This is a genomic window from Streptomyces sp. NPDC003042 (genome assembly GCF_053591315.1).
The window spans coordinates 1-57,671 of sequence record NZ_JBSFTP010000018.1 but is presented as its reverse complement, the minus strand read 5'-3'; the positions used below and the strand labels follow the sequence as shown (position 1 = coordinate 57,671).

Annotated in this window: 45 protein-coding genes and 4 pseudogenes (1 of these 49 running past the window's edge); 25 read left to right on the top strand and 24 right to left on the bottom strand. The window is 71.0% G+C overall.

Translation table 11 applies throughout. The annotated features are described in order from the left end of the window. Positions 1–2,616, bottom strand: the 5' portion of a protein-coding gene (locus ACWDYJ_RS12925; RefSeq protein WP_451565556.1) for an ALF repeat-containing protein. Its footprint begins 753 nt before the window's first position; the window shows 2,616 of its 3,369 coding nt (coding positions 1–2,616); the start codon lies at positions 2,614–2,616; its stop codon lies off the left edge, out of view. A 605-nt stretch (positions 2,617–3,221) separates the two neighbouring features. On the opposite strand from ACWDYJ_RS12925, the gene ACWDYJ_RS12920 reads away from it, so the two are divergent. The 3 genes from ACWDYJ_RS12920 (at position 3,222) to ACWDYJ_RS12910 (ending at position 8,065) form a co-directional block, all read left to right on the top strand. Next, the gene (locus ACWDYJ_RS12920) at positions 3,222–3,746 is read left to right on the top strand and encodes a hypothetical protein (RefSeq protein WP_451565555.1); all 525 of its coding nucleotides are present in this window, start codon (positions 3,222–3,224) and stop codon (positions 3,744–3,746) included. 116 nt (positions 3,747–3,862) lie between these two features. Then, positions 3,863–5,506, top strand: coding sequence for a trypsin-like serine protease (locus ACWDYJ_RS12915; protein WP_451565554.1), 1,644 nt, complete (start codon positions 3,863–3,865; stop codon positions 5,504–5,506). A gap of 576 nt (positions 5,507–6,082) precedes the next feature. Continuing rightward, the gene (locus tag ACWDYJ_RS12910; RefSeq protein WP_451565553.1) at positions 6,083–8,065 is read left to right on the top strand and encodes a SpoIIE family protein phosphatase; all 1,983 of its coding nucleotides are present in this window, start codon (positions 6,083–6,085) and stop codon (positions 8,063–8,065) included. Positions 8,066–8,099: 34 nt separating this feature from the next. On the opposite strand, the gene ACWDYJ_RS12905 is transcribed toward ACWDYJ_RS12910, so the two are convergent. From ACWDYJ_RS12905 to ACWDYJ_RS12895, 3 genes and pseudogenes are all read right to left on the bottom strand, one after another. After that, positions 8,100–9,245 carry an ABC transporter substrate-binding protein gene (locus ACWDYJ_RS12905; protein ID WP_451565552.1) on the bottom strand — a complete coding sequence of 382 codons (1,146 nt, stop codon included), beginning with the start codon at positions 9,243–9,245 and terminating at the stop codon, positions 8,100–8,102. A 122-nt stretch (positions 9,246–9,367) separates the two neighbouring features. Continuing rightward, positions 9,368–12,202: a SpoIIE family protein phosphatase gene (locus tag ACWDYJ_RS12900; RefSeq protein ID WP_451565551.1), complete on the bottom strand. Its 2,835-nt coding sequence runs from the start codon at positions 12,200–12,202 to the stop codon at positions 9,368–9,370. Positions 12,203–12,312: 110 nt separating this feature from the next. Then, positions 12,313–12,492, bottom strand: a pseudogene (locus tag ACWDYJ_RS12895) (DUF1326 domain-containing protein); the annotation flags it as partial. A gap of 368 nt (positions 12,493–12,860) precedes the next feature. On the opposite strand from ACWDYJ_RS12895, the gene ACWDYJ_RS12890 reads away from it, so the two are divergent. Then, positions 12,861–13,484 carry a DUF1326 domain-containing protein gene (locus tag ACWDYJ_RS12890; RefSeq protein ID WP_451565550.1) on the top strand — a complete coding sequence of 208 codons (624 nt, stop codon included), beginning with the start codon at positions 12,861–12,863 and terminating at the stop codon, positions 13,482–13,484. A gap of 100 nt (positions 13,485–13,584) precedes the next feature. On the opposite strand, the gene ACWDYJ_RS12885 is transcribed toward ACWDYJ_RS12890, so the two are convergent. Then, a complete protein-coding gene (locus ACWDYJ_RS12885) occupies positions 13,585–14,415 on the bottom strand; it encodes a DUF2182 domain-containing protein (protein WP_451565549.1) in 831 nt (276 codons plus the stop codon). 180 nt (positions 14,416–14,595) lie between these two features. Continuing rightward, positions 14,596–14,958: a hypothetical protein gene (locus ACWDYJ_RS12880; RefSeq protein ID WP_451565548.1), complete on the bottom strand. Its 363-nt coding sequence runs from the start codon at positions 14,956–14,958 to the stop codon at positions 14,596–14,598. A gap of 280 nt (positions 14,959–15,238) precedes the next feature. Here ACWDYJ_RS12880 and ACWDYJ_RS12875 point away from each other — a divergent pair, with 280 nt between their 5' ends. Then, positions 15,239–15,427: a hypothetical protein gene (locus tag ACWDYJ_RS12875; protein ID WP_451565547.1), complete on the top strand. Its 189-nt coding sequence runs from the start codon at positions 15,239–15,241 to the stop codon at positions 15,425–15,427. Between the two features lie 197 nt (positions 15,428–15,624). On the opposite strand, the gene ACWDYJ_RS12870 is transcribed toward ACWDYJ_RS12875, so the two are convergent. The 8 genes from ACWDYJ_RS12870 to ACWDYJ_RS12835 all read right to left on the bottom strand — a co-directional run bounded on the left by ACWDYJ_RS12870 (position 15,625) and on the right by ACWDYJ_RS12835 (position 24,596). After that, positions 15,625–16,056, bottom strand: coding sequence for a hypothetical protein (locus ACWDYJ_RS12870; protein WP_451565546.1), 432 nt, complete (start codon positions 16,054–16,056; stop codon positions 15,625–15,627). After that, positions 16,053–16,763, bottom strand: coding sequence for a vWA domain-containing protein (locus ACWDYJ_RS12865; protein WP_451565545.1), 711 nt, complete (start codon positions 16,761–16,763; stop codon positions 16,053–16,055). The genes ACWDYJ_RS12870 and ACWDYJ_RS12865 overlap by 4 nt, the downstream gene beginning before the upstream one ends. A gap of 31 nt (positions 16,764–16,794) precedes the next feature. After that, positions 16,795–17,964 (bottom strand): protein kinase domain-containing protein, encoded by a 1,170-nt coding sequence (locus ACWDYJ_RS12860; RefSeq protein WP_451565544.1) that lies wholly within the window; start codon positions 17,962–17,964, stop codon positions 16,795–16,797. After that, complete coding sequence (locus ACWDYJ_RS12855; protein ID WP_451565543.1) at positions 17,961–19,043, bottom strand: serine/threonine protein phosphatase; 1,083 nt, start codon at positions 19,041–19,043, stop codon at positions 17,961–17,963. The genes ACWDYJ_RS12860 and ACWDYJ_RS12855 overlap by 4 nt, the downstream gene beginning before the upstream one ends. 38 nt (positions 19,044–19,081) lie before the next feature. After that, entirely contained in the window at positions 19,082–20,368 is a 1,287-nt protein-coding gene (locus ACWDYJ_RS12850; protein WP_451565542.1) for a hypothetical protein, read from the bottom strand. A gap of 10 nt (positions 20,369–20,378) precedes the next feature. Beyond that, positions 20,379–22,604 (bottom strand): hypothetical protein, encoded by a 2,226-nt coding sequence (locus ACWDYJ_RS12845; RefSeq protein WP_451565541.1) that lies wholly within the window; start codon positions 22,602–22,604, stop codon positions 20,379–20,381. 14 nt (positions 22,605–22,618) lie between these two features. After that, complete coding sequence (locus ACWDYJ_RS12840; RefSeq protein ID WP_451565540.1) at positions 22,619–23,014, bottom strand: hypothetical protein; 396 nt, start codon at positions 23,012–23,014, stop codon at positions 22,619–22,621. 772 nt (positions 23,015–23,786) lie between these two features. After that, positions 23,787–24,596: a bestrophin-like domain gene (locus ACWDYJ_RS12835; protein ID WP_451565539.1), complete on the bottom strand. Its 810-nt coding sequence runs from the start codon at positions 24,594–24,596 to the stop codon at positions 23,787–23,789. A gap of 1,278 nt (positions 24,597–25,874) precedes the next feature. Here ACWDYJ_RS12835 and ACWDYJ_RS12830 point away from each other — a divergent pair. Continuing rightward, entirely contained in the window at positions 25,875–26,171 is a 297-nt protein-coding gene (locus tag ACWDYJ_RS12830) for an antibiotic biosynthesis monooxygenase (RefSeq protein WP_451565538.1), read from the top strand. Positions 26,172–26,397: 226 nt separating this feature from the next. Beyond that, positions 26,398–26,802 carry a hypothetical protein gene (locus tag ACWDYJ_RS12825; RefSeq protein WP_451565537.1) on the top strand — a complete coding sequence of 135 codons (405 nt, stop codon included), beginning with the start codon at positions 26,398–26,400 and terminating at the stop codon, positions 26,800–26,802. Between the two features lie 200 nt (positions 26,803–27,002). On the opposite strand, the gene ACWDYJ_RS12820 is transcribed toward ACWDYJ_RS12825, so the two are convergent. Next, positions 27,003–27,188, bottom strand: a complete 186-nt coding sequence (locus ACWDYJ_RS12820) for a hypothetical protein (protein ID WP_451565581.1) — start codon at positions 27,186–27,188, stop codon at positions 27,003–27,005. Between the two features lie 40 nt (positions 27,189–27,228). Continuing rightward, a pseudogene (locus tag ACWDYJ_RS12815) lies at positions 27,229–27,612 on the bottom strand (alpha/beta hydrolase fold domain-containing protein); the annotation flags it as partial. Between the two features lie 211 nt (positions 27,613–27,823). On the opposite strand from ACWDYJ_RS12815, the gene ACWDYJ_RS12810 reads away from it, so the two are divergent. The 3 genes from ACWDYJ_RS12810 (at position 27,824) to ACWDYJ_RS12800 (ending at position 31,535) form a co-directional block, all read left to right on the top strand. Further along, on the top strand, positions 27,824–29,236 hold the full coding sequence (locus tag ACWDYJ_RS12810; RefSeq protein ID WP_451565536.1) for a family 2B encapsulin nanocompartment shell protein: 1,413 nt from the start codon (positions 27,824–27,826) through the stop codon (positions 29,234–29,236). A gap of 92 nt (positions 29,237–29,328) precedes the next feature. After that, positions 29,329–30,639 carry a family 2 encapsulin nanocompartment cargo protein terpene cyclase gene (locus ACWDYJ_RS12805; protein ID WP_451565535.1) on the top strand — a complete coding sequence of 437 codons (1,311 nt, stop codon included), beginning with the start codon at positions 29,329–29,331 and terminating at the stop codon, positions 30,637–30,639. A gap of 2 nt (positions 30,640–30,641) precedes the next feature. Then, positions 30,642–31,535, top strand: coding sequence for a geranyl diphosphate 2-C-methyltransferase (locus ACWDYJ_RS12800; protein ID WP_451565534.1), 894 nt, complete (start codon positions 30,642–30,644; stop codon positions 31,533–31,535). A 737-nt stretch (positions 31,536–32,272) separates the two neighbouring features. Here the strand turns inward: ACWDYJ_RS12800 and ACWDYJ_RS12795 are convergent. Next, positions 32,273–32,869 (bottom strand): cation transporter, encoded by a 597-nt coding sequence (locus ACWDYJ_RS12795; protein WP_451565533.1) that lies wholly within the window; start codon positions 32,867–32,869, stop codon positions 32,273–32,275. A 468-nt stretch (positions 32,870–33,337) separates the two neighbouring features. On the opposite strand from ACWDYJ_RS12795, the gene panD reads away from it, so the two are divergent. The 4 genes and pseudogenes from panD to ACWDYJ_RS12775 all read left to right on the top strand — a co-directional run bounded on the left by panD (position 33,338) and on the right by ACWDYJ_RS12775 (position 36,374). After that, complete coding sequence (panD, locus tag ACWDYJ_RS12790) at positions 33,338–33,757, top strand: aspartate 1-decarboxylase (RefSeq protein WP_451565532.1); 420 nt, start codon at positions 33,338–33,340, stop codon at positions 33,755–33,757. Between the two features lie 24 nt (positions 33,758–33,781). Beyond that, a pseudogene (locus ACWDYJ_RS12785) lies at positions 33,782–34,015 on the top strand (GNAT family N-acetyltransferase); the annotation flags it as partial. Then, positions 34,009–34,641: an arylsulfatase gene (locus ACWDYJ_RS12780; RefSeq protein WP_451565531.1), complete on the top strand. Its 633-nt coding sequence runs from the start codon at positions 34,009–34,011 to the stop codon at positions 34,639–34,641. The pseudogene ACWDYJ_RS12785 and the gene ACWDYJ_RS12780, both read left to right, overlap by 7 nt. Before the next feature lie 380 nt (positions 34,642–35,021). Then, positions 35,022–36,374 (top strand): transglycosylase family protein, encoded by a 1,353-nt coding sequence (locus tag ACWDYJ_RS12775; RefSeq protein ID WP_451565530.1) that lies wholly within the window; start codon positions 35,022–35,024, stop codon positions 36,372–36,374. A gap of 102 nt (positions 36,375–36,476) precedes the next feature. Here the strand turns inward: ACWDYJ_RS12775 and ACWDYJ_RS12770 are convergent. Next, positions 36,477–37,211: pseudogene (locus ACWDYJ_RS12770) on the bottom strand (DMT family transporter); the annotation flags it as partial. Between the two features lie 372 nt (positions 37,212–37,583). Between ACWDYJ_RS12770 and ACWDYJ_RS12765 the strand changes: the two are divergent. The 3 genes from ACWDYJ_RS12765 (at position 37,584) to ACWDYJ_RS12755 (ending at position 40,876) form a co-directional block, all read left to right on the top strand. After that, positions 37,584–39,047: an SDR family NAD(P)-dependent oxidoreductase gene (locus ACWDYJ_RS12765; RefSeq protein WP_451565529.1), complete on the top strand. Its 1,464-nt coding sequence runs from the start codon at positions 37,584–37,586 to the stop codon at positions 39,045–39,047. A 507-nt stretch (positions 39,048–39,554) separates the two neighbouring features. Next, a complete protein-coding gene (locus ACWDYJ_RS12760) occupies positions 39,555–39,728 on the top strand; it encodes a hypothetical protein (protein ID WP_451565580.1) in 174 nt (57 codons plus the stop codon). A 164-nt stretch (positions 39,729–39,892) separates the two neighbouring features. Further along, on the top strand, positions 39,893–40,876 hold the full coding sequence (locus tag ACWDYJ_RS12755) for an NAD-dependent epimerase/dehydratase family protein (protein WP_451565528.1): 984 nt from the start codon (positions 39,893–39,895) through the stop codon (positions 40,874–40,876). On the opposite strand, the gene ACWDYJ_RS12750 is transcribed toward ACWDYJ_RS12755, so the two are convergent. Genes ACWDYJ_RS12750 through ACWDYJ_RS12740 form a run of 3 tightly spaced genes read right to left on the bottom strand, consistent with a single transcriptional unit; the run spans position 40,862 to position 43,706 of the window. After that, the gene (locus ACWDYJ_RS12750) at positions 40,862–42,301 is read right to left on the bottom strand and encodes a lipase maturation factor family protein (RefSeq protein WP_451565527.1); all 1,440 of its coding nucleotides are present in this window, start codon (positions 42,299–42,301) and stop codon (positions 40,862–40,864) included. The two genes, ACWDYJ_RS12755 and ACWDYJ_RS12750, sit on opposite strands and share 15 nt — an antisense overlap. Before the next feature lie 11 nt (positions 42,302–42,312). Continuing rightward, positions 42,313–42,846: a DUF1990 family protein gene (locus ACWDYJ_RS12745; RefSeq protein WP_451565526.1), complete on the bottom strand. Its 534-nt coding sequence runs from the start codon at positions 42,844–42,846 to the stop codon at positions 42,313–42,315. Beyond that, positions 42,843–43,706, bottom strand: coding sequence for a YndJ family protein (locus ACWDYJ_RS12740; protein ID WP_451565525.1), 864 nt, complete (start codon positions 43,704–43,706; stop codon positions 42,843–42,845). Before ACWDYJ_RS12740 ends, ACWDYJ_RS12745 begins: the two co-directional genes overlap by 4 nt. A 161-nt stretch (positions 43,707–43,867) precedes the next feature. Between ACWDYJ_RS12740 and ACWDYJ_RS12735 the strand changes: the two genes are divergently transcribed. From ACWDYJ_RS12735 to ACWDYJ_RS12720, 4 genes are all read left to right on the top strand, one after another. After that, the gene (locus ACWDYJ_RS12735) at positions 43,868–45,148 is read left to right on the top strand and encodes a DUF6777 domain-containing protein (RefSeq protein ID WP_451565524.1); all 1,281 of its coding nucleotides are present in this window, start codon (positions 43,868–43,870) and stop codon (positions 45,146–45,148) included. A 7-nt stretch (positions 45,149–45,155) separates the two neighbouring features. Next, on the top strand, positions 45,156–47,219 hold the full coding sequence (locus ACWDYJ_RS12730) for a SpoIIE family protein phosphatase (RefSeq protein WP_451565578.1): 2,064 nt from the start codon (positions 45,156–45,158) through the stop codon (positions 47,217–47,219). A gap of 104 nt (positions 47,220–47,323) precedes the next feature. Continuing rightward, positions 47,324–48,184, top strand: a complete 861-nt coding sequence (locus ACWDYJ_RS12725; protein WP_451565523.1) for an Fpg/Nei family DNA glycosylase — start codon at positions 47,324–47,326, stop codon at positions 48,182–48,184. Positions 48,185–48,236: 52 nt separating this feature from the next. After that, on the top strand, positions 48,237–48,638 hold the full coding sequence (locus ACWDYJ_RS12720; RefSeq protein WP_451565522.1) for a hypothetical protein: 402 nt from the start codon (positions 48,237–48,239) through the stop codon (positions 48,636–48,638). 46 nt (positions 48,639–48,684) lie between these two features. On the opposite strand, the gene ACWDYJ_RS12715 is transcribed toward ACWDYJ_RS12720, so the two are convergent. Both ACWDYJ_RS12715 and ACWDYJ_RS12710 read right to left on the bottom strand, forming a co-directional pair. After that, on the bottom strand, positions 48,685–49,149 hold the full coding sequence (locus tag ACWDYJ_RS12715) for a hypothetical protein (protein WP_451565577.1): 465 nt from the start codon (positions 49,147–49,149) through the stop codon (positions 48,685–48,687). A gap of 309 nt (positions 49,150–49,458) precedes the next feature. Continuing rightward, positions 49,459–49,992 carry a sigma-70 family RNA polymerase sigma factor gene (locus ACWDYJ_RS12710; RefSeq protein ID WP_451565521.1) on the bottom strand — a complete coding sequence of 178 codons (534 nt, stop codon included), beginning with the start codon at positions 49,990–49,992 and terminating at the stop codon, positions 49,459–49,461. 294 nt (positions 49,993–50,286) lie between these two features. Here ACWDYJ_RS12710 and ACWDYJ_RS12705 point away from each other — a divergent pair, with 294 nt between their 5' ends. From ACWDYJ_RS12705 to ACWDYJ_RS12695, 3 genes are all read left to right on the top strand, one after another. Next, positions 50,287–51,468: a CapA family protein gene (locus ACWDYJ_RS12705; RefSeq protein ID WP_451565520.1), complete on the top strand. Its 1,182-nt coding sequence runs from the start codon at positions 50,287–50,289 to the stop codon at positions 51,466–51,468. Between the two features lie 105 nt (positions 51,469–51,573). Continuing rightward, positions 51,574–54,876, top strand: coding sequence for a bifunctional lysylphosphatidylglycerol synthetase/lysine--tRNA ligase LysX (lysX, locus tag ACWDYJ_RS12700; RefSeq protein ID WP_451565519.1), 3,303 nt, complete (start codon positions 51,574–51,576; stop codon positions 54,874–54,876). Between the two features lie 91 nt (positions 54,877–54,967). After that, positions 54,968–55,849 (top strand): polysaccharide deacetylase family protein, encoded by an 882-nt coding sequence (locus tag ACWDYJ_RS12695; RefSeq protein WP_451565518.1) that lies wholly within the window; start codon positions 54,968–54,970, stop codon positions 55,847–55,849. A 76-nt stretch (positions 55,850–55,925) separates the two neighbouring features. Here the strand turns inward: ACWDYJ_RS12695 and ACWDYJ_RS12690 are convergent, their stop codons facing one another. Beyond that, positions 55,926–56,582, bottom strand: coding sequence for a class F sortase (locus ACWDYJ_RS12690; RefSeq protein ID WP_451565517.1), 657 nt, complete (start codon positions 56,580–56,582; stop codon positions 55,926–55,928). 375 nt (positions 56,583–56,957) lie between these two features. On the opposite strand from ACWDYJ_RS12690, the gene ACWDYJ_RS12685 reads away from it, so the two are divergent. Continuing rightward, positions 56,958–57,455 (top strand): hypothetical protein, encoded by a 498-nt coding sequence (locus tag ACWDYJ_RS12685; protein ID WP_451565516.1) that lies wholly within the window; start codon positions 56,958–56,960, stop codon positions 57,453–57,455. Positions 57,456–57,671: the final 216 nt, after the last annotated feature.

Here is a 57,671-nt window from a genome sequence, read left to right as displayed (position 1 = left end):
GGCGGACGCTTCGGCCTGGTCCGCGTACGCGTTCGCCTGCTGAGCGGAGGCGGCGGCTCGAGTGGCCGCCTGCTGGGCCTTCCCTGCCCACATCTCCGCTTCCGCGCCGGCCTTGCGAGCCGTGGCCGCGGCCTCCTGGGCGCGGGCGGCATCCTCCTGCGCCTTGTCGGCGATCTTCGCGGCCGCGGCGATGGCACCCTGCATGGCCGCGACGTGGGTGGCGAAGTCGTGGTCCAGCTGCGCGGTCTCGTACTGGACGGAGGCGATGAACTTACGGCGCATCCACGCGGGACCCTCGAGAGCTGCCTGGACATGGGCCTTGGTGTACGGACCCGCGGTCTGGAGGAGGGTCGCGGTGGCCACCGCGTCGTCCTCCTGCTGCGCCTTCTCGTACGTGACGGCGAGGAACTTGTGCAGCGCCTCGGCCGTTCCGGCGTCCAGCGCCGCGTTGGCCGCCTCGGCCACCGCGCGGCCGGGCTTCTCGGCCAGCACACGGACGACCACGACACGGTTGTCCATGGCCGCCGCCTGGATGGCACCGGTGCGGAGGAACGTTGCCGCGGCGTCGGGATCGCTGCTCTTCAGCGCCGCGGTCGCGGCGAAGGCGACCTTCGAGGGGGAGACCCGGGCGAGGTGGACGGTGGTCTCGCGGTCGTCCTGCCGTTGTGCGATCTGCCGGTCGCTGTCGACCCAGGCGTGGACGTCCGCGTCCGTACCGGCCAGGGCGAACTGGGCGGCCTCCCGGGACCAGATGCCGTGGGAGTCCATGACGGCGAGGGCCGCCTTGCGGCCCACGGCGGCGGCCGCTGCCAGGTTCCCGGCGCGCAGCGCCGATTCGGCCTGCGCGATGAGGTCCTTCGTCGCCTGGGAGGTCTGCTCGGCCTGGCTGCGCTTCGCCTCGGTCTCCGCCTTCCAGCGGACTTCGGCCTGGGCGAATATGCGCATTTCCTCGATGGCCCGCTGCGTTTCGTGGTCCAGCCGCTGCTGTTCGGCCTCGCGCGCGTCCTTCTCCACCTTGATCGCCTGGATAACCGCGTCCGTGGCCTTGTCGGCGGCCTTGGTGGCCTCGTTGGCGAACTCGGTGGACTTGTTCGCGTAGTCCACCGCCTGGCCGGCGTACGTGACGGCCCACTCGGCGGCGTCCGCGGCCTTCTCCGCATGGGCGGCCGCACTGTAGGCGGCGTTCCGGGCGTTTCGCGCCGCCGTCGCGGCCGCGCTCGCGAGAGCCTGCGCCGTTCCGGCGGCGTTGGTGGCGATCCAGGCGTTCGTGCTGGCGATCCGGGCCTGACGTGTGGCTTCCGCGGCCTCCGACTGGGCCACACCGGCCGAACTCTCCGCGGACCTCTGGGCAGCCTCCGCCGTGGCTGCGGCCTGGCGTGCCGCGCCGGCGGCATTGGCGCCGATGTCAGCGCACTTCTGCGCGGCGTCGGCGGCCTGCTCGGCCTGATCCGCCGTGGCGCGGACCTTGGCGGCGATGTTCCGGGCGAAGACGGCGGCATCCTTGGCCTTGCCGGACAGAGTGGCGTTGTTGGAGGCGTCGATAGCCGCCCTGTACGCCCGTGACGCGGCGGTGCCCGCGGCGGCCGCCGCCTGGCTCGCGGCCATGGCGGCGTTCGCGGCGCGACGGGAAGCCTGAATGGCGGCATGGGCGGCGTTGGTGGCCATCCGCGCCGCGTCGGACGCTCCCTTCGCGGCCTCGGCCGCCTTGCGGGCCGCCTGGGCTGCCTTCACGACGTCATTCTCCGCCAGGCGGGCCTCGGCCTCCGCGGTTTCCGCGGCTTCCTTGGCCTTGGCCGCGGCTTCCACGGCCCGGGCGCAGGCCTCTTCGGCCTGCTTCGTCTTCGCTTCGGCCGTCTTGCCCTCCCGTTGGGCGACGGCGACGAGTTCCTCGATCTTGGACCGCTCCTGATCGCGGGCGCGGGCGATGTGCTGGCCGGTGTCGAGGAACCATTCGACCTCGGTTTCCGTGCCCGACAGGGCCCTGTTGGCGTACTTCTGCACCTCCGGGCCCGCCAGCATCAACAGCTTGGAGGCCTCGACGCGCATGTCCTCCAGCCGGGCCGTGAACTGGTCCGTGGTGAGGAACTTCTCCAGCGCGGCCGGGGAGCCGTCGGTGAGGGCGGCGTTGCCGGCCTTCGTCACGGCCTTCCCACTGGTGGCCATCACCGTGGCGGTGGCGACCCGCAGGTCCTCCACGTGGGGGGACTTGAAGCCGCCCGCGAGGAACGCGGAGATGGCGGAGTCGCCACCGTTGAGCGCGGCGGTCGCTTCACGACGGGTCCCCTTGCCGGCCACCGCGAGGCTGTTCAGGAGCGCGGCGCGGTTGTCCACGGCGGTTTCCGACGCAAGTCTGACGGCCAGGAAGTTCTGCACGTCGCCGTCGGACCCGGTCAGCGCGGCAGCGGCGGCGGCACGAACGGCCTTCCCTCCCAGCACCCATGCCTTGACGACCTTGGCGCGGTCGGTGTCCGGCAGGAGGAAGGGGTCGTCTTGCGGAGGCGCTGCCTCGGCCCAGGCTGCCGTGGGGTTGAGAACGAGGCTGGAAGCGGTGACGACGGCCGTGGTGGCCGCGATGGCGCCGAGAATGCGCCGCCTACTCCAATAAATGGTGTCCAAAACGGTCCTTCGCAATCGGCGCATGGCACGCCGCAAAAGAGTGCGGCGGGTCCAGGGCGGCAAGGTGTGAGTCGCGTTTCAATCGCCGGACCATGGAACGCATTGCGAGGTCCGAGAGGCGCGCAGCATGACCCTACGCGGCGACACGCCGCTTTGGCTAGACGGTAGATGATGGAGAATCAACTTCTATTTATGGTGCCCGATCTGACGGCCTGCACGAAGGCGCGGACTGGCTGCCCAAATCGGACATAAGTTCCCTGAGTGGCACATACTCCCTGGTCGGCACCTCGGCTTCGTGTGAGTCAAGTCACTTACTCCAGAGGCCCGTCGGAGTCGTTCGCTGCACATGAGCCCACCCGTACGGCATCTGGTGAACGGAGGTCTTCGCGCTGCTGTCAATGCGGGAAAGTTGACTGACGGGCTCTCATCTTCGTTTTCCTGGACTTGATTTCTGCTCGAGGTGTGCGGTTAAGATCCCGGAGGAAGTTGGGGGCTTCCAAGGAGAGAACACCCGTCTTTGGTGCACCTCTTGTTGGTTGGACATGAGCCTTCGCATCCGTATGGCACTTTCCGGGCAGCGCCCGGAACTGAAGACTGGGGTAGGGATGAAGGCACGCAAGAAGCTCGTCCGCACAGTGGCCGCCGCCACGGCCGCCGGCGCGCTGGCATGGCTGGCGATCACGGGCGCCAACGGTGCCGCCGCGGGCGGCACCGCCACGGACGCCGCCGCGATGAAGTCCATCGCCGAGGAAGGCCCGGGCTACGCCATCGAGGACTTCGGCTACCCGAACGCCGACAAGATCCTCGCCGAGCGGAACATCACCCTCAAGCGCGGTGACGGCCACATCCTCCTCGCCGACTGCGCGAGCGCGACCGACCTCATGGAGATCTGGTCCCGCGCGAACGAGAAGATCTGCTTCCGGGTCACCGGAACCAGCGGCTACCTGACTCTGGAGATCCCCTCGGTCTTCGCCGTCAAGGGCAACAACTACTCCGCCCAGGTCGACATGAAGGTCGGCGAGGAGGAGAAGACGTGGGACGTGAACAAGAACTCCTGGACCGCCGTCGGTGAGAGCGCCGACGAGCAGGGCCGCGAGTTCATGCTCATGGAGATCCGGACCACCACGTAACGCCTGTACGGCACTGGCAGGGGTCAGCCAGCACCGCCGACAGGAACGGCGGTCGGACACGCGTCCGGCCGGTACTCGATCGCTTCCCCACGCACCTGTTCACCGAAGGAAGAACCATGCTCGCACTCCGTACGCGCCCGGCGCGGATAACCGGTCTGCTCTCCGCCACCGCGGTCGCCGCAGGCCTGATCTCGGCCGCCCCCGCCCTCGCGGTGGCCGGCCCGGAGGCTCCGGCCGACACGTACAAAGCCGTCGTGAAGCTGAACATCGGCGACGAGGCCAACTCCCGTGCCTGCACGGCGACCCTGCTCGACCAGAACTGGATCGTCACGGCCGCCAGCTGCTTCGCGGCCACCCCCGGTACGGCGGTCCCGGCCGGCAAGCCGGCGCTGAAGTCCATCGCCACGCTGTCCGACGGCCGGGCTGTCGAGGTCGTCGACCTCGCACCCCGTACCGACCGTGACCTGGTCCTGGGTCGCCTGGCCGGCGCCGCCACCGGTCTCCCGGGCGTCCGGATCGCCCCCGCGGCCCCCACGGCCGGCACCGACCTCACCTCGGCCGGGTTCGGACGTACGAAGACCGAGTGGGTCCCCGACGAGCTCCACACGGGCACCTTCACCACCAACGCCTCCGACGCCGGCACCCTCACCGTCACCGGCAAGGGCACCGACGTCCTCTGCAAGGGCGACACCGGCGGTCCGCTCCTCAACGCGGCCGGCCAGCTCGTCGGCGTCAACAGCCGCTCCTGGCAGGGTGGTTGTCTCGGCGCCCCCGCCACCGAGACCCGCACCGGGGCCATCTCCGCGCGGGCCGACAACCTGAGCGCGTGGGCCGCGGAGGTCCGCTCGCTGACCGCCGGCTGGAAGACCGAGGCCGTCGTCCAGGCGGGCACCTCCCTCTACCAGGGCATCCGCCTGGCCGACGGATCCTGGACCGGCTTCACCGACGTCCAGTCCAAGGCCGGGGACATCGGCGGCGTCCGCACGGCCACCGTCGCCGGGATCAACGGCGACACCCATGTGGTGGCGCTCGGCAGCAACGGCCGCGTCTACCACACCATCCGCAAGGCGGACGGCGCATGGCTGACGTTCGGAGACGTCGGTGCCGAGGCCGGCGTACTCCCCAACGTCACCCAGGTGTCCGCAGTCTCCACCGGCACCGAGATCCAGGTGGTCGCGGTCTCCAACGGCAAGGTGTTCCACACCCTGCGCCGCGCGAACGGTACCTGGGCCCCCTTCGGTGACGTCGCCTCCGTGAGCAGCCCCATGAGCGGTGTGACCTCCATCGCCACCGCCAACACCGGGGGCCAGCTCCAGATCACCGCCGTCACCGGCGGCAAGGCCTACCACACCCTGCGCGACACCGCCGGCTCCTGGACCGTCTGGGGCGACGTCGCCCAGGCAGCCGGCGCCACCGGCCCGATCACTTCCGTGGCCATGGCCGGCAGCGGCAGCACCGCCCACATCGTCCTCGCCACCGACAACGGCACCCGTCAGTACCACGCCATCCGCGCCGACACCGGCGTCTGGAGCACCTTCAAGGAGCTGACCGCCCACCTCGGCGGCATCACCGTCAAGTCCGTGGGGGCGGCCGGCGTCGACCATGACGTCGAGATCGCCTTCACCACCAGCGACAACCGGGTCGTGCACACCACCCGCAACAACACTGCCCGCCTCTTCACGAACACGGTCACCGTGCCCACGATCCAGGGCATCGCCGCCACCCCGCTCGGCTCCATCGCCCTCGCCGGCACGCTCTGATACCGAGCCCGCTCTCCGCACCCGCCCACCCGCCCCTTGTCCCCCTTCGGGGGCGGGTGGGCGGGCACAGCCGTGCCCGGACTGTCCGGCCGTGAACAGGCCACCACGTGAGAGGGCCCGGTGAGGCCCCCATTCACCTACGCCGGGGCCGGTCCACCTGGACGTACGGCGGCTGCGGTGCCTGGGGTTCGGACACCTCAATCGGCCAGGCGGTCCTCTTCCACGCGGCGACGGCTGGACAGATCAGCGGCAGTTCGGTCGAGGTGGTGGTTCCGGGCACCAAGCCCCGGCTCGCGGTCTGCCAAGGGCCCGCTCGCCGGTCGCCACACCTTGGCCCGCAGCGTGCACCTGTCCCAGCCGACGGCGACCCACCGCACCCTGATCGCCGGCGGGGGCGGCTTTCTCGGCTCGGTCCTCGCCAGGGCGCACTTCGCGCCGCGGAATGCCCATGGTGTCCGGATAATGGATGGATCGGCGAGTGGAAGGGGACATCTCGTGCCATCGGCTCCGCCGGGGGGCGAGAAGGCTCACGGCCCGTTCTGGTCCGAGCCGGGGGTACTGCTCCAACATGTGCCCGTGGCCGTCTTCGGCATCGATGACGGCGATCTCGTCTGTTACTGGGGGCCCGGCGCGAGGGACCTCTTCGGGTACGACTCCGCCGCGATCCTGTCGAAGCCAGGCGCCCTCCTCTTCGCCGACCCGCCCCCGGGCGCCCCCGATCCATGCGCCTCGCTGACGGAGCGCGGCCGGACCCAGGGGTACTGGAGGGGGCGGCTGACGGCACGGCATCGTGACGGCACGGTCTTCGACTGCGGCTTCCGGGTCTTCTCCATGACCGGAGCCGGAGGACCTTCGATGGTGATGATCCTGGCGAGCCGTAGCGACGAGCTCGATCGGGTCAAGACCAACCTCGCCTTCCTCGACGCCCTCTTCGAGACCTGCCCCATCGGCCTGGTCATGCTCGACCCGGACCTCCGCTACGTCCACCTCAACCAGGCGCTCGCCGATATGGACGGCCTCCCGATCGAGGCGCACCTCGGGCGGCGCATGGACGAAATCATGATCATGTCCGACGGCGGCGAGTACCGGCGCATGCTCCGCGGCGTCGCCCTGGGCGGAGCGCCGGTGGTGGGGACGCTGGTGGGTGTGCGTCCACGGGGGCATCCGGACAGTGACCAGGTGCGGTCGGTGAGTTTCTTCCCCCTGAGTCAGGCGGTCGGCTCGCGCCCCGGAGTGGGTGGGCTGATGGTGGATGTGACCGACCGGGAACAGGCCATCCTGGAAGCCACCGCCAGCCGTCGACGGCTGGCTCTGCTGGACGGGGCCTCCACCCGCATCGGGACCACCTTGGACGTGAACGTCACCGCCCAGGAGCTGGTGGACGCGTCAATGCCGGATTTCTGCGACGGCGCCGTGGTCGAAGTCGTGGAGTGGATGGACGAGGCGGAGGACTTTGACCCGGTGCGGCCGCTGTTCACCCGCCGGATCGCCTCCGGGACGATCCTGCCCCCTCCGGCCATCGAGCTGGTGAGCGGGGTGGAGACGGTGCGTTACCCGCCCGGCTCCGTCATCCACGACATGCTGAGGACCGGTCGTGCCATCTCCGCCGTGGTGAACGAAGAGTTCCTGGCCCGGACCGTCCTCGTCGAGGCGCGCGCACGGCTCCTGGTCGAGAGCGGGGTGGCCTGCGTCCTCGTTGCCCCGCTCATCGCCAGGGGCACGGTCCAGGGAATCGCCATGTTCGGCCGGTCCGCGGGCCGGCCGGCCTTCACCCGGGACGATGTCAGCCTGGCCAGTGAGCTCGCCTCACGGGCTGCGATCTGCCTGGACAACGCCCGTCTGTACAGCCGCGTCCAGGACATCGCCCTCACCCTGCAGCGGGCGTTGTTGCCCAGCGCGTTGGCGACCAGCCCGTACGTGGACGTGGCCCACCGGTACGTACCCGGCGGTCGGATCACCGAGGTCGGCGGCGACTGGTACGACGTGATCAACCTGCCGGAAGGCCGGGTCGTTCTCGTGGTGGGTGACGTGATGGGGCACGGGGTGTCGGCCGCCGCCGCCATGGGCCGCCTTCGTATCACCACCAAGGCTCTGGCCAGGCACGACAGCGAGCCCGATGACCTCCTCACCGAGCTCGACGCGTGCGCCCAGGAGGCCGGTATCGAGCTGGCGACGTGCCTGTACATCGTCTACGACCCGAAGAGCGGACACGCCCGCATCGCCAGCGCCGGCCACCCCCCGCCCCTGGTACTCCGGCCGGACGGCACAGTGGAGACCCTCGACGACGTCCTGGGAGTCCCTCTCGGCGTCGGCGGCTGTCCTTTCCGGACGATCGAGATCGAACTCCCCGGGAACGCGATTCTCGCCCTGTACACCGACGGCCTGATCGAGACACGTGGCGGGGACCTCGAGGCCGGCCTGAAGGCATTGCGCGCCGAACTGGTCGGAGCGCCGGCGACGTTGGAAGCCATGGCGGACCGCATTCTCGCGAGCCTGCTACCCACCCCGCCGGCCGACGACACGGTTCTCGTCCTCGCTCGCGTCCGCCGGGCCCCTTGAGGCGGTATCGCGTTTTGGTCCGAAGGGGCGGTCCTCAGCCCGGGACGGCCTCGGCCCAGCCGCGGTTGACGGTCCCTCTCGCCTTCTCCGTCTGTGCCTCCGTCGGGAACGTCGGCGTGCCCTCGACCGTCGGCAGTTTCTCGGCGGCGGCCTTGTCGAGGGTGCCGTCCTTCTCCATGGCGTCCATGAGGACGGGGCGTGCATAGGCGCCGAGCCGGATGTTCTGGCCCTCCGGGCTGAAGACGTACTCCTGCCACAGACGTGCCGCCGCGGGGTGCGGGGCGTCCTTGTTCACCCCGTCCGCGTAGTACTCGGCGAAGCTGCCGTCGAAGGGGATGGCGGTCCGCCAGTCGACGTCCGTGCCCTTCTGGCGGAATTCGTCGGCGTATCCGAGGTTGAGGAAGTCCCAGTCGATGCTGATCGGGGTCTGGCCCTTCGCGATCGTGGCCGGGGTGGATGCGACCGGGTTGAAGTTGCCGTTCTCGCTGAGCTCGGCGAAGAAGTCGATGCCGGGCTGGATGTCGCCGAAGGAACCCCCGTTCGCCAGGGCCGCCGCGTACACCCCGGCGAAGGCGGAGCCGGACTTGGTGGGGTCGCCGTTGAGCGCGACCTTGCCCTTGTACTCGGGCTTGCGCAGGTCGGCGAAGGTCGCGGGGCAGGTCTTGACGCGCTTGGCGTCACAGCCGATCGAGATGTAGCCGCCGTAGTTGTTGTACCAGCGGGCCCGGTGGTCCTTCTGCTCCTCGGGGATCTCGTCGTACGCGGCGACCTTGTACGGAGCGAGCAGGTCCTGCCGTGCCGCGGACTGCGCGAACGAACCCCCCACGTCGATCACGTCGGGGGCGCGGCCTTCGCCCCTGTGCTCGTTCAGGGCGTTGATCTCGTCCTGGCTGGTACCTTCCGGGTTCTCCACCACGACCCTGATCCCGTACTTCTTCTCGAAGCCGTCGATCAGTGCGCCGTAGTTGGCCCAGTCCCTCGGGAGCGCGATCGTGTTGAGCGAGCCCTCTTTCTTCGCCGCCGCGGTCAGTGCCGCCATGCCGCCGGCGTCCGCGGCGGAGGTGGCCACCGCGGGTGCTCTGGGCGCGGCGGTGGGCTTGTCTCCGCAGGCGCTGAGGGGCGCCGCCGCGAGGGCCAGGCAGGCGGCGACGGAGGCTGTCCGGAGACGGCGTACGGGCACGAAGGCTCCATAACGGGCGGTCGCGTACTGATCGAGGCCAGCGTACGTTCGGCGGCCTCGGCAGCGCAGTCCCAGACAGTGGTGTCCGCGGTCTTCCCCGCGACTGCCGTACCGGCGCGTTCTCAGAACCCCTCGTCGTCCCACCCGGCCAGGAGCGCCTCCCCGAGATCCATCGCGGGCGGTGCGGCCCCGTCGTGGAGGGCCTGCTCGCTCCAGATGATCTTGCCGCGGGCGGTGTAGCGGGTGCCCCAGCGCTCGGCGAACTGCGCGACGAGGAACAGGCCGCGGCCGCCCTCGTCGGTGACCTCGGCCCGGCGCAGGTGCGGGGAGGTGCTGGACCCGTCGGAGACCTCGCAGATGAGGCTGCGGTCGTACAGCAGCCTCACCCGGATGGGCTCGGTGCCGTAGCGGATGGCGTTGGTCATCAGCTCGCTGAGGATGAGTTCCGTGGTGAAGGTGATGTCCTCCAGGCCCCAGTCCGCCAGTCGGCGGGCGCAGGCGTTGCGCACCGGGGACACCGCCGCGGGGTCGGGCGGCACGTCCCACTCGGCGATCCGCGCGGGGTCCAGTCGGCGGGTGCGGGCCACCAGCAGCGCGACGTCGTCGAGGGGCCTGGTGGGCAGCATCGCGTCGATCACCGCGGTGCAGGTTTCCTCCGGGGTGCGGGCGGGCCCGGCCAGGGCGGCGCGCAGCGCTGCCAGGCCGACGTCCGGATCGCGGTCGCGGCTCTCGATCAGCCCGTCGGTGAAGAGCGCCAGCCGGGAGCCTTCGGGCAGGGTGACCGTCATGGTCTCCATGGGCAGACCCGCGCCCAGGCCCAGCGGCGGGGAGACCGGCACCTCGGGGAAGGACACGGTTCCGTCGGGGCGGACCAGAGCGGGGCCCGGATGCCCGGCGGTGGCGGCCGTCACCTGCCCCGAGACGGGATCGTAGATGGCGCACAGGCAGGTGGCTCCGGTGATCCCCTGCCACTCCTGCTCGTCGGTGTCGATGTGGGCGACCAGCTCGTCCAGGTGGCTCAGGAGTTCGTCCGGGGGCAGGTCCAGGGTGGAGAAGTTGTACACGGCGGTGCGCAGGCGGCCCATGGTGGCGGCGGCGTGGAGACCGTGGCCGACGACGTCGCCGACCACCAGGGCCACTCGGGCGCCGGGCAGCGGGATGACATCGAACCAGTCACCGCCCACCCCGGCCTGGGCGGCCAGATAGCGGTGCGCGACCTCGACGGCGGACTGTTCGGCTACGCCCCGGGGCAGCAGGCTGCGCTGCAGGGTGACGGCCATGTTGTGCTCGCGGGTGTAACGGCGGGCATTGTCGACGGACAGTGCCGCCCGGGCGGTCAGCTCCTCGACGAAGGACACATCTTCCTCGTCGAACGGCGGGGAGTCCTGCCCCCGCCAGTAGCCGGCCATCCCGAGCACCACGCCCCGGGCCCGCAGGGGCACGACGATCAGGGAGTGGATGCCGCGGTCCAGGATCTGCAGGGCGTTGGCCTGGTCATGGGCCCGCCAGCGGTGGGTGGCGCGCAGGTCCGCCTCCAGGACCGCATGGCCGCCGGCCAGAGCGGCGGCCATGGGGCCGGTGGGAGCGAACCGGATCAGCTCACCGACGGGGGAGAGCGGGTGGTCGCCCTGGAGGCCGACGACGGCGGTGCGGCGCATCTCGGTGCTCGCTTCGGGCGGCTCCTCGCCGCGCAGTACCGGGTCCAGCAGGTCGACGGTGACCACGTCGGCGAACCGCGGGACCACCACCTCCGCCAGTTCCTCCGCCGTGCGCTCCACGTTCAGCGTCGTTCCGACCTGCACCCCCGCGTCGTAGAGCAACTTCAGCCGCTCGCGGGCCACCTCGGCCCTGCCGGAGAGTGCCCGCAGCTCGGTGGTGTCCCGCAGCGTGACGACGGTCCCGGCCTTCCCGTAGGGGGCGGTGGGCCGGATGTTCACGGCCAGCAGCCGATCGGCTGCCATGTGCAGCTCGTCGGTCGCGGAACGGCCCGATGCGATCGGATCGGCGAGCCCCTCCTCCAGACCCAGGTCCGTGACGGGCCGCCCTTCCGCGTCCACCGGCAGATCCAGCAGCCGCCGCGCCTCGTCATTGGCCAGCAGGAGCTGCCCGCCGCCGCCGACGATCAGTACGCCCTCTCGCACCGCGTGCAGCACCGCGTCGTGGTGCTCGTACATCCTCGTCATCTCGGCCGGCCCCAGGCCGTGGGTCCGGCGCAGCAGCCGACGGCTCACCAGAGCCGTCCCGCCCGCGGACAGGGCGAGCACCGCGGCTGCGCTGCCGAGGACGACCGGCAGCTGCCGGTTCACCACGCTCTGGACGTTCTGGACCGTGACCGGGGAGGAGACGATGGCGACGACGCGGCCGTCGGAGTCCTTGACGGGGACCACCGAGACCACGGACTGGCCCAGGGACCCTTCGAACGTCTCGGTGAAGGACATGCCGGCCGCCGCCTTGGAGAAGGGGCCGACGACGTGCTTCCCGATCTGCCGCGGGTCACTGTGGGTGAGGGTGACCCCGTCGAGCGTGTACACGTTGATGCCGTCGACCCCGGCGATCTTCCGGGCCGCCTCGGCGCTCGGCTGGAGCACCGCGCTCGGATGGGGACCGCGCAGAGCCGCGACGATTCCCGGCGATTCCGCGAACGTTCCGGCGGCGGCGAGCGTACGGTGCCGGGCGTCCAGCATGCCGGCGCTCCGGGCCTGCACCACGAGCGCCACCACCGCGGCGGCGACGAGAAGCACCACGACGGCCAGCTGCAGGAGGAACACCTCGCCGGCCACGCTGCGCGCGCTCAGCAGGGAGGACAGACGCTGCGGCCGCCGCGCCCTTCCTCTGGGGGGCCGGGGGTGCTCCTGATGCTCCTGGTGGTGTCCTGAGCGGGGACGCCGAGGGGGAGGGGAAGAGCTCGTGGCCGAGCCGAGCAGCCGACGCCGGACATGTCCAAGGAGGTCGCGCATACTCCATTTTCTAACCTCTATGGGCCGTCGGCAGCGGGGAGCGACGGTCGCCGAGCGGTAGCGCGGAGGCGGTCACCCGCTGCCCGTGGCCTCTGCGAACGCTGACCTCGGTCGGGGCCTGTCCAGTCGAAGGTGATGTGCTTGCTGGACTGGCCCTCCCGGCTCCAGTGGAAGCCGAAGGCATGGGCACGGTCCGCCGTGGAGCGGCCCCAGGTCGCGACCTGTCCCGGCCCGGTCTCCGAGCCCGGCAGGTTGGTCGACTGGACCCGCGCACCCTCGGGCATGGTCGGTGCGGGTGAGTGCGTTCTCCTCCCTCTGCCACGTGGGCAAGAGCCGGGCGGCCCCGAGCGCGGCCCGCGAGCGCGCCTCCGGACGAGGCATGGGGTGATCTGTACACCCTCCATGGACACCTCTAGCCTTGAAGGAGAAGGACTCCCTGGGACGGACATCTACCCGCGGAGTAGGTCGATCATGGAGGCTCGCACCGTACGAAGGTGCAGCGGGGCGTCCTGTGACGCCGTCGCCGGGGGCAGCTGCGTTCTTGTATTTCCCGGTGTGGTGGCTCCGCCGGCCGCACGTTCCCCACCAACCGCTCTCGACGCCCAGCGTCGTCCGCGCCATCGGACGACGGTAACCGTCAAGGCCATCGGGAGCAGTCATGACGTGGAGTATCTCGGGCAACTACCTGGCGGGTTGCTCATGCGCGGTGGTGTGCGGCTGCGCCGTCGACGCGAAGCCGCACGACCCGCAGGGGCGTGAGGAATGCCTCGGGTGCGCCGCCTTCCATGTGGAAGAAGGACGCTTGGACGATGTGGACCTGTCCGGGGTGGACTTCGTCCTCTACAACCACTTCCCCTCCAACCTCACCTCCGGCAACTGGAAGGTCGCATTCGTCATCAACGAGGGGGCCACCGACGAACAAGCCGATGCGCTGGAACGCATCGTGTCCGGGCGCGAAGGCGGTGCGTTCGGCGAACTTTCGCAGTTCTACGGCGAAATCCTGGGCGTGGAGCGGGCGAGCATCTCGCTGTCCGACGGTGAGACGCCGCGACTCAGCGTCGCCGGGAAGACCGAGCTCGCATTCGAACCGCTCAGGGGGCCGGATGGCGGGCCCACGACGATGAAGAACGCGATGTTCGGCTTCGCTCCGGAATTCACGCTGGGCCGCACCACCGGTAGCTCGAATGCCTTCGGGCTGTCGTTCGACGGTGCGTACGGCGAGGTCTCCGACTTCGCCTTCTCCAGCGAACCGCTCGCGGGTGCGCCGACCGGACGGGGCTGATCCGAGCGCGCGACAACGCGCGCGACAACCGGTTCGTTCCAACGCGGGAGGAAGCCGTGCAGGCCGCCTCCCGCAGTGGGCGCGCCACTCGCTCATCGTTTCAGCCGGACATGTGGTCCATCGGCCCCATCGGCGAACCGGATGGCTCCAGGCCGGGCAGCAGCCAGTCCTGGAACGGGGCGAGCCCGGCCAGGACGAGGAACACGAGGCCAACGGCCCAGGCGAGCCACGGTCCCTGCCGCCAGAGTTTCTCCAGGAAGATCACGGCCGCCAGTCCTGCCATCACGGCCACGTTCATGACCCCGAGCGGGATCATGATGATCATCAGTCCCCAGCAGCAGCCGACGCAGTAGAGCCCGTGGTGCGCGCCCACCCGCAGGTCCTTGGCCCAGGGCCGGAAGCGTGAGTACTGGAGAAGCTGGAACATCGGGTTGCGGCAATGCCGCAGGCAGACCCGCTTCAGCGGCCCGAACTGCTGGACCGCCGCGAGGAGGAACACAGCGGCGCCGATCCAGCGGCCCGTCCCGGGATCCCGGTCCACCAGGTGCCCGGCCGCGGCCAGGGCGCCGTAGGCGAGCAGCCCGAATGCGGTCCACGCGAGGAGATAGCCGCCCACGAACTCGGCGATCCGGAGCACGCGGGCGGATCCCGCCGAACGGCGGTTGATCCCGCGCACCCACGTGATCGCGACCGGTGCCACCGAGGGCAGCATCATCGCCGCCATCATGACCACCCACAGCAGCAGGAAGAGGGGAAGTGCGAGGCCCATGGTGCCGGGCTCCATGCCCATGTGGCGGGACTGCTGCGTGGTGAGCACCCATGCCAGGGCGGCCAGCAGCACCATCAGGAACCAGGCGACCGCCAGGTCACGCGCGGGCAGCAGAACCCCGGGCCGCGTGGGCGCCGGCGGGGACAGGCGTAGATGCGGCATGCAACGCCTCCCAAGGACGCGAGCCCTGGCCGCCCCCGGCGCCCATGCCGATGGCGGTGGTGACATCTCCAGCAGATCACAGAACCGGAGGGGCCAAAACCCGGAGATTGCCCTGCTCCCGGATCAGCGGTGCCGAGGCTAATTCCAAGGGACTGGCTCGCGAACCTGCAGCGGCGACCGTCAGGACGGGGATGGTTCCGGGCTGAGGGTCTCGCGGCCGATCCGGTTGCCGTCTCGGTAGATCGTCACGGTGTCCCCGTCGATGCGGTAGCTGTACGGATCGTTGCGCGCCTCGAAGCCGCTCGTGGTCTCCTCGGCGGGCATGGCGATTCCCGGCTCGCGGTGGTCGCTGAACTCCCCGTAGTAGTACAGGCGTCCGCCGCTCGTCCGGCAGAGCGTGATCTGCTTGTTCTCCGTTCGAAACGCCTTGACCAACTCCGCCCCGTCCCCGGCGGGGATGGCCTCGGCGATCCGGCCGGGGCAGGCGGCGGCCGTGGGCGTCGTGCCGCCGGAGCCCGAGCCGGCACCGTCACCATCCGACATCAGGAACCCCTGGCAGCCTCTGGCCAGCATCGGTAGCAGGAACATCATGACGAACAACCCGACACAACCCAGGGCGCAGCCCTTGCCCTTACCGGACCGCTTCGGAGGCCGGTAGGAAGGAGGGCGGTACGGAGGGGTGTACGGCGGGGCCGGGGTGGGCGGCGGAGGGGCAGGCGCGGTGGACGCCGGTGTGTACCCGCCGGACGCCGAGGGGTAGAACACCTCTGCCGGCTCGCTGCGGGGCGGCACGATGGGCCGGGACCCCACCGTGCCGCCGGGCATGGCGGGGCTCGAAGTCGTCTTCCTGGTCGTTGTCTTCCTGGGGACCGTCGTCTTCTTCGCGGTGGTGGGTCCGGCCGGGGCCGATTTCCTTGCGGCGGGTTTGCGCGGTGACGGCTTCTTGGGGACAGCCTTCCTCGAGGCCGCTTTCCAGCCGGTCGCGCAGCCGATACAGCTCAGATCGTCCTGACCATTGTTCGTACCGCACTGGGAGCAGTTCCAGTCGCCCGACGGTCGGGCGGGGGACGGTTTGCGCGCGGGCGGCCTGATTCGTTCCGTATCGCATGCCTGACATGCTTTTGCGGCAGGCACGTTGTAGACGTCGCATGCCGTGCAGCGCCAGTTGGCCCCGGCCACCGTCGCTCCCCCTTTTCCTGTCTGAGCCTGTCAGGGCGCCGGTTCTGTCATGATCCGGTCGAAGATCTGCCCGTAGAGTTCCTCGGAGTCCGCGTTCGTCGGCCCTGTGATCCAGTGCTGGCTGTCCCGAGGAATGCGGCTCACGGTGTCCTCTTGGCCGCTGTCCTCCGCCGGCCCGACGATGCCGTACGTGGCACGAACCTCCGTCACGAACCGTACGGCTGAGGCCGCGTACTGGACGGGAACGTCGACCCGTACCATGACCATCCCGCTCGCCCCCTCGCCCGCCCCCTCCGGCCGGAACTGGAAGATCAGCTGCACTTCGCCCTGCTGGCCATGAGCCCTGCTGTGCAGCGAGGCGCAGCGTGCGACCGACACCTCCAGCACACCGAAGCGGTGCCAGTTGAAGAGGAAGGTACCGTCGGCCAGCTGCACCGATGCGCCCGGGAGGTCCAGGTTCACAGGCTGTTCGCGATCGTCTCGATGATCTCGTCCATCTCGAATTCCTCCAGCCCGGCGCCGGCCTTGGACTCGAAGTGCAGGGTCAGGTCCCACTCCTCGGCGATCGGGTCCTGCCACGGCGCTCCGTCCGGAGCAAACAGCACCAGGCGCTTGGCGGACTGCTCCATCACCGCCGTCTGGCTGCGTGCGTAGCCCCACTGCTCGAAGAGCTCGTCCATGCTGCGCGGGATGCCGACCGGATAGCTCTGAGCCGACGTACCGACTGTGCCGAGGGGGTGGGCGGAGGCGTCCGTGAACATCACGATGACGTGTCGCCGACGGTCGAGCCCTTTCTCCCACGGCGAGTTGATCGCGAGCGCGAGCGCTTCGAGACCTGACTCCGGAATGTCGCCGCCGCCCCCGGCGTCGATGCCCCGCACGAACGTCTCGAAGTCCTTCGACTGGTCGGGCAGCACCAGGAAGCCGGTCTGCTCGATGGCGTCGTCGGCGTTGTCACCGAAGTCGCGGAAGGCGATGACCTTCAGCCGCAGTTGGCTGATGGCCTTGCCCTTCTTGGCCATCACCTCGTTGAGCCGGTCGTGGAACTGGAGCGCGCTGGTCTTCACCGTGTCCAGGACCGGAAACATGCTGCCTGTTGCGTCGATGCACAGCACGATGTCGACCGCATACTGCAGGTTGCCCTGGTACTGGTCACTGTTGCCGTTCATGGGTTGTGTCTCCTCGAGGATCTCGAATGGCTTACGAGGTGCGGCGGCGGTCGCCGAAGTTGATGCGGACCCGCGATGTCCGCCCGGCGGCCGGCGCCGCACTTTCGCCCTTCGCCGTCCCGGCAGGCGGTGAAGGGGGTGTGGACGAAGGCGGGGGTGTGGGCGCGGGCACCGTGCCGCGGCGGAGGTTGGTCCTGATCCGGCTGGTCCGGGTGACGGTGTCGTCAGCCACCCCGGGCTGCGGACCCGTCGGACCCGGCACCTGGGCTTCCGTCCCCATCGGCTTGGCCGTACCCGGGCGCCGGTGTACGAGGGCGCACACCTGCGGGTCGGCGAGCGCCTTCAGATAGGTGACGATCCGCGGCCGGTTCCTCGGCACGGGAGCGGTCATCGCCCGGATGAGCCCCTGCATGGAATCCGAGAGCCGCGGGTCCAGGGTCAGCGCGTCTCCCGCGGATACCGCGTCGGCCGGGGACCCGTACCGCGCGCTGTGTCCCGGCAGCGCGCCGGTCAGGTAGTAGTGCGTCATCAGGCCCAGCGCGAAGATGTCGACCGCCGTCGTCAGATGCTCCGGTTGGACAGCCTCGTCCTCCTGGACGTACCGGCGCCACTCCGGTGCCCCGTACAACGAGTCCCCGGCAACGTCCTGGCGGCCCGGCGGACTGCCCGATACGTACGAGTCGTCGAAGTCGATCAGCTTCGCCGAGTAGAACACGACTCCGTCGCGCTTCTGGATCAGCACATTGAGCGGCTTGAGGTCGCCATGCACCACGTCGATGTCGTGGAGCAGCTGGAGGCTCAGTGCCAGAGTCTTCAGCAGCACCGCCTTCTGCCGGGGCTCCAGTGCCTGGGGCTTCTCCAGGCTGGAGGTGTCGATCCGCTCGGTGACCTTGTAGTACGTGCTGCCCTCGTGGAAGAAGTCCGTGGCCAGCACCAGATTGCCGCCGCCGCGGGCGTCCGGGCGCAGCCGGTTCATGATGCCGCGGTGCCGGTCCTCGAACTCCTGGCAGACTTCGAGCCGGATCCGCTGGCTGACGGCACTCGCGGTGGACCCCTCGCGCGGACGCTTGGGTTCGAGGAAACGCTTCAGGAAGTACTGATGACCGTCCTTCTCGGCGAACGCCCACATGCATTTGCCGCCGTTGGCGTTGGTCGGCTCGCTGACCAAACGGTATCCCGCGATCTCATCACCCTGCTTCATGCCTGCTCCTCCTCCGGCGTCGGCAGGTATGCCTCGTAGCCGGTGCGGTAGTGGTGCCAGGTGCCGTCCTGCCAGGCCCGTACGGCAGACGCCGGATCCGCGCTCGTGGGCCGGTTCGTCCGGCAGAACCCGGCGATGAACTCCTTCCGCGCGGCGAACGCGGACCGCAGACGCGCGAAGTCCTTGTAGCCGAGCGCGATGAGGCCGAGCGAGGCGTCATCGGCGGTATAGCCCTCCACGTTCCGGCGGATCAGTTCGGCCCACTCCGTCTCACAGTTCGCGTCCTGCAGGGTGGACAGCAGGGTGTTCTCGAAGTCCGCCGGGGTGTGCACGTACCCGAAGAACCCGTCCGTGGCCGTCAGTAGTACACAGGGCAGCGGGAACTCGAACGGGTGCTCTTGGACGAAGAAGTCACGGTCCGCACAGACCGTGTTGGTCATCGGCGGATCCGAACGCAGCAGTTCCAGCGCGTCGCTCACCTCGGTGTGGTCCCGAGTCAGTACCTGGAGCCCGGCTTCCGGGTCCAGCAGATAGGCGCGCGAGTCCCCGGCCCACAGAGCCCTGCCTTCCAACGCGTTTCCCGGCCGCAGCCGGAATTCGACGGCGGCCAGTGTGGTCGGCAACTGACGCCGCATCCGGCCCACGATTTTGCTGCGCCGCTGCGGGGCTCGCTCGTGGAAGAAGTCCAAGTACTCCTTGAGGTGTTCGGGATCGGCTGCTTCTCCTGTGGTGGCCACCTCCTGGAACCAGCAGTCCATGGCGAGCCGGGCGACGCGTGACCCTACCCACGCGCCCGTCCGCTGCTCACCGTCCGGGGCCTGCCAGGCGGGCGAGGAACCGGAGCCGCCCGAACCGTCGAAGACGCCGATCAGGCCCCGTTGTTTCGTCAGGTGGTACGAGAGGAGCGGCTCGGCGTCTTCGCCGCGTCCCGGCACCCGCTCCGTCCATACGCCGATGGTGTGGAGCCCGGAAATGCCGCTGCCCCAGGTCGTACGGGGGGCGGGCTGGGGTCCCGGCGCGTGGGAAGCGGTCGGCTGCGGTGGTGAGGAGGGCGGGGCGACCGGACCGCGGCCGATCATGCGGGTCCAGTCATCCTGGGGGCCCTGGCGCAGTGGAGTCATGTTCGCTCGCCGCCGTCCGTGCCGTGCTGCCGCTTCGCCGTGCCCCGTACCCGGCTCACCCGCCTGGGCTGCTCGGCCGCCGGGGTGCCGGCGTCGTACGGGCGTTCCGTTCCGGAGGGGCGCGCGGGGCCGGACACTCGTGAGGGCTTGGCCGTGCCGACCGTACCGGAGACCGGTCGGTCACCGGGGGGCCGTGCCGCTCCGCCTGCTTCCGGCCGCCTCGGCGGTGTCGTGGGCGGTACCGGTTCGTCTTCCGGCGCAGCCGTCGACCCCGGCGTCACCACCTCGCCCCGCAACGGCATCCTCCCCGACGTCCGGGGCATTGCGGCAGGCGACGTGCGCCCGCTGGGACCCGCGCCCGACGACGGACGGTCCGCGTCCCCCTCCGGCCCGGTGACCGAGGGCAGAGGGTCGCGTCCGGAGGACAGAGTCCCTCGCAGGCGTCCTCGCCGCGCTCCGCCGAACGGACCCTCCTCGCCGCCGAGAATTCCGTCGATCACGGCTCGCTCGAGCTCCGCCTGCTCGAACGGCTCACGGTCGGCATCTCCCCGTTCCAGGACCATGCGCAGGGCCTGGAGACGCGCCTCCCGCTGCTCGGCCTCGCTCTTCTCGATCCAGGCGAGTGCGGCGCGCGGGCCCTCCCTCTCCATGATCTCGGCGATGACGCCTTCCACGCCCTCGTCCCGCATCAGCTCCAGATGGCGTCGGCGCCGCATGCCGTCGAGCCGGGTCTCCCGTACGACATCGCGGAACTCCCGCCCGCTGGTGGCGATCTCGTCCTCGTCGACGAGCAGTTCCACATGAAGGCCGCGCAGCAGTACGGCCGAATCACCCGTGAAGCCACTGAGTGAAGCGTTCAAGGCCCGCTCCGCCTGGTGAAATTCAGCGACGTCGTATTCCCGTGCCACCTCTCGGAGCATCTTGCGCAGGTGCCCGTACAGTGCTCCGCTCATGTCCCGGATGCCGCGCCTGACGACCTCGGCCGGACGGGCGACCCGGCAGACGAGATCGACCCTGCTGCGGAACGAGAAAGTGGCGTCCCTGCTGAGTACCGGGATGTCCAGGATCAGCCGGTGCTCTGCGAGATCGACGGTGTACACGCTCTGGTAGGAACCGAACCGCGCCGCCGGAATCTCCTCGCCCGGCAGGATCGTCAGAGCGGCCCCGCTGTCGGGCACCAGGACGAGCGCGCGCCCCGGGGCCGGGGGCCGCAGCGGGTTGACGAGCCGCCAGCGCGGCACGGGCTGGCAGTCCAGCACAGGGTCGTAGGTCAGTTCCGTCACCGTACTCCTCTCACAGCTCAAGGGTGCGGGCCAGATCCTCGGCACACGCGGAGGGACGTTCCCGGTCGTCGGCCCACTTCGTCAGCCACCAGTGCAACCGCTCCCGGTGCTTGCCCGGGAGACGTGCGATGTCGAGCACCAGGGTGCGCAGGGAGGCCGGAGCCCCCGGGCACGAGTCTGCGTAGGTGTCGATCCATCCGCGCAGGGCCGCCAACGCCGGCTCCTGCACGGGTTTGCGGGCCAGTGCCCGCCCCCACAGCTCGGCCAGTGCCCGGCGGTGGTCAGGCAGCGCACTCAGGAGCAGCGGCACGCCGTCGACGGATCCCTCCGGTGCCGCTCCGCCAGGCATGGCCGAGGTGTACGGCGTCGAGGCGGCGAAGACGAACGCGGAGAGCGTCTTGAGGACCATCGGCGACTGGTCCTGCGGCTGAGACCAGTGGAGGTAGGCGGTCAGTACCTCCTGCGTGCGCCCCTGGTGGAGCAGGTGTACTCCGCCCCAGGCGACCGGGGTCAAGGTGCCCCAGTCGTCCCCCCGGTCCAGAGCGCTGCGCAGCACGCCCAGGGCTCGGTCCGGGGCGTCGCGGCCGAAGAGCCCGCCGACCGCGGTGGCGGCGGTGCTCGCGAGCCGCCGCTCGTACGCCGAGTGGCCGCCGGCTGCCCACTGGTGCAGCAGCTCCCATACCGGTTCGGCGGTGGCGGGAGTCGATCCGGCCACGCCGATGGCCGTTGCCGCAGCCTGCCGCACCGGCCACGAAGTGCTGCCGGCCCAGGACTTCACGAAGCGGTACACCGCGTAGTGGTAGTCGGCCCGGGCAAGTACCCCGCTCGCGACCGCCGCTTGGGCCCTGACCTCAAGATCGGAGTGGCCCAGCAGCTGCCGCAACCACTGGAGCACCGCTTCCCGACGCCCGTCCAGCGTGGTCCACGCGTAGGTGAGCACCACGTGGCGTACGAGCGCACTGCGAAAACGCACCCCGGGAGATCCGGGCAGTTCCCCCGGTCCGGGGAAGACCAGCTCGATCCAGGGCTGGTCCTGCTCCATACGGTCCCGGAAACGTACATCCGGCGGCGCCGGTTCCTCGGGCGACAGGGCGCGGCGGAGGCGGAGCGCGGCATCGGCGACGGTGAGGTATCCGCTGCCCTCCAGCACGGCGGCCGCGAGTGCGAAGGCGATGGCCTCCGGCTCATGATGGGTGCGGAACCACGTGTAGACCTGATCGCTGGGGTCACGTAACGAGGCGACGGCCGCTTCCAGATCGCCTTCGGCTGTGATCACCGAAGCCAGCCGTACCGCGTGGGCAGCCATCGGCTGTTCCCGCAGAGCGGTCAAGGCGCCCGAGGCGTTCAGCAGCGTCATCAGCTCGGCCCGGCGGTCGGGACCAGCGTCGTGCCCGAGTACCCGGCGCTCGAGCACGGCGAGTGGATCCACCGGACGCAGCCCGTGCCAGGCGAGGTCGTCGCTGCCGGGGCCGGATACCGCCACTTCGATCTTCGGGTCGCCGATGAGCACGAGATGAGCCCCGGCAGCCCGGAGCTTCGACGCGGCGCCAACGAGGCCACGAGCCGAAAGCCCGTCGGGGCAGCCGTCCAGTACGGCGATGCAGGCGCTCCGCTCGGCCGGGGGTTCCCAGGCGGGGGAGATGATGGACGCAGCGTCGAGGAGACGGTGACAGCCGCCGTCCGAGGAGCTGTTCAGTGTGAGCGCCTCGGCGAGCAGGTTGACGGCAGCGGCCGTCCGCCCGCTACCGGGCGAACCGGTCAGCACCAGCAGATGCCGGCTGCACAACGCGTCCAGCGCCTCGTCGTAACGCTCCGGCTGTACGTAGAGATCCGTGTACTCGGCGATCTCATCCTCGGTCAGTGGCACCGTACCTGTGGATCCGCGAGAGGCCGACGGTCCGCGCCCGCCGCCGAAGTTGAATCCGCCGCCGAAGCTCACCGTGTCGTTGAAGAGCGCCAGCGTGCCGATTCTGGTCCCGGACGCGTCCGCGTTCAGCCGCTCGGCGATGCGGTCCGCGATGGCCCCGGCGCGCAGTGCCTCGGCCCTTTCGGCCTCGCCCTCCCCGCCACCCGAGGCCAGCGACCGCAACGCGTCCGACTCACTGACAGGGCCGTCCTCGTCCGCTGTGCTGTCGGTGGCGGGCGACCTGCTCGTCCCGGGCGCCGGGTCTTCCGGGACGGGCCCGGAGTCACTGGTTGTGCGCACCGCGTCGTCCGGCAGCGGTTCTTTGCTCATGAACGTTCAGCCCGTCAGGAGATGTTCCAGTCGCCCTGAACCTCGACCTTTTCGTTGAAGATCTGGGCGTTCTTGATCACGGCAGCGTTCACCTGGCTCCGGCCGTCACGCGCGGCCACGGCCTCGTCGACGGTCCGCCGGATCTGGGCCTCGAAGTCCCGGTCACGGAGCATGTGCGCCAGCAGCACGCGCTGGAGTTCCTCCTGGGCCGCTGTGTCCCCGGGACTCTGCTGTACCTGGTCAAGGGCCCCTTCGGCCTCGGTGTCCCCCCGGAACCGAGCCCGCAACCGCTCGACGAGCTGAACACCTCCACCCCAGCCCGCCCGCCCCGCTTCCTGGCCGGTGGTCTCCAGCGCCCCCTTGACGACCAGAGCCACCCCGGCAACGGCGATAGCCGTGATCGGATCCATGTTCTCCCCGTTTTCCGAAGACAGATGCCCGACGTTAGGGGAAGCGAAGTTCGACCGTGATCCTTTTCCCACACTTGACCGAATGTGGTTCACAGGGGTGGCCGATAAGTACGGGAGGGGGCTGTGGCGTGGATGCTCAGGCGCGAAGGCCGGTGCCTGACTCGGCAGTGCGTGGCTCAGATCGGGATCGTGTCTCGCCGTTGCTGACCTCGGACACGGCAGGGGGATGCCGGCGGCCTCCCGCCCCGCACCGGAGACTTGGCTCTTCGGCTGCTGGTGGTGCAGCGCGGGTACCGTGTTTGTCTGGGGAAACGGCCATCCTGATGCGCCCTGGCGGTGCGGTGGTCCGCCTTGGCCCGCGCGGGGGCCGCCGTGGGCCTCGCCGCACCCGCCGCCTTGAAGAACTCCGCGGGCGAGCTGCACGGCACCGCTGGTCGGCTCGGGGAGGCGCAGACGCCCGGCATGCGGGGCTCAGCTCCGGGTTGGGGTCAGTACCACGAAGTCCGCGTTCGACGGGTCGAGGCAGATGGCCAGCCGACCGACGCCCTGCCCCAAACGCGCCAGGAGCAACCGCCGGGCGGTGAGCCCCGATTGGTCCCTCACGAGAGCAGACGGACACGATCTCGACCTCCCAGGCTGGAGGCGTTACGGCCTCGACGGGAAGGGGCTGGAAGTCCAGTCCGCCGATCCCGCCGTCTGATTGCTGCACCAGGACATCGCACTACTGCGGTGCAGATGAGGCATCGCACCGTATGAGGGTCAGGGCGCGGTGTCAGGTGGTGGTCCGCTTGCCGCCGGCGTCGCAGGGCAGGGTGCCGGCGGGGTGGTCGGTGGCGTAGTCCTCGGTCAGGTCTGCGGCGACTTCCCGCATGTCCTGGTTGGTGATCCGGATCCGGCCGGAGAAGGGCGAGTCGATGTCCTGGATCACCAGAAGCGACCCGGTGAACAGCGCCGCGAGGACGCCCAGCAGCAGCAGGTGCGAGGGTCCGCGGTGGGTGGGCAGGCCGAAGGCGAAGGCGCCGATGGTGGCGGCCAGGGCCACGACCATGAACCAGTACACGACTGCGGGGATGGCCGGGCTTGACTCGGAGATGCGTTTTTGGCGGGCTTTGGAACGCTCGTCGTCGGCATCTACCAGGAGAGCGAACGTCGGGTCGTTCTTGTGGGCGAGTTCCTTGAAGTGCCGGCGGAAGTCGGTGGACCACACCGACGCGACAGCGGACTTCGCCCCGCCGTGGGCCATCAGAGGCCACTCGGCGGCCTGGATCGCCCGCGCGTAGCAGACCGCCGCCCCTTGCAGGCGCTCGCGCTGGGGCTCGGGAGCGTAGTCGGCGACTTCGTAGAGCTGGTCGACCCTGCTGGCCTCCACTTGGACGGCTTCGCCGGCCGAGCCGTATGACTCCGCGGCGACGACGATCACGAAAGCCACCAGGAGAACGGCGAGGGTCTCAAGCGGGCTGGTCAGATCACTGACCGAGCCTTCCTCGCCGTCATCGGTGTGCCTGCGGCGCCGGAGGTAGTTGGCGATCAACCCTGTGACGAGCGCCACGACGATCGCCGCAACAGTGAGGAAGGTAGTCATGTGCGCGGTCCAGGAGAGAAGTCGGCTCGACGGGCCCGCCACCGGCTCGGCGGAGAGCGGTGCAGCGGGAGGCGGCCGAGGGGGGAGCGGGGAGGAAGACCGGGCGCCGTACGATCCGCCGACCCGTCGAGGGAGCCAGTCGGATGCCGAGGTGTGTCCTGTTCGTACACCGGCCGTTTCGTCGGCGGGCTGCCTTCCTCGCTGCGGACGTCGGCAGCCACGGGGTTCTCCGATGGGCCAGCCTGCGGGCCCTGCCCGGAGCCATCCGCGCAGGAAGCCGTCTCCGTGGGTGGCGATGTGGGCCTCCGGTGCGCTGAGGGCCCCATCACAACCTCCGGTTGGTTTGAGCGAACGGTGACGCACGGGCGGCCGCACCAGCTTGTCGATCACACAAGGTTCTAGACGCCGATTCTGGCGGCTTGGTGGAGCGGACGTGCCGACTCGCCCAGGTGGAGGGCCATGTTCACCGCAGAAACGATTCAAGCCGCCCCCGCGTGCCGAAGTGCAGTGGCGTGATCACGGGGAACGCAGGCTTTCGTGAGTCCCCGCTCGTATCGTTCGACGGGAGCGCGAGCCGCCGCGTAGGACAGTCGCTCAAAGGGTGAAGGCTTGGGGGTGGGACAGCGCGCCCATGCACAAGGCGCCGTAGTAGGTGACCGCCAAGGTGAAGAACGAGCAGCAGCCCGGCACCTCTGAACGACGTGGCTGCCGGGCTGTGTCGTGGCGCTGTGGAGGGTTTGCTCCCACGCGTCGGCCGTGTGCCCCCATGCCGACTCCTTCGCCGCGGGTGCGATCGGTGGGCTTGATGTGGGCCTGCCTGATGTGGGCTTGACGGCCAGACGCTGGCGGCCCTTGCGGAGGTAGCCGATCAGGTCATGCCGACTGCCGTCGGGGGTGGCCGTCCGGCCGGGCAGTGCGCGGCGGGTCCAGGGGATGTGGGCGTCGATGCCGTGAGCGCTCTGCGGTGGAAGGGTCGTCATCGGTCAGAGCGAGGACGGATTTGTCCGCGCGGAGCCACTCGGAGATCAAAGCCAATCGGTCGGCAAACGGTCAGCATCAATCGAAACTACGTACGATCATTGCCCTCAGGTTCGGTTGCGGCACGCCCTTCGCCCCGTGGCGATGTCGGCCACATCGACGATGCTCACGAGGGTGCGGCCGTCGCTGACGGGCAACCGACGCGGCATGGGCGCGGCCCTCGGAGGCGGAAGCGGATACACGGACCTACGGTGGTCAGAGAGACGAGGCGAGCGGATCCCCGCTCCTGAGGAGGCTGCCGTGGAGGAGCACTTTGTCTGGGTGACAACGCGCCGCATCAAGGCGGGCACCCTGGAGGAGTTCGAGAGGGCATGGCGCCCGAGTTCCCTCCCTGAGGGCATGCGCCGCGCGTACGCGTACTGGTCCGAGGACGGGCAGGAGATCACCGGAGTGTCGCTCTGGGACTCCAGGCAAGCGTGTGACGCGTGGCGGTCCTCCGACGTGGAGAAACGGCGGCGTGAGGCCATGGCCCCATACGTCGTGGAGGAGCGGGAGAGCTTCCACCGCGGAGGCGAACTCACCCTTCCCGCACGGTGACCGTGGGCCACGCCGGCGGATGTCCGCGGTTCATCTGCCGCAGCACCAGGTCGCGAAGGTGAGAGCGGGCTGGCTGGTTGGGGCGTTCGCCGCCCAGCCCAGCCCAGCCCAGCCAGCCCAGCCCAGCCCAGCCCAACCCCGAGCCGTTTGACCTGTGTGACGAGGACATCCTGCGCGCGAAACGGTACGGCGTGAAGTCTGCCGTGAACTCCGACGCGATCGGCTGGTGGGGGAGGCGGAGCTGGATCGAGCACCGTCCGCGATCGGCATCGAGCGGCGGCCGCCACCGTTGGCCGGTCTGGCCGAAGCGGTATCCCGCGCGGTGTGCGGCTTCTCGGAAATCGAAGGCGAACGCCACCGCGCGGCGCATCCCGAGGCGACGCCGTGGCAGTGCAGCCGATCCAGAGTGCCGCCACCGTCCGGGCCCGGTTCGGCGCCTGGGAGAGGGCCGCCGGCCGCAGGCATCGCGTACGTCACCACCCGCAGGATCGGAGAGGACCTCGGCCTGACCGGCGCCGAAGCCCGAACCCTGCTCGGCACGCTGCGCGCGGAGGCTCGCGTACGGCAGGCGCCGCCGCTCTGGCGACTGGCGGCGGCGACGGCGGCCACGCAGGGTGGCAGCTCCGGATGACTTCGTCTGGGTGCCGCGGTGGGGGCAACTGGGCCGGGCCGAGGAGGCGCGAACCGGTCATGTCGCTCGAAGCCGTGGGTAACGTGCCTCTCCTGGCGCCGCTGATCACTCCCGCGGAGACGGCCCGGCTGCTGACCGAGCGGCTGGGACCGATGGCACTGCCGGCATCCGCCTACGGCTGCGCGGGGTCGCTTGCCGGGCTACGTCTCCTGCACCTGGGACCCGGCGGCGGGCGGATCGGTAGTGGTGGTCCTGACCGCTCTCCTCCGGAACTTGGAGAGTTCGGCGTACATTTCGCCGACTGCGGCGTCGGCGGCCTGGGAGAGGCCGAAGAGGTTGAGGAAGGCGTGGATGAGGCCGTCGTAGCAGCGGTGGAAGACGTCCACCCCTGTTCTCTCCAGGGCCTGGCGTAGGCGCGTGTCCTTCGTCGCGCAGTGGGTCGTACTGGGCGGTGCCGATGACGGTCGGGCAAGGCCTTGGAAGTTCTCTGCGTGGAGGGGGGAGACCTGCCAGGAGCCGCGGACCTCGGGGTCGTCGCCCGCATAGCCGCGGCGGATCTCGGTGACCAGGTCCTTGGTGAGGAAGCACCCGTCGGCGTCTCGGTGATCGAGGGGTCGTCGCCGAGGAAGTCGGTCGGGGAGGGTAAGCGAGCAGTTGGGCGGCCAGGGGCTGATGGTCGTCGCGGAAGGTCAAGGCGATCACCGCGGCGGCGTTGGCTCCGGCGCTGTCCCCCGCGAGGGCCAAGCGGTCACGCTGTCCTCCGTACTCCGCGATGTGGTCGGCGACCCAGCAATTCCGTCGGTTGCCCACGCAAACTCCGTTCGGGTCAAGATCACTGCATCGAGGGTATATCGGCGGTTTCTCAGGGCCGATCGGGTGTACAGACCGTTACGTCCAGTTACAACTCGTTACTGTTCCCCCCGGATCTGGACGGATTCCCGGATGTTCACCCTCTTTTCCTCTTTCACCGGTGACGTGCACGCACGCCGATCACCGCCCTTTACGAAGGAGACCTCACCCGATGACCGTTGACACCAGCCCGGAAGCGCAGCTGGAGCCGCCTCGGCAGTCCAGCCTGAGCACGGCGGCTGCCCGCAACCTTGCCACCACGACCAAGTCCGCCCCGCAGATGCAGGAGATCACCTCCCGCTGGCTGCTGAGGATGCTTCCCTGGGTGGAGACCAAGGGCGGCACGTACCGGGTGAACCGCCGGCTGAGCTACACCGTCGGAGACGGGCGCGTCGAGTTCGTCCAGGACGGTGCCGACGTCCGGGTGATCCCCCGCGAGCTCAGCGAACTGGCCCTGCTGCGCGGCTTCGAGGACCTGGAGGTGCTGAACGCGCTCGCCGGCCGGTGCGTCCAGCGCGACTTCCGAGCCGGCGAGGTGCTGGTCGAGCGCGGCACCCCCGCCGAGCAGATCCACCTGATCGCCCACGGCCGGATCAGCCAGACCTCCGTCGGCAAGTACGGCGACGAGGTCGCCGTCGCGGTCCTCGCCGACGGCGACCGGTTCGGTGAGAACGCCCTGCTGGACGGCGATGCCGGGTGGGACTACACCGCCACCGCCGAGACCCCCGGCACCCTGGTCACCCTGTCCCGCCACGACTTCAACGCCGTGCTGTCTGCGGCGCCGAACCTCCAGGCCCACATCCGGGAGTTCAGCTCGCTTCCCCAGCAGCGGCAGAACCGCCATGGCGAGGCCGAGATCGCGATGTCGGCCGGCCACACCGGCGAGCACGAGCTGCCCGGCGCCTTCGTCGACTACGAGCTCAAGCCGCGCGAGTACGAACTCTCCATCGCTCAGACCGTACTGCGGGTGCACACGAGGGTCGCCGACCTCTACAACGGGCCGATGAACCAGACCGAGGAGCAGCTCAGGCTCACCATCGAGGCGCTGCGCGAGCGCCAGGAGCACGAGCTGATCAACAACCGGGAGTTCGGCCTGCTCCACAACGCCGACTTCAAGCAGCGGATCCAGCCCCACTCCGGCCCGCCCACTCCGGACGACCTCGACGAGCTGCTCTGCCGCCGCCGCGGCTCAAAGTTCTTCTTCGCCCACCCCAAGGCGATCGCGGCGATCGGGCGCGAGTTCAACGCCCGCGGGCTCTATCCGGACCACGTCGACGTCGGCGGTCAGCAAGTACCGGCCTGGCGCGGGGTCCCGATTCTGCCCTGCAACAAGATCCCCATCAGTAAGCAGAACACCAGCTCGATCCTTGTCATGCGAACCGGCGAGGACAACCAGGGCGTCATCGGTCTTCGCCAGACCGGTCTGCCGGAGGAGTACGAGCCGGGCCTGTCGGTGCGCTTCATGGGCATCAGCGAGCAGGCGATCATCTCCTACCTGGTCTCCACCTACTACTCCGCCGCCATCCTGGTGCCCGACGCGCTCGGAGTTCTGGAGAACGTACAGATCGGCCGCAGGAACGGCTGACGGCCGCGGCGGACACGAACCCGGTCCCTCCCGGGCCGGCCGAGCCTGCCCGGGATCCGGGACAGTCCAACCACCTCATCAAGGAGCTACGGATGCCCGATCCTGGGCTTTCCCCTCTGCAGTCGAGCCTGCCCGCCGCCGCGGCCCGCTTCGGGGCGTACGGCCACGGCCGCGGCGTCGACGCCCTCGTCGTCGGCCGGCCTGCCCTGCCCACCGGGCCCTCCTTCCCCGTGCCCGTCCCTGCCGGAGGCCCGGGCGGCAGCCTGGTCGCGGAGGGCGTACGGGAGGGTGCCGCCACGGCGCGGACACCGAACCCCTCCCTGGAACGGCTCCTGCGGGGCCCCAGCGGTCTGGGCACGGCGGGGCTGTACTTCACCCCGCGTGAGGCACCGCCCGCGCCGCCGGAGCCGCCGCCGACGAGGGAAGGCATTCCGATCCCGGGCCTCTACTACCACCCGGTGCCGGAACCCGACCCCGTACGGGTGGAGGAGGTCAGCCACAGGATCAAGACGTGGGCGGTGGACGAGGTTGAGGCGTACCCCCCGGAGTGGGAGGACCAGTTCGACGGTTTCTCCGTGGGGCGCTACATGGTCGCCTGCCATCCGGACGCGCCCACCATCGAACACCTGATGATCGCCACGCGGCTGATGGTGGCCGAGAACGCGGTCGACGACTGCTACTGCGAGGACCACGGAGGCTCGCCCATCGGCCTCGGTGGACGCCTGTTGCTGGCACACACCGCTCTCGACCCCCTCCACACGACGGGGGAGTATCAGCCGGTGTGGGCGGAGTCGCTCCAGTCGGACGCCCCTCGGCGGGCCTACCGCTCCGCCATGGAGTACTTCCTCCAGGTGGGCACCGCCTCCCAGGCCGACCGGTTCCGGCACGACATGGCCCGTCTGCACATGGGGTACCTCGCCGAGGCCGCCTGGGCCCAGACGGAGTACGTCCCGGAAGTGTGGGAGTACCTGGCGATGCGCCAGTTCAACAACTTCCGCCCCTGCCCGACCATCACCGACACCGTCGGCGGCTACGAACTGCCGGCGGACCTGCACGCCCAACCGGCCATGCAGCGGGTCATCGCGCTCGCCGGGAACGCGACGACCATCGTCAACGACCTGTACTCCTACACCAAGGAGCTCGTCAGCCCGGGCCGCCACCTGAACCTGCCGGTCGTGATCGCCGAACGCGAGAGCTGCTCCGAAAAGGACGCCTACCTGAAGGCGGTCGAGGTCCACAACGACCTCATGCACGCCTTCGAGGCCGCGGCCGCCGAACTGGCCACCGCCTGTCCCGACCCGAGAGTGCTGAGCTTCCTACGGGGCGTGGCCGTGTGGGTCGACGGCAACCACTACTGGCACATGACCAACACCTACCGCTACAGCCTGCCCGACTTCTGGTAAGGATGGACTTATCTGTGACTAGCATCGACCTCACCACTGCCGGCGCCTCCGCGTTCATCCCCGCCCCGGTGACGCTCTACCAGGGCGACATCGCCCGTTACTGGAACAACGAGGCCAGGCCGGTGAACCTGCGTCTCGGCGACGTCGACGGCCTTTACCACCACCACTACGGAATCGGCGACGTCGACCACGGCGCCCTCGGCGACGCCGGCGACAGCGAATACGAGAAGAAGCTGATCGCCGAGCTCCATCGTCTCGAGTCGGCGCAGGCCGAAGTCCTCTTGAACCACCTCGGCCCCATCGAGCGCGACGATACGCTCGTGGACGCCGGATGCGGCCGCGGCGGCTCGATGGTCATGGCCCACCAGCGCTTCGGATGCAAGGTCGAGGGCGTCACCCTCTCGACCAAGCAGGCCGACTTCGCCAACCACCGCGCCCGCGAACTCGGCATCGAGGACCACGTCCACGCCCGCGTCTGCAACATGCTCAGCATGCCCTTCGAGACCGGGCAGGCCGCGGCCTCGTGGAACAACGAGTCGAGCATGTACGTCGACCTGCACGACCTGTTTGCCGAGCACTCCCGCATCCTCACGGTCGGCGGCCGTTACGTGACCATCACCGGCTGCTGGAACCCGCGTTACGGCCAGCCCTCGAAGCGGGTCTCCCAGATCAACGCGCATTTCGAGTGCAACATCCACTCCCGCCGGGAGTACCTGCGCGCGATGGCCGACTGCCGTCTCGTACCGCAGGCCGTCATCGACCTGACTCCTGCGACCCTGCCCTACTGGGAGCTGCGGGCCACGTCTTCTCTGGTCACCGGTATTGAAGAGGCGTTCATCAACTCCTACAAGGACGGCTCGTTCCAGTACCTTCTGATCGCGGCTGACCGAGTCTGACCGACCGCCGACCGAAAGGCCGGGCCCGTTACCCGACGGATCCGGCCTTTTCGGGCTCAGCGGCCGGCGGCGAGGTTCATCGGCTTGCCGATACCCGGCTCACTGCCCCATCGGGACGCCGGAGGTAGCCGGCAGAGGGTGGTCTCGCGCAGGTAACTCACACGAAGCCCCTCCGGCTGCCACGGGGCCTTGTAGGGGAGGTCTCCTGGGGAGCCATGCTTCAGTGCCGATCCGACGCGCGTGCCGGTGTACGACGTTGTGGGCAGTCAACAGAGTGCGGTGACGAAGCAGCCGGTTTGCGCCGACAGGGGGCGGCCGTCGCGGCTTGTTCCGACCCCGTGGTCCGACCGGTCTCGCGGTCACCTTCTTCGGTGGCGCATGCCTGACGGGGGATCCGGCAGATGGCCGCCCCATGGATCGAATCCGCGAGGCGGCCGCTGGAATGGAAGGCTGTGTGCCGACCCTTGTGGCGCATTGGCCGACTGGTGCCCGCGCCCACTCGCTGAAGTACTGAAGCCGTACTTCAGCGGAGAGTGGCCCACCAGCAGCCCTCCGGCTCGCCGCCGCTCCGGCTGCTTTGCTGAGGCGCCTCGCGGAGGGGTTGTGGCGCGGGTTGATCTCCGGTTGTCGGCCAGGCCGCTCAAGACCCCGCGACTGGACGCCGGCGCTCCACAGGTAGGCGGCCGGCGCACCCAGCGAGAGGAGGATGTCCATCGTCGCCGAACCGTGTCGCAGGGTCAGGGCCGCAGCTCGGTGCAACGGCCAGGCCCCCCGGCAATCACCGGGGTCGCCAGCCCGAGCGCGAGCCACGCCAGCCCGGGAAGTGCAGAGCAGAGATCATCGACACGGCGGACCGGCAGACCCAGTACCGCGGAGGCGATCAGACGGCGGCGCGGCCCCGAGATGCGGGCGCCTTCGGTGTCGGCGGCCTCGGCTCCAGCCGCCTCGGCCGGGGGCTGGTCACGGAGGGGTGCCACGCCGTAACCGATGGCCTCGACGGCGGCGATCAGCTGCTCCGCGGAGGCGCCCGGGTCGGCTCGCGTGATGTGAGCGGTCGAGGTCGCGAGATTCACGGTCGCGCTCACTCCGGGGAGCTTGCCCAGCTTTCGATCGACCCGCGTTACGTAGAGGCGCAGGTCATGCCGGTGATGGCCAACTCTACGGCGTGGTTGGCGTCGGCCGGAGTGGTGGTGGCCATGGCAAGGGTTTCTCTCGCCTTCAGTCTCGTACGGAATGAGGCGCGGGCGACAGCACGGCTGGTAGGACCACGACGAAGCCCTACCCCGTGGCCGGACGCCAGCACAGCTCGCCTCGGTACAGGCGGCGCAGAACATCGGGTGGCTGGTGGGAGCGCTGGGCGGGCGGGCCCCTGCCCGCCAGGCCGCGGACCCGGGCGAGGACGCAGTGGCCTGCCGGATCACCGAAGGAGCGTCCGCGCGATCCGGTGCCGCGACGTCATGAGCGGGCACCGCCACTCGTACCAGCCGGAATACGGCCCGGGAGCGCGAACCGTACGCGGCGCGAGGCAATCGCAGTGCCGGCCTTGGCCATGCGTGGAGATGGACGGACCGATGTCTTCCGCCCCGAGCGCGTTTCGACTGTCGTCGTCGCGCAGGGAGTCAGGGGGCGTGGGAGGGCTACGGCACCGTACTGACGGTGCGTCGGAAAAGTCGGCAGTCGGTCAGCATGAGTCCTGAAAGACCTGGGGAAAGCTGACTGGAGATGGGACTCGCTGTAGGCTGCCGGGACCGCCCTTGACCTGCGGGAAGCAGGCAGGGAGCAGACATACCGGGAGTTATTTCATGCTTCGTACCATGTTCAAGTCCAAGATCCACCGGGCCACCGTGACCCAGGCCGACCTGCACTACGTCGGCTCCGTCACCGTCGATGCCGAGTTGCTCGACGCCGCCGATCTGCTGCCCGGTGAGCTGGTTCACATCGTGGACATCACCAACGGCGCGCGGCTGGAGACGTACGTCATCGAGGGGGAGCGGGGCTCGGGTGTCATCGGGATCAACGGCGCCGCCGCTCATCTCGTGCACCCCGGGGATCTGGTCATCCTGATCAGTTACGCGCAGGTCGAGGACGCGGAGGCGCGCGCGCTCAAGCCGCGGGTCGTCCATGTCGACGGCGACAATCGGATCATCGAGCTGGGCGCGGACCCGTCCGCCCCGGTACCGGGCACGGACCAGCAGCGCAGCCCCCACGCTGTGGCCGGCTGACGGGAGTCGGCGACCATGGCGATCGCCCCGGTGGCGGTCCACACCGTGGTCGAGCCGGGCCATGAGGGCCGCGGGATCGCCGGGGACCTGGTGAAGGCCTTCTACGGGATCGCCGTCGGCGAGGGGGTGCCGGTCGTTCCGCTGTGCCCCTACGCCGCGAGCTGGGCCGCCGGACATGCCGATCAGGCGCCCGTCGCCCCGGCCGAGGTCGTCGAGGCGGCCAAGGCCCAGCTGGAGTGCGACACCGCGCTGTGGTGAGAGGGCTGACGCTGCTCCACACCTCACCGGTGCACGTTCCGGTCTTCGACGCGCTGCGGGACAGGGACCACGCGGGAGCCGTACTGCGGCACCTGGTGGCTCCGGAACTGCTGGACCGGGCCCGGGACCGGGGAGCCGATTCCGTGGCCCCGGACCTGCTCCGGCTGCTCGACGGCTCCGGCGGCCCGGCGCTCGTCACGTGCTCGACCATCGGGGCGGTCGCGGAATCCCTGGCTCCGGCCCTCGGCTTCCCCGTACTCCGGGTGGACCGGCCGATGGCGGCCGCGGCCGTGCGTACGGGCCCCCGGATCGTCGTCCTGGCCGCCCTCGACTCGACGCTCGCCCCGACGGCCGGACTGCTGGCCGAGGAGGCAGCCGGGCGGCCGGTGTCCGTACGTACGCACCTCGTCGCCGGAGCCTGGGCGCGCTTCGAGGCCGGGGACACCGCCGGCTACCTGGCGGCGGTGGCCGCGGCGGCGGACGCGGTCACCGACGCGGACGTGATCGTTCTGGCCCAGGCATCCATGGCCGGCGCCGAACGGATCGTCCGCACCCGGCTGCCCGTACTCTCCAGCCCCCGGCCGGGTCTGGCCGCCGGGCTGTCCCTGCGGGGGCCCGGCCTCTAGGGGCGACGGGCATGGCCGCCGGGATCGGGGGAAGGCGCGGCTCATGGTGCGAAACACAGAGCAGACGCAGCCTCCGGTACCCGAGCCGGAACCAGGCCCCAAGCCGTTCCCCCCGGTGCCGGACCCCGAACCCGTGCCGCGCCCGGTGCCGCCCGTGCCCGGGCCGGTCCCCGAGCCCGACCCGGTGCCCCCGCCGCCCGGGCCGGCGCCGATCCCGCAGCCCGGTCCGCTGAGCTGAGGAACTGGGGCAACTGAGGTAACCGAGGTAACCGAGGTAACCGAGTATCAACTTCCCTTTGGCATCGGCTGGTTGTCACCTTGTCAGACATGTGGGGCCGACATTAGGTTGTGCGGTTCCTGATGTCTTCAAGGGGGCTCCCATGGGCGTACGGGGCCGGCACCGCCGGTACCAGCCGAGCAGCATCAACCGGGCGTCGCTCGCCGTCACCGCCGGTGGCGCCGGGATCGCCCTCCCGCTGATCGGCGCGGGGACCGCGCACGCCGCCTCCGTGGAGACGTGGAACAAGGTCGCGGCCTGCGAGTCCACGAGCAACTGGCACGTCAACACGGGCAACGGCTACTACGGCGGCCTGCAATTCAGCCAGAGCACCTGGCGCGCCTTCGGCGGAACGGCCTTCGCCGCCCGCGCCGACCTGGCCACCAAGGACCAGCAGATCGCGGTCGCCGAGAAGGTCCTCAAGGGACAGGGCCCCACAGCGTGGCCCGCGTGCGGCCCGAAGGCCGGGCTGAGCCGCAGCGGCCCGGCGGCAGGGGTCGCCGGCGGGCAGCCTAAGACGCAGCCGCAGCCGCAAGCGCAGCCGCAGACGCAGGCTCCCAAGGACCGGATCCAGCCGACCAAGGCCGCCACCGCGCCCCCCGTCACCACGCCCCGCCCGACCGGGACCTCCGTCCTGCCGAGCCCGTACGTCGTCGGCCCCGGGGACTCGCTGTCCGCGATCGCCACCGAGCAGCACGTCGAGGGCGGCTGGCAGGCCCTGTACGAGACCAACCGGGCCACCGTGGGAGCCGACCCCGACCTGATCTTCCCCGGACAGCGGCTCACCCTGCGGATCACCACCGCGCCGACCGCCCCGCCCTCGCAGAATCCGCAGAAGCCGCCGCGCACCGCGGAGCCGGTCAAGCCGGTGGAACCGGCCGCGCCCCGGCCGGAGCAGGCCAAGCCGGAGCAGGCCAAGCCGGAGCAGGCCAAGCCCGCCCAGCCGAAGCCCGAGCAGGCCAAGCCCGCGGAGAAGCCGCAGCCGAAACCCCGGCCCGAACAGGCCAAGCCCGCCGAGAAGCCCGCCTCAGCGCAGCAGCAGTCGGCAGCGGGAGGTTTCTCCGCCCCCGTCGACGGGGTCCTCGGCACCGCCTACCGGGTCGCCGGATCCTCCTGGTCGAGCGGCTACCACACGGGCGTCGACTTCCCGGTTCCCACCGGCACCAGCGTCAAGTCCGTGGGACCCGGCACCGTCCTGTCGGCCGGATGGGCCGGGGCGTACGGCTACCAGGTCGTCATCAAGCACGCCGACGGCCGTTACTCCCAGTACGCCCACCTGTCCGCGCTCGGCATCAAGGCCGGGCAGCAGGTCTCCGGCGGCCAGCGGATCGGCCGTTCCGGCTCGACGGGCAACAGCAGCGGACCGCACCTGCACTTCGAGATGCGCACGGGCCCCGGATACGGCTCCGACATCGACCCGCTGAAGTACCTCCGCGGGCACGGCGTCGACATCTGACCCCCGGACGTGCGGCGGCACGGCCGTGACCAGGCGCAGGCCGGCCGCCGCCAGCACGGCGCTCGCCAGCGCGCCCAGCGTGCCGGCGGTCCCGTAGCGGAAGCCTTCGTCGAAGAGCGAGATTCCGACCGCCGCCGCGACCACCGGATTGACGACGGTCACCGTGGACAGTGGCGCGGTCAGCCCCGCGCCCCGGTAGGCCGCCTGGGACAGCAGGAGCCCACCGGCCGCCAGTACGGCGATGGCCACCAGGTCCGGCCACATCCTTTCCGGCGCGCCCGCACCGAAGCTCTCGGCCACCGACTTCGTGAACACCGAGGCCATCCCGAAGGCGGCACCGGCCGCCGCCGCCAGCAGCACGCTGCGCAGCACCGCCCGGTGCGTCCGGTGTGCCGCGACGAAGAGCACGGCCACGCCGGCGGCCGTCACCGTCAGGAGCAGACCCCGCTCGGCGGCCGCCAGGGCCTGCCGCGCCCGGGCGTCCCCGCCGGTCAGCGCCAGCAGCCCGGCCAGGCCGACCGTGGCCAGCACCGCCCCGCGCCAGGCCGCCGAACCCGCCCGGCGCCCCACGAGGACGGCCGCCATCGGGAGCGCGAAGACGATGGTCAGCGCTCCGAGGGGCTGGACCAGGCTCAGCGGCCCGTACGCCAGAGCCACCACGTGCAGCAGCGCGCCCAGGGAGTTCAGGCCGACGGCGCTCCACCACGCGGGCCGGCGCAGGGGCGCGTACTCGCGGTCCGGCGAGCTCGCCGCGACCCGTTCCTGGACGATCGCGCCGCCCGCGTAGGCGACGGCGGACACCAGGGAGAGCAGAACGGAGAGGGCTAGGGCGCTCATGATTTCCACCATGCCGCACCCGGGCCGGCTCTTCATCCGCCCAGAGGACTCCTTGATCGGCCGCAAGTCGTCCTCCCGGCATACACCAGCCGGAGTACGAGGACGGTTGACCGGCGATTTCCGGCCACGGAAAGCGGCTCGTATCGGGACTCGTATCGGGATTCGGATCCGGACTCGGATCCGGACTGGACACCAGCGCCCCAAAACGCCGCGAATACTGCCATACCGTGACAGCCCGCTCGCGGTGCGTGAGGAGCGTGAGGACGGGTTTGGTTCCGGGCGTGTCGCCTCCGTACAGTTGCCCTTTTGGGACCTCCGCAGCAGGCGGACGCGGACGGGCGAACGACGAGCGAACAAGGAACGGCAGCGGCCATGACGGTGACCGAAGACAACCACGCATACGGGCCGGGCATCGACCCCGAGCGGCTGGCCCTCTGCCTCAACGTGCTCGACGAGCTGGACAAGCTCGACGTCGACCACCCGGATGCCGTCACCGTACGCCGTGCCACCGCCGGCCTCTACCGGACGGTCAAGCAGCGCCGCCGCCAGGAGCGCCGCGCCGCCAAGACCGCCAACGACAAGGCCGTCACCGAGGCGACCGCGACCGGCTCCGCCGAGCGCATCGACGACGAGACCCAGGGCAACGCCCTGACCGCGGCCACCAAGGGCCCGATCGCCGGAATACTCCAGCGCCCGCGCTCCTGCTACATCTGCAAGACCCGCTACGTCGAGGTCGACGCCTTCTACCACCAGCTCTGCCAGGACTGCGCCGCCTTCAACCACGCGCGCCGCGACGCGCGCACCGACCTGACCGGCCGCCGCGCCCTGCTCACCGGCGGCCGCGCCAAGATCGGCATGTACATCGCGCTGCGGCTGCTGCGCGACGGCGCGCACACCACCATCACCACCCGCTTCCCGAACGACGCGGTCCGCCGCTTCAAGGCCATGCCGGACAGCTCCGAGTGGCTGCACCGGTTGAAGATCGTCGGCATCGACCTGCGCGACCCGGCCCAGGTCGTCGCGCTCGCCGACTCGGTCGCCGCCGAGGGCCCGCTCGACATCCTGATCAACAACGCCGCGCAGACCGTACGCCGCTCCCCGGGCGCCTACAGCGAGCTCGTCGCCGCCGAGAGCGCCCCGCTCCCGGCCGGTGAACTGCCCACCGCCGAGGTCATCGGCACCTTCGGCAGCGGCACCGTCGACCGGGTCGCCGCCCTGCCGACGGGCAAGGGCGAGAAGCTCAGCGCCCAGGACATCACCGAGCTCGCGCTGGTCTCCGGCTCCGCCTCCCTGGAGCGGATCGCGGCCGGCACCGCCATCGACGCGGGCGGTCTGGTGCCGGACCTGCACGACACCAACAGCTGGATCCAGACGGTGTCCGAGGTGGACCCGATCGAGCTCCTCGAAGTGCAGCTGTGCAACTCCACGGCGCCCTTCATCCTGATCAGCAAGCTCCGCCCGGCGATGGCCGCCTCCGAGGCCGGCCGCCGGTACGTCGTCAACGTCTCCGCGATGGAAGGCGTCTTCAGCCGCGGCTACAAGGGCGCCGGCCACCCGCACACCAACATGGCGAAGGCCGCGCTGAACATGCTGACGCGCACCAGCGCCCAGGAGATGTTCCAGAAGGACCAGATCCTGATGACCGCCGTCGACACCGGCTGGATCACCGACGAGCGTCCGCACCCGGACAAGATCCGTCTCGCGGAGGAGGGCTTCCACGCCCCGCTCGACCTGGTGGACGGCGCGGCCCGCGTCTACGACCCGATCGTGCGCGGCGAGGCCGGCGAGGACCTGTTCGGCGTCTTCCTGAAGGACTACGCCCCCGCCAACTGGTAGGCAGTCCGCCCGCGGAACTCTCTCCGCGAAGATTCCGTCCGCCTCCGCGAGGCCCGGCCGTATCCCGGCCGCGGCCTCGCGGAGGCGTTTCTGCCCGGCGTCACCACCCGAACGGAGCAGCCGGCCCAGGTCGTTGACCAGTCCGGCGACCCGGATCCGGCCGCCCGAGCACCGGGCCCTGCCAACTCGCCACCGTCACGGCCTCCGTCGTCCGCGTTCACGCGCCGTCGTCGGTGCCGAGCAGACCGCCACGGGCGGACATACCGTCGTACGAGCCGTCGTGGCGTCGTGCGAGTTACTGAACTCGGGGTGAAATCATGCGGTCCAGCGTGGATTTTACCGTTCCATCGAGCGGGACCCCGCTCATATGTGTACCCTGAGCCGGAAGGAGCCCCCACCCGGGCTCCGCTCCACCACGGCGCCACCGCGTCCGGAAAACCTATTTTCTTTCCCTATTTCCGGCGCGCGGCCGAGCCCGCCGGGTTACGCGACACAAGGGAGTTCGCGGTGACTGAAACGACGAAGCCCGACCCGACCATGGAGCGACCGGGGCGGGGGGCGAAAAAGACGAAGTCCGACGAACTCGGGAGTCTCGAGGTGTGGGCGCGCTCCGCCCCCATCCGACTGGCAGGCTACGAGGACGACCTCGCCGAGCCGCACATCCTGCCGAGCGTCGACTAGCCACCCGGCACCGGCCCCCGCGCCGACGTGGCGGCGGGGGCCCGGCATGCGCGCCGCGCGTTCCGCGCCCCCGGTCCCGGTTCCCGTTCGGCCTACGCCATGAGCGTCATCGCTGTGGGCGATCAACGCTTTCCGTGCCGCGCCGCAGCGTGCAGTCTCAACCCATGAAACTGCTGATGCTGGGTGGTACCGAATTCGTTGGCCGTGCGATCACCGAGGATGCCCTGGACCGGGGTTGGGAGGTGACCGTCTTCCACCGGGGTCACCACGCGCCCCCGCCCGGGACCTCGGCGCTGCACGGGGACCGCACCGCCCCCGACGGCCTGGCCGCCCTCGCCGAGGGCGAGTGGGACCTCGTCGTCGACACCTGGGGCGGAGCTCCCACGGCGGTGCGCGACAGCGCCCGCCTGCTGGCCGGCCGGGCCGGTCGCTACACGTACATTTCCAGCCGCTCGGTGTACGCCTACCCCGCCCCGGCCGGCCTCGCCGAGGACGGCCCGCTGGTGGAAGGCTCGCCCGACGCCGACTCCGTCGCCTACGCGGAGGACAAGCGGGGCAGTGAACTCGCCGCCCTCGACGCCTTCGGCGACCGCGCGCTGCTCGTGCGCGCCGGCCTGATCATCGGCCCGTACGAGAACGTCGGCCGCCTGCCCTGGTGGCTGAACCGCGTCGCCCGCGGCGGTCCGGTCCTCGCGCCCGGCCACAGTGAACTCCCGCTCCAGTACATCGACGTACGCGACCTCGCGCGCTGGACCCTGGACGCGTCCGTCGCCGGGCACGCCGGTGCGTACAACCTGGTCTCCCCGGTCGGCCACGCCACCATGGGCGCGCTCCTCGACGCCTGCGCCGCCGCCACCGGCGCCGCGGCCGAGCTGCGCTGGACCGACGCGGCCGCCATCGAGGAGGCCGGGGTGCAGCCCTGGACCGAGCTGCCGATCTGGCTGCCGGAGGGCGAACTGCACGACTACATGTTCGGCGGCGACGTCACCAAGGCCCTTGCGGCGGGCCTGAAATGCCGTCCCGTCGAGGAGACCGTGGCCGACACCTGGGACTGGCTGCGCACGCTCGGCGGAGTCGCCCCCCAGCGCTCCGACCGGCCGGCCCCGGGCGTGTCCCCGGAGCGGGAGGCCGCGCTACTCGGGCTCTGAGTCGGCGGCGTCCGCGAGGCGGGTCGGGGGCATGTACTCGCGCACCAGCGTGCGGTGCCACCAGGCGCCCGTCTCGCGCAACTCCCGCCAGGTGGTGAACCGGTAGCGGTACAGCCTGGCCCGCACGAAGCGCGGCGGGGCGTCCGGGAAGGGATTGTGGCGGATCAGCCGCAGCGTGTCCCGGTCGCCCGCCAGCAGCCGCTCCGTGAACGGCCCGAACCAGTCCCGCGCATAGCCGGGGGAGAGGGCCGCGAACCACATCAGCCAGTCCAGTCGCAGATGGTACGGGGCGAACTGGCGCGGCATCCGCCGCAGTTCGCCCGGCTTGCCCTTGAAGCCGTACTCCCGCCAGTCGCCGTCCGAGCGCGGCACCCGGTCGGTGGTGCCCTCGACCGCCACCTCCATCCGGACCCGGCCGACCGAGCCGAAGGCCCCGTACGTGTTGACCAGGTGCAGGGCGTCGAAGGAGCGGTTCATCACCTGCCCGCGCGAGATCATGTTGAGCACCGGGCGGTGGCTGAGGAAGAGGATCAGGGCCGTCACCGCGCAGACGAGGACCACGTACCAGAGCGGCGCCGCGCGCGAGGCGGCCGCCGGTGGCGCTCCGGCCACGCGCGTGAAGTCGACGGCCGACAGGGCCAGCGTGATCGTCAGCCAGTTCAGCCAGGCGAAGTTGCCCGACAGGACCAGCCACAGCTGGGTGGCCACGATGATCACGGCGGCGTACGAGGCCACCGGCTGCGGGGTGAAGAGGAGGACCGGGACGACCAGCTGGGTCACGTGGTTGGCCGCGCACTCCACCCGGTGCGCCGGCTTCGGCAGATGGTGGAAGAACCAGCTCAGCGGCCCCGGCATCGGCTGCGTCTCGTGGTGGTAGTCGAGGCAGGTCAGCTTGCGCCAGCAGGCGTCGCCCCGCATCTTGATCAGCCCGGCACCGAACTCCACCCGGAACAGCAGCCACCGCAGCAGCCACAGGACCAGCACGGGCGGCCCGGTCCGGGCGTTGCCGAGGAAGATCGCGAGGAAACCCGCCTCCAGCAGCAGCGACTCCCAGCCGAAGGAGTACCAGGTCTGCCCCACGTTGACGATCGACAGGTAGAGCAGCCACAGCACGGCCCACATCCCCATCGCGGCGGGCAGTGGCACCGCGTCGCCCACCCCCGCGGCCAGGGCCGCGGCGAGCGCCGCGCCCGCCCAGGCGCAGCCGGCGAAGAGCCGGTCGGAGTAACGCAGTTGGAACAGGCTGGGGGCGTGCCGGAACGGCACGTACCGCACGTAGCGCGGCACGGGCAGCATGCCGTGGGCGCCGATCAGTGCCCGGAACTGCAGCGCGGCCCCGACGAAGGCGACGAGGTAGACGCCGGCCAGAGCCCGCTGGAAGACCAGCCGGCTCAGCCAGTACCCGGGGGCAATGAACCAGTCCATCGCCTCCAGTATCAGGCGGCGGCGGCCAGTGCGCGCACGTGGCGGGCGAGCCATCGCGCGTAGGACAGCTGGAGGAAGGGAACCACCGGGCCCGCGAGCCGGGTGTACCAGCAGCCTGGGCGGCTGAAGGCGGTCACCGTGAACCACACCGCGCCGTCGCCGTCCATGTCCACGACGAAGGACTCCTCCCCGCACTCGGGGTGGCCGGGCAGGGTCCCGTACGCGAAACCGATGCGCGAGGGCTCGAACGCGGTCCAGATCACCTGGCAGGGGGCCGTGATCCGCAGCGGTCCGAAGCCGATCCCGACCTCGACGCGGGCGCCGGGGCGGACGGCACCGGCGTCGGCGCGCACCCGCATCCCCGAGGTCCGGTGCGCGTGGAAGGTGGTGACCGCGACTCCGGCGGCCTCGAACGCGGCCCGTCCCTGGCCGAGGCGGGCTCGGTGGTGGAGGTGGTTGTATCCGGCGGGCAGCGGCCGGCGGGCCGTCGCACCCCGGTCGGGGTAGGTGACGGTGTCCCGGCCGGTGCTGGTGAGGCGGGTCATGGCGTGGTCTCCGTTCGGTCGGGTCGGTCGGTCGTGTGTGCTCGCCGGCCGTCGGTCAGCCGCCGCCAGGCCAGCAGCGAGCAGAGGGCGAAGCCGAGCGCGTTGCCCAGGCCGTGGGTCGCCGCCATCCAGGTCAAGGTGGGGTGCGCGATCCCGGTGGCCTCGCCGGCCGCCCACCACAGGGCGAGCAGCATGGTGACCACCAGGACCACCGCCGAGGTCGCCAGCAGCACCCCGGTGGTCCGGTCACGGGCGCCGGGGCGGATGTCCCGCCAGGTCGCGAGCGCCACCGCCCACATCCCGGCCGTCAGCACCACCGCGCCCACCAGCTCGGCCCAGTCGTCGACGAAGTAGCCGAGCAGTACGAGCAGTGTGCCCGCCGGGACGCTGTACGCGGCCCAGCGCCTCCCGCGCCGCGCGGGCGCCGCCCGGCACACCAGTCCGGCGACCAGGGCGGCCGTGAACCCGGCGAAGTGGAAGTGCGGCACGGTCAGCGCCAGGATGTCGAGGTCGAAGCCGAAGAGCCGGTACCCCGCCCGCTCGGCGACCAGGGCGGTCCCGGCGACGGAGGGGGAGACGAGCGCGGTGAGCACGGCCACCTCGGCCGGGGCGAGCGAGCGGGTGCGCGCCAGCCGGGCCGGGGCCCGGGCCGCCAGGGCAAGGGTGGCCAGCGCGTAGAGTGCGGCGAGCACGGTGGCCGGGACCCCGCGCGGGAGCCACAGGCACAAGGCCCCGGGAGCGGCCGCCAGGGGCCACAGCCGGGCCGCGGTGCGCAGGCCGGCGGGGTCGATGAGGCGCAGGCCCACGGGGACGACGTAGAACATGCCCACCGTGACGATGAGGTTCACGAGTACCGTCACGGACCCACTCCTTTGAACGCGTTCAAGTACGGTCATGACCCTACGGGCTTCGTTGAACATGTTCAAGGCGCTCGGGGGTCGGTGCGCGGCCCTCCGGTTGCGGTGTCGGGGGACATGCGGCAGACAAGAGGGGAGCAACCGGGGCGATAAGGGAGAGCAGCGTGAACGACGTGAATGACGTGCCGGCACCGACACCCCGTCAGGCGCCGCGCCGTCACGCACCTGCCGGCGCGGCCTTCTTCGCCCTCTTCGGCCTGCTCGCCGGCGGATGCGCGAACTCCGGCCCCGAGGAGACCATGGGCCCCGCCGCCGAGAGCCGGGAGGTCCACCTCCAGCCGGTGGGCGCCGCCGGACCCGAGCCCTTCACCGCCTCCTCCGCCACCGCCGAGTCGGCCCCCGTGCAGCCCCCGCTCCCCAACACGAGCGGCCGGGGCATCCGCACCGTCGGCGCCGCCACCCCCGGCCTGTACGGCGGAACCCACCGCCTCGGCAGCTGCGACGTGGAACGGCAGGTCAACTCCCTCACCGCCGACGACGCCAAGGCCCAGGCCTTCGCCCAGGCCTCCGGCATCGAAAAGGACAAGCTCCCCGAATTCCTGCGCGGACTCACCCCGGTGGTCCTGCGCGCCGACACCCGGGTCACCAACCACGCCTTCCGGGACGGCCGGCCCGGCAGCTTCCAGTCCGTGCTCCAGGCCGGGACGGCCGTCCTCGTCGACGACCACGGCATGCCCCGGGTCCGCTGCGCCTGCGGAAACCCGCTCGTCGCGCCGCGCGCGCCGAAGGGCAGTGCGGTGCACAAGGGCGAACCGTGGAACGGCTACCAGCCCAACCAGGTCATCGTCATCGAGCCGACGGCCCAGGTGATCGACAACCTGGTCATCGTCAACATCGCCGACAACACCTGGATCGAGCGCAGGGCAGGCGACGACGGCGCCCAGGACCAGATCCCGAAGGCGCTGCCGCCCTACGATCCGGCCGAAGGCATCCCGAACGGGCCCGCGATCCAGCCCGAGTCCTCACCGTCCGAGCCCTGCGCCACCGCGGACTCCCACAGCCTGGCCCGCACCACACCACCCGCGCCCCCGTCCCGGCCGTCCTCGGGCGTACCCGGGCCCGCCGCCGCGCCGTGCCCGCCTTCCCCGTCGTCACCACAGCGGGAGCCGCGCTCCGACGCCCCCTCGGACCTCGGCTCGGACGTCCCCTCCACGGTGCCCGAGGACGGCCCCCCGGACCCGTCCGCGCAGCTCCCGGACGACCCGGCCCTGCCGCCGGACGGGGGCGACGCACCGCTCCAGGACCCGGACGCTCCGGGCGACCCGGCCCTGCCCGACGGCGACCCGTACGCAGACCCGTACACCGCCCCGGACGCCGACCCCTACGGCGTACCGGACCAGCAGGAGCAGTCCTTCGACGAGGGGCCCGACCTGGAGAGCGCCTGACCGGCCGCTGTGTCATGGTGGACCGGTGCCGAGCACCACATCGCTGCCGAAGGACTGGCCCGCGCATCCGGACCTGTCGCTCTCGCTGAACCGGATGGGCAGTTTCGACTGGAACCTGGCCACAGGGCTCATGCACATGGACACGGCGGCCCTCGACGTATTCGACACGGACCCCGACGAGTACGACGGACGGCCCGCCTCCCTCGCCGCGCGCGTCCCGCCCGCCGAGGCGGCCCGGCTCGACGCCCTCGTCTCCAGCGCCCTCAAGAGCGAGCTCGACAGCTACGGCGCCTACTTCCGCATCCGCCGCCGGGACGGCCGGCTGCGCTGGACCCACACACAGGGCCACGTCCTGCGCGGCCCGGACGGACGCCCGTACCGCATCATCGGGATCGTCCGCGACGCGACCGAGGAACTCAGCCACTCGGCCGAACGGCTCGGTCTGGACGAGGAACGGCGTCGGCAGACCTCCGTGGTCGAGAGCACCACCGCCGCCCTCGCGCACGCCCGGACCGTACAGGACGTCATCGACGCCCTCGGCGACGCCCACGGCCTGGAACGCCTCGGCTCCATGGGCATGGTCATGGGCCTGGTCGAAGCCGGCCGGATCCATCTGGTGGCCGAAGGCCCCCAGGGCAGCTTCGTCCCCGGCACGCGCTACACGCGCATCGACGCGGACTACCCGATGAGCGAGGTCGTCCGCTCGCTCCAGCCGCGCTTCCTGGACTCCGCCGAGGAGTTCGCCGACGGGTATCCCGGGCTCTGGTCGAAGATCTCGTCCATGCGGATCTCGGCCGCCGCCTATCTGCCGCTGATCGCCCAGGCACGCCCGATCGGCGCCATCGGACTCCTCTACCAGGACAAGGACGGCTTCACGCAGGAGGAGCGCAACCTCCTGGTCGCGCTGGGCAGCAGCATCGCGCAGAGCCTCCAGCGGGCCATGCTGCTGGAGCAGGAGCACGATCTGGCGGAGGGCCTGCAACAGGCCATGCTGCCCCGGCGGATCCCGGCCGTCCCCGGAGCCCAGATCGCCGTCCGCTACCGCTCCGCCCGGATGGGCCAGGACATCGGCGGCGACTGGTACGACATCATCCCGCTGCCGGGAGGCCGGGTCGGCGCCGTCATCGGCGACGTGCAGGGCCACGACACCCACGCGGCGGCGGTGATGGGGCAGCTGCGCATCGTGCTGCGCGCCTACGCCGCCGAGGGGCACTCCCCGGCCACGGTCATGGCACGGGCCTCCGTCTTCCTCCACGAGCTGGACACGGACCGCTTCGCGACCTGCACCTACGTGGAGGCCGACCTCTCCACCGGGGTCCTCCAGCTGGTGCGCGCCGGCCATATCGACCCCCTCCTGCGCACCCGGGACGGGGACTGCCGGCGGCTGCCCGTCGAGGGCGGGATGCCGCTGGGACTGTCGGCGGAGTTCGGCCGCCTGGACTACCCGGTGACGACCGTGGAACTGGACCCGGGGGAAACGATCCTCCTGTGCACGGACGGCCTGGTGGAGCAGCCCGGCGCGGACCTGGACGACGGCATCCAGCTCCTGACCTCCCTGATTCGCAGCGGCCCCGCCGAACTCCAGCAGCTCGCCGACCGGCTCTGCGAGGTGGTCGACGACCGGGGCGGGGACGACGACATGGCGCTGCTCCTGCTGCGCCGCCAGGGCGAGGACGTTCCGCAGGGCGGCGGACGGCTCCAGCAGCACGTGGCCCCCGGGGACCCCGAAGCCCTGGTCGCCGCCCGGCACATGATCGGCGCGGCGGTACGGGCCTGGGGCGCGCGGGGCCAGGCCGACGAGATCGAGCTCGTCGCGGACGAGCTCATCGTGAACGCCCTGATGCACACGGACGGCCCCGCGATCGTGACCCTGCGCGTACTGACCAGCCCGGAGCGGCGGCTGCGGGTGGAGGTGGAGGACCGCTCCAGCGCACTCCCCAGGCGCCGCGAGGCGGGAGAGGCCGGCGTGTCGGGGCGCGGCCTGATGCTGGTGGACCGGCTGGCGGACGTCTGGGGCGTGGAGTCGCGGGGCAGCGGCAAGTGCGTGTGGTGCGAGTTCGTGATGGGCTGAGGGGTTGAGCCGTGCCGGCCTGAGCCGTGTGGGGCTGGGCCGCCGGGCGGGCACCGTACGGCCGCCGGCTCGCGCTTCCCGTGGGGCGGCGGCAGGCTGGAAGGATGCCGGAGCTGCCGGAGGTCGAGGCCCTGAGGGAGTTCCTCGACGAGCACCTCGCCGGGCGGGTGGTCGCACGCGTCATCCCGCTCGCGGTCAGCGTGCTCAAGACCTACGAGCCGCCACTGACCGCCCTCGAAGGACAGCGGGCGGGGTCCACCGCCCGGTACGGCAAGTTCCTCGCCGTACGGATCGGGGAACTCCACCTCGTCACCCACCTGGCGCGGGCCGGCTGGCTGCGCTGGCAGGACACCCTCCCCGCGCAACCGCCGCGCCCCGGCAAGGGACCGCTCGCGCTGCGCCTCGTACTGGAGGACGGCGGAGGCTTCGACCTCACCGAGGCGGGCACCCAGAAACGCCTCGCGGTGTACGTCGTGCGCGACCCCCAGGAGGTGCCGGGCATCGCCCGGCTCGGACCCGACCCGCTGGCCGAGGGCTTCGACCGGGACGCCTTCGCCGCGCTGCTGGCCGGGGAACGCAGGCAGATCAAGGGCGTCCTGCGCGACCAGGGCGTCATCGCGGGCATCGGCAACGCCTACAGCGACGAGATCCTCCACGAGGCCAAGGTCTCGCCCTTCAAACTGGCCGCCTCCTTCGACGAGGACCAGGCCACGCACCTGTACGAGGCACTCCAGGACACCCTGCGCGCCGCCGTCGCCCGAGCCCACGGGCTGGCGGCCGGGCAGCTCAAGGCCGAGAAGAAGAGCGGGCTGCGGGTCCACGGCCGGGAGGGGGAGCCCTGCCCGGTGTGCGGGGACACCGTCCGCTCGGTGTCCTTCGCCGACTCCTCGCTCCAGTACTGCCCCACCTGCCAGACCGGCGGCAAACCGCTCGCGGACCGCAGGCTCTCCCGCCTCCTCAAGTAGCCGGGACGGAGGCCGGGACGGCGGCCGGAGACCCCGCGTAGACTCCGGCACCATGGCCGAGGAGCAACAGCCGCCGCCCCGGCGGGAGATCGTCACCGGAGTACCCCGGGGAAGCCGCCGCAGGCCGCCCGGGCACACCCCGGCCCGCTCCGAGATCTCCGAGCAGACCACCCTCGGGGCCACCTACGTACGAGCTCTGATGCGCAGCCAGCTCCGCGCCGCCGTGGGCGCGCTGGCGGTGCTCACCGTGCTGCTGGTGCTGCTTCCGCTGGCGTTCCTGCTGCCCCGGGCCGCGTCGGGCCCGCTGGTCTGGATCGGGCTCGGCCTGGTGGTGTACCCGGTGATGTGGCTGATCGCCCGCTGGTACGTGAACCGGGCCGAGCGCAACGAGGCCGACTTCACCGGGCTGGTGACGGACCCGGCCGAACCGCCGCCGCTCCGCCACCCGGCGTAGAGGAGCGCACGTTCCTCGGGCGGTGTGCTCCTGGGGCGGCGGGTCCTCAGAACAGGTGCATCGCCAGGTGGCCCAGGGGCAGGCCGAGCTGCCAGGCCGGGGTCCAGACGCGGGCGTTCTCGTCCAGGCCCGGCGGGGTGTCGGCGTGACCGTGCCGGCCGGGGTCGAGATTGGTGGCGAACAGTTCGGTGTCGTCCAGCCAGCGCCACGCCGCCCGGGCCAGTTCGAGGTCGGGGTCCTCACCGCCACCACGCTCGCGGGCCTCCTCGCCCAGCGCGAGGAAGCGGGTGTGCACCCAGTCGCGCCAGGGGTGTCCGTACGCGGTCAGGGACAGCCACTCGTCGAGCTGCGAGACCACCCGGATCCCGGAGAGCTCGCCCGCCGCGTCCGAGAGGTAGATCGTCAGCGCGAGCGTGTCGCGCCCGGCACGGAATTCCAGCGTGCTGACCGGGATCAGCCGGCCCGTGCGCAGCAGCTCATCGGCGATGTACTCCGCGTAGAGCCACGCCATGGGCACTGCCAGTCCGCCGTCACTGGTGCCGTTCGAACCCTCGGGCTGCACCGTTCCACCTTCTCCCGCGCGTCGAGCTTCCACCGTCACCCCTGAGCCTTCACCGGCCGACTCGTGGAGCGGAGGATGTTTACTCAACTTGAACGCACTCATGCCGATATCGATGCGGTCCCTGTCCGGTTCGTGCGCATGGAAGACGATCCTTGAGTGCTTCGGCGTGCGTCCGCCGCGTCAGGCCTGGGCGTGCGGCTCATGCGTGCGGCTCATGCGTGCTGCCCATGCGTGCGGCCCGTGCGCCGGGCGCGTGGATCAGGCGCCCAGTCCGTAGCCGTGGAGGCCCTTCCGCAGGGCGCGCAGGGCGTAGTACGTACGGGATTTGACCGTTCCGGCCGGAATACCGAGCTCTGCGGCCGCCTCGGCCACCGAGCGGTCCTGGAAGTAGACCTGCATCAACACCTCGCGGTGCTCGGGCCCCAGACTGCCCACCGCCCTGCGGACGTCGATCGCGGTGACCGAGCCGGCCACCGCGTCGTCGGGCGCGGGCGCCTGCTCCAGGCCGCCGGGGTCGACCTCCTGCGGCCGTGACATCCGGGCGCGGCGGGCGTCGATCGCCAGGCGCCGCGCGACCGTGAACAGCCAGGGCCGCATGGACTCGTGGGCGCTCGCCAGCACCTCCGGGTGCTGCCAGACCCGTACGAGGGTCTCCTGTACGAGGTCCTCGGCGCGCTGCGCGTCGCCCGCCGTGAGGCCGAGCAGGAATCCGAACAGGGCCCGCCCGTGGTCGCGCTGGAGTTCGGCGAGCGCCTCGGGTTCCGTGTGCTGGAGGGTGGGGGAGGGCGGCACGAGTGGCTCCTTCCGGGGTCCGCTGGGGGGCTCGGGGGTCCGCTTGGGTCCGATTCACACACCCTGACCTGCACGGAGCCGCCCGGGAACCGTCCAGCGCCGCCGTTGCGCCCAAGCACCCGGGTCATCCGGTGGGCGGCCGCACCGGGCGATGAACGGTCGAACGGCGCGGCGAACGGCCATCGGCCAAGGGGGTGAGAGGGCCCCGGCGGGCGGCACCGTTCCTTGACTTGAGGCGTCTTCTCTTATGGATTTCAGGTGATCCGACAGTCCTACGAATGAGAGCTGGGGCAGATGACCAAGCGCACGCGGCACGCATTCGCGCTGCTGTCGACCGTCCTGCTGTCGGCGGCGGCAGCGGCCGGCTGTTCCACCGGCGGTGGCTCCGCACCGGCCCGGCTCGGCCCCAGCTCCGGCGCCACCGGCCCGGCCGCGAAGGGCTTCACCCTGGTCGCGAGTGGCGACGTACTGCCGCACACGTCGATCATCCGGCGGGGGTCGGTGGACGCCGACGGCCAGGGGTACGACTTCCGGCCGATGTTCTCCGGTGTCAAGCCGGTGGTCTCGGCGGCCGATCTGGCGCTGTGCCACATGGAGACGATCTACGGCGAGGACGGCGGGCCGTTCAGCGGCTACCCGGCCTTCGTCTCCCCGCCGCAGGTCGCCGACGGGCTGAAGGACGCGGGATACGACGGCTGCTCCACGGCCTCGAACCACACGCTCGACGACGGCGCCGACGGCCTGAGGCGCACGCTCGACCGCTTCGACAAGGTCGGTCTCGGCCACGCGGGCTCCGCGCGGACGGCCGCCGAGGCGGCCAGGACCACGATGTACACGGCGGGCTCCGCCAAGGTCGCGCACCTCGCCTACACCTACGGCACGAACGACTACCCGCTGCCGGACGGCCGGCCGTGGGCGGTCAACCTGATGAAGCAGGACAAGATCGTCACGGACGCGCGGGCCGCCAGGAAGGCGGGCGCGGACGTGGTGCTGGTCAGCCTCCACTGGGGCACGGAGTGGCAGACCGAGCCGGACGAGACGCAGCTGACGCTGAGCAAGGCACTGACGGCCTCGCAGACCGGGGACCGCCCCGACATCGACATGATCCTGGGCACCCACGCGCACGTCCCGCAGGCCTACGAGAAGCTGAACGGGACCTGGGTCGTCTACGGCATGGGCGACCAGGTCGCCGGTGAAATGTTCAATTACTCCGGCGCGCGGGACCTGCGCGGCAACTACGGCTCCATCGGCCGCTTCACCTTCGCCCCGCCCGCCGCGCCGGGGCAGCGCTGGCAGGTGACGAAGGCCGAGTTCATCCCGCAGATGACCGACCTGTCCATCGGCAGGGTCGTCAACCTCCAGGACGCCCTCGCCAAGGATCCGGACCGGGACGACTACGCATCAGCCCAGGAGGCCATCAGCGAAGCGGTCCTCGGCCGTGGCGCCGCCCAGCACGGCCTCACCAGGGCCGGGTGAGCCCGCCCGAGTCCGAGGAAGAACGATCGCGGGCCGCCCCGTCACCTCCCGGGGGCCGTCCGGCTCGACGCGCGCACCGGCGGCCCGCTCCCTACAGTGCCAATCATGAGTGCCGCCGTGGAGGACACCCGTGGGACCCGCAGCCGCTTCCTGAACCGGGTACCGGACGCCTTCGGAGCGTTCTTCGGGGCGCTCGGGCTGCTCTGTGCCCTACTGGCGCTCTCCCCGACGCTGCGGCGGCTGCTGCGGCACGTCGTGCGCTTCCTCGACCAGTTCGTGGTGCCGGTGAGCGCGAACCTCGCGTACGCCGTCTTCCTCTTCCTGCTCGCCGCCGCCCTCGGCACCCGCAAGAAGATCGCCTGGTGGATCGTCGTCACCTATCTGGCCCTGTTGATCCTCGTCGACGTGCTGCTCATCGGCGACGGGGACTACTGGGTCGGCGGCCCGTCGATGGCCCTCGCGACCCTGGCCCTCGTCATCCTGACCGCCGCCCGCGGGGAGTTCTACGCCGCCTCGCGGACCGGCGCCGTCTGGCGGGCCATGCTCGTGCTCGGCCTCGGGCTGCTCGCGGCCGTCCTCGTAGGCTGGGGCCTGGTCGCGCTCTTCCCCGGCACCCTGCCCCGCGGGCAATGGCTGGACTGGGCCGCCAAACAGGTCTTCGGCGGTCTCTTCTCCGCCCGGGAGTTCGACGGCCGCCCGCCCCGCCCGCTCTACTTCCTGCTCGGCCTCTTCGGCGCCCTCGCCCTGCTGAACGCCGCCATGACCCTCTTCCGCTCGCAGCGCCTGACCGCCGCCCTGCACGGTGACGAGGAGCCCCGCATCCGCGCCCTGCTCGGCGCGTACGGGCGGGGTGACTCCCTCGGCTACTTCGCCACCCGGCGCGACAAGGCCGTCGTCTTCGCCCCGAACGGCAAGGCCGCCGTGACCTACCGGGTGGAGGCCGGGGTCTGCCTCGCCAGCGGCGACCCGGTGGGCGATCCCGCCGCCTGGACCCCCGCCATCGACGCCTGGCTGACGGTCGCCCGCCGCTACGGATGGCCGCCCGCCGTCATGGGCGCCTCCGAGGACGGTGCGACCGCGTACGCCCGCTCCGGACTCAGCGCCCTCCAGCTCGGCGACGAGGCGATCCTGCACGTCGCCCGCTTCGACCTCGACGGCCGCGACATGCGGGTCACCCGGCAGGCCGTGAACCGGGTCCGGCGCACCGGCGCCACCACGCTCATCCGCCGCCACCGCGCCCTCTCCGAGGACGAGATGCGGACCATCGTCGACCGGGCCGACCGGTGGCGGGACACCGAGACCGAACGCGGCTTCTCCATGGCCCTGGACCGGCTCGGCGACCCCGCCGACGGGGACTGCCTGCTCGTCGAGGCCTTCGACGCCGAGGGCGAGCTGATCGCGCTGCTGTCCTTCGTCCCCTGGGGCAAGGACGGCATCTCCCTCGACCTGATGAGGCGCGAGCGCTCCGCCCCCAACGGGGTCATGGAGTTCATGGTCGCCGAGCTGTGCGCCGCGGCCCCCGGCCTCGGCGTGCGCAGGATCTCCCTGAACTTCGCCGTTTTCCGCTCCGCCTTCGAGGAGGGCGGCCGGATCGGCGCCGGCCCCGTCCTGAAGCTGTGGCGCAGGCTGCTGCTCTTCTTCTCCCGCTGGTGGCAGCTGGAAGCGCTGTACCGCTCGAACGTCAAGTACGGGCCCGAGTGGTATCCGCGGTTCCTCTGCTACCAGGATGCCGGCTCCCTCGCCCGGGTCAGCCTCGCCTCAGGCATCGCCGAGGGCTTCGTCTCCGTGCCGAGCCTGCGCACCCTGTGGGGCAACGGCCACCCCAAGGGCCTCACCGCCCCCGCCAGTACCGCGGGGCTGCCCTCCATCGACTCCCTGGGCCTGGACCTCATAGGCGAGGACGGGGTGCGTACGCCGGCCGAGCGGCTGCCCGAGCAGGTCCGGGTCCGCCACGCCAAGCTGGAGCGGATCCGGGCGGGCGGCACCGACCCCTACCCCGTCGGGATCCGGCAGCGTACCCACACCGTCGCCGAACTGAAGGCGGCGCACCCCGGCCACGCGGCCGGGACCCGCACCGGCGAACAGGTCACCCTCGCCGGGCGGGTGATGGTCGTACGCGACCTCGGCGGCGTGGTCTTCGCCGTGCTCCGCGACTGGACCGGCGACGCCCAGCTGATGTTCACCCGGGACGAGGCGGGGGCCGCCGTACTCGACTCCTTCACCTCCCAGGTGGACTTCGGCGACCACGTGGCGGCCACCGGAGAGGTCGGCGCCAGCAAGACCGGCGAACTGTCCGTCCTCGTCGACTCCTGGCAGCTCACCGGCAAATGCCTGCGCCCCCTGCCCGACAAGCGCAAGGGCCTCGCCGACCCGGAGGCCCGGGTCCGGCGCCGCTACCTCGACCTGGTCGCCAGCCCGGACGCGCGGGACGTCGTACGGGCCCGCTCCAGCGCCGTGCAGGCCCTGCGCCAGGGGCTGCTGGACCGCGGCTACCTGGAGGTCGAGACCCCGATGCTCCAGCAGATCCACGGCGGCGCCAACGCCCGGCCCTTCCGTACGCACATCAACGCCTACGACCTTGATTTGTACCTGCGCATCGCGCCCGAGCTCTACCTCAAGCGGCTGTGCGTCGGCGGTATGGAGAAGGTCTTCGAGATGGGCCGCACCTTCCGCAACGAGGGCGTCTCCTACAAGCACAACCCCGAGTTCACGATGCTGGAGGCCTATCAGGCCTTCGCCGACTACGACGTGATGCTCGACCTGACGCGCGAGCTCATCCAGGGCGCCGCCACCGCGGCCTTCGGCTCGCCCGTCGCCCACAAGGCGGGCCCGGACGGCAAGCTCGTCCTCCACGACATCTCCGGGCCCTGGCCGGTCAAGACCATGTACGGGGCGATCAGCGAGGCCATCGGCGAGGAGGTGGACGCCGACACCGAGGAGCGCGTTCTGAGGAGGCTGTGCGACCGGACCCAAGTGCCGCACACCCCCGAGAACACCCGCGCGGACGTGGTCCTGGAGATGTACGAGCGGCTGGTGGAGGAGAAGACCCAGCTGCCCACCTTCTACAAGGACTTCCCGACGGACGTCTCCCCGCTCACCCGGCAGCACCGCGAGGACCCGCGCCTCGCCGAGCGCTGGGACCTGGTGGCCTTCGGCACCGAACTGGGCACCGCCTACTCGGAACTGACCGACCCCGTCGAGCAGCGGCGCCGCCTGACCGCCCAGTCGCTGCTGGCGGCGGGCGGCGACCCGGAGGCGATGGAACTCGACGACGACTTCCTGGACGCCCTGGAGTACGCCATGCCGCCGACCGGCGGCCTGGGCATCGGCGTCGACCGGCTGGTCATGTTCCTCACGGGTCTGACGATCCGTGAGACGTTGCCGTTCCCCCTGGTACGACGCGGCTGAGGGCATGGGAGGCTGGTCCGAGCGGGTGAGGGGGAGTGGGCGCGTCCGCGCCTCTCGACAACTTCCGGGATGTCGTTGATACGTAGTAATAATGAAAAATGACGAGCCGACAGTGGGGCGACGCGTGCTCCTGCGTACCGCCGTCTTCCTCGGAATCGCCGCCGCCTCCGGACTGCTCACCGTGGGCGAGGCCGAGCCCCCGGCAGGAGCCGGCACCGGACCCGGCCCGGCAGGCGGACCCCCGGCGGGGGCCGCCGGTGCGCCCGGGCTGCGCCCCGCGGGGCCACCCGAAAAGTCCTACCGGCTACGGCCGATGACCGCCGAAGCCCCCGCCCGGCCGCCCACCGCGAAACCCGCCGTACGGACCCGGCCCTTCCTGGAACTCCCCGCCGACGCGAGCACGGGCGGCGCCATGGTGCTCACCTTCGACGACGGCCCCGACCCCCGCTACACCCCCGCCATCCTCGACACCCTCGCCCGGTACGGAGTGCGGGCGATGTTCTTCGTCTGCGGCGAGATGGCCACCGACCACCGCGACCTGCTGCGCCGGATGGCTTCGGAGGGGCACGTCATCGGCAACCACACCTGGACGCACCCGCTCATCCCCGCGCTCAGCAGGCCCGCCCTCGCCTCCGAGATCGGCCGCACGAGCGACGTCGTACAGCGGACGGTGGGGGAGGCGCCGCTGTGGTTCCGCGCGCCGTACGGGGCGTGGAACCGGGCCGCCTTCGAGATCGGGGCCGAGCTGGGGATGGAACCGCTCGCCTGGACCGTGGACACCCTCGACTGGAAGGAGCCCGGGACCGCCACGATCGTCTCCCGGGTGCTGGAGGGTGCCGGGTCGGGGGTGATCGTGCTCAGCCACGACGCGGGCGGCGACCGGTCGCAGAGCGTCCACGCGCTGGGTGCGTACCTGCCCCACCTGCTCGCGCGGGGCTACCGGATGACGCTGCCGCCGCTTCCGCCGCGCTGAGCGGGGCGGGCCGGGGCGGGGCGAGCGGGGCCGGGAAGCGCCACGTCCTGTCGGTGCTCCCCGGCCCGGTGTCCGTTCAGCGGGCGGCGATCATCCGGGCGAAGACGACGACGTTGCCGTCGTACCCCCTGCCCTTCGAGTAGCCGCCGCCGCACGTGATCACCCGGAGCTCCGGGTGTCCGGTGTCCCCGTACACCCGGGCTCCGGGGAAGGACTGCTTGGAGAACACCTCCACGCCGTACACCTCGAACACCGCCGTGCGCCCGTCGTAGCGCTCCACCTCGACGTGGCTGCCCGGCTTGACCGACCCGAGGCCGAAGAAGACCGCCGGGCCCTGCGCGTTGTCCACGTGGCCCACGATCACCGCGGATCCGCGCTGGCCCGGAGAGATGCCGTTGAGGTACCAGCCGGCCAGGTTCGGGTCCTGCGGCGGCGGGGCGTCGACATAGCCCTGCGCGTCCAAGCCGACCGTCATGGCCGGCGCGTCCACGCGGATCGACGGGATCCGGATGCGCTGCACCGACGAGTGGTCCAGCACCTCCATGTCCGGCGGCGGCACCGGCGGATTGAACTGATCGGCCGTCACCGCGACGGCCGAGGCCGCGGTGGGCTGGGGCGGCCCGTCGTCGACCGCCACACCGTTGCGCACCATGGCGAGGCCGGTGAGCATGACGAGGGCGAGTACGCCCCACGGTGAGCGTTTGCGTGACTGCCCGGTCTCGTCCTCGCCCATCGTTCTCCCTTCCCGACGCGGGGGTCCCGACCCGCGATCCTGTTCCCGCCCCCGTACGCCCTACTTCACGCACGTTAAGGGTGAGTCGGCAGGACGGCGAGGGGGGAAGGGCGAACGGGTGGCGGGGGCGGCGTGGAGGTGCAAAGGGGCCGTAAGGGATGCGCCCATACAGGTAATCGTCAGATAAACGGCTGACGGTCCGTGACCTGCGGATCCGTCAGCCGAGCCGCTCGCCCGTCGGCGTGTCGCTCAACCGGGCGGCCCAAAGCCACACATGCGGAGCTTGCGGATCGCCCGGAGGGTTTGTTGTGGGATGCGTTCTCGTCGATCATCCGGGGCCGACGCTCCGGGGCGCTTCCCGCTGGAGGTTCCACCATGCGTGTCTTCCGCGCTCTTACCGTGACCGCGGCGGCCTGCGCCGCGATCGGTCTCAGTGTTCCGTTCGCCTCCGCGAATCCCCCGCAGGGCGGTGGCAACGGGCCCCACAACATCTCGGTCAACCCGTACTCCGTGCACCAGGGATCCACGATGCAGGTCAGCGCGTCGGGCTGCGGCCACGGTGGCACGGTCACGTCGCACGGCAACTTTCCCCCCGCCAACCTGTCCGCCGGATCGATCGGCTTCGCGACCGTCCGGATCTTCAACCACGCGTCGCCCGGCACCCACACCCTGTCGGTCAAGTGCAACGACAGCTCCCTGGTGGCCACGCACCGCTTCCAGATCCTGCCCGGCAACGGAGCCCAGGGCGGCATCGGCGGCGCCTTCGGCCCGTCCGCCGCCGAGACCGCCATCGGCGCGAGCCTCGTCGGGGTCGCGGCCCTGGGCGCCGGTGTGCACGTGATGCGCCGACGCCGTCCGGCCGGCCGGATCTGACCGGCCGGTCCGCCCGGCCGGCCCGGACAACCGCCGGTCGCCCCGATTCCCGACCAGGACTCGGGGCGACCGGCGGCTGTCGGGTGTCAGGAGGTGGTTCCCGGCGGTGGCTCGGCCCGGTCTAGGTCGTGTCGTCAAAGTCCCTCCTGGCCGGTGGGGCCTGGCACGCACGCTCGCCGCGTTGTCGTCGGTCGCCGACGCTCCGCGTCGACTCCC

Coding starts and splice junctions, on each gene's coding strand:
- ACWDYJ_RS12920 (WP_451565555.1), top strand. CDS start 3,222: ATGAAGGCACGCAAGAAGCTCGTCCGCACAGTGGCCGCCGCCACGGCC.
- ACWDYJ_RS12915 (WP_451565554.1), top strand. CDS start 3,863: ATGCTCGCACTCCGTACGCGCCCGGCGCGGATAACCGGTCTGCTCTCC.
- ACWDYJ_RS12900 (WP_451565551.1), bottom strand. CDS start 12,202: ATGCGCGACCTCCTTGGACATGTCCGGCGTCGGCTGCTCGGCTCGGCC.
- ACWDYJ_RS12890 (WP_451565550.1), top strand. CDS start 12,861: ATGACGTGGAGTATCTCGGGCAACTACCTGGCGGGTTGCTCATGCGCG.
- ACWDYJ_RS12885 (WP_451565549.1), bottom strand. CDS start 14,415: ATGCCGCATCTACGCCTGTCCCCGCCGGCGCCCACGCGGCCCGGGGTT.
- ACWDYJ_RS12880 (WP_451565548.1), bottom strand. CDS start 14,958: ATGTCGGATGGTGACGGTGCCGGCTCGGGCTCCGGCGGCACGACGCCC.
- ACWDYJ_RS12875 (WP_451565547.1), top strand. CDS start 15,239: ATGGCGGGGCTCGAAGTCGTCTTCCTGGTCGTTGTCTTCCTGGGGACC.
- ACWDYJ_RS12865 (WP_451565545.1), bottom strand. CDS start 16,763: ATGAACGGCAACAGTGACCAGTACCAGGGCAACCTGCAGTATGCGGTC.
- ACWDYJ_RS12860 (WP_451565544.1), bottom strand. CDS start 17,964: ATGAAGCAGGGTGATGAGATCGCGGGATACCGTTTGGTCAGCGAGCCG.
- ACWDYJ_RS12855 (WP_451565543.1), bottom strand. CDS start 19,043: ATGATCGGCCGCGGTCCGGTCGCCCCGCCCTCCTCACCACCGCAGCCG.
- ACWDYJ_RS12845 (WP_451565541.1), bottom strand. CDS start 22,604: ATGAGCAAAGAACCGCTGCCGGACGACGCGGTGCGCACAACCAGTGAC.
- ACWDYJ_RS12840 (WP_451565540.1), bottom strand. CDS start 23,014: ATGGATCCGATCACGGCTATCGCCGTTGCCGGGGTGGCTCTGGTCGTC.
- ACWDYJ_RS12835 (WP_451565539.1), bottom strand. CDS start 24,596: ATGACTACCTTCCTCACTGTTGCGGCGATCGTCGTGGCGCTCGTCACA.
- ACWDYJ_RS12810 (WP_451565536.1), top strand. CDS start 27,824: ATGACCGTTGACACCAGCCCGGAAGCGCAGCTGGAGCCGCCTCGGCAG.
- ACWDYJ_RS12805 (WP_451565535.1), top strand. CDS start 29,329: ATGCCCGATCCTGGGCTTTCCCCTCTGCAGTCGAGCCTGCCCGCCGCC.
- ACWDYJ_RS12800 (WP_451565534.1), top strand. CDS start 30,642: ATGGACTTATCTGTGACTAGCATCGACCTCACCACTGCCGGCGCCTCC.
- ACWDYJ_RS12795 (WP_451565533.1), bottom strand. CDS start 32,869: ATGTTCTGCGCCGCCTGTACCGAGGCGAGCTGTGCTGGCGTCCGGCCA.
- panD (WP_451565532.1), top strand. CDS start 33,338: ATGCTTCGTACCATGTTCAAGTCCAAGATCCACCGGGCCACCGTGACC.
- ACWDYJ_RS12775 (WP_451565530.1), top strand. CDS start 35,022: ATGGGCGTACGGGGCCGGCACCGCCGGTACCAGCCGAGCAGCATCAAC.
- ACWDYJ_RS12765 (WP_451565529.1), top strand. CDS start 37,584: ATGACGGTGACCGAAGACAACCACGCATACGGGCCGGGCATCGACCCC.
- ACWDYJ_RS12755 (WP_451565528.1), top strand. CDS start 39,893: ATGAAACTGCTGATGCTGGGTGGTACCGAATTCGTTGGCCGTGCGATC.
- ACWDYJ_RS12750 (WP_451565527.1), bottom strand. CDS start 42,301: ATGGACTGGTTCATTGCCCCCGGGTACTGGCTGAGCCGGCTGGTCTTC.
- ACWDYJ_RS12745 (WP_451565526.1), bottom strand. CDS start 42,846: ATGACCCGCCTCACCAGCACCGGCCGGGACACCGTCACCTACCCCGAC.
- ACWDYJ_RS12725 (WP_451565523.1), top strand. CDS start 47,324: ATGCCGGAGCTGCCGGAGGTCGAGGCCCTGAGGGAGTTCCTCGACGAG.
- ACWDYJ_RS12720 (WP_451565522.1), top strand. CDS start 48,237: ATGGCCGAGGAGCAACAGCCGCCGCCCCGGCGGGAGATCGTCACCGGA.
- ACWDYJ_RS12715 (WP_451565577.1), bottom strand. CDS start 49,149: ATGGCGTGGCTCTACGCGGAGTACATCGCCGATGAGCTGCTGCGCACG.
- ACWDYJ_RS12705 (WP_451565520.1), top strand. CDS start 50,287: ATGACCAAGCGCACGCGGCACGCATTCGCGCTGCTGTCGACCGTCCTG.
- lysX (WP_451565519.1), top strand. CDS start 51,574: ATGAGTGCCGCCGTGGAGGACACCCGTGGGACCCGCAGCCGCTTCCTG.
- ACWDYJ_RS12695 (WP_451565518.1), top strand. CDS start 54,968: ATGAAAAATGACGAGCCGACAGTGGGGCGACGCGTGCTCCTGCGTACC.
- ACWDYJ_RS12690 (WP_451565517.1), bottom strand. CDS start 56,582: ATGGGCGAGGACGAGACCGGGCAGTCACGCAAACGCTCACCGTGGGGC.
- ACWDYJ_RS12685 (WP_451565516.1), top strand. CDS start 56,958: ATGCGTGTCTTCCGCGCTCTTACCGTGACCGCGGCGGCCTGCGCCGCG.